We start from the raw sequence: 45,960 nt of genomic DNA on the forward strand, positions 1-45,960 counted from the left end.
GCCCTTCACCGGCTACATGCTCGCCGGCGGCTTCGCCTTCGCCGCGCTGTTCGCGTACGTGAGCGCGTCCCCCTTCGTCGTCCAGGAGATCTACGGCGCCTCCCCGCAGACCTTCAGCCTGCTGTTCGGCCTCAACTCCGTCGGCCTGGTGGCCGCCGGCCAGTTCAACGGCAAGGTGCTGGTCGGCCGGGTCAGCCTGGACAAGGTGCTCGCCGGCGGTCTGGCGGTGATCGTGCTCGCCGCGACCGCCCTGCTGCTGATGGCCACCGGCGTCTTCGGCGACACTGGTCTCGTCCCCGTCGCCGCCGCCCTCTTCGTCCTGATGTCCGCGATGGGCGTCACCCTGCCCAACGCCCAGACCCTCGCCCTGCTGCGCACCCGGCACGCCGCCGGCTCCGCCTCCGCGCTGCTCGGCACCTCCTCCTTCCTCGTCGGCGCGGTCGCCTCCCCCCTCGTCGGCGTCGCCGGGGAGCACACCGCCGTCCCGATGGCCGTCGTCCAGCTGGCCGGAGCACTGGTCGCGGTGGCCTGCTTCGTGGGAATGTGCCGTCCCTGGGCGGCACGGGCGACCACCCGTGCCGGGTCGGAGGGAGACGAGAGCTGAGCGCACCGAGACTGCGCGCCGGCACGGCGGAACGGGCCGGACTCGACCCCGTCGAACTCGGGCACCTGGTCGACGAGGTGCACGCCCTCACCGCCGGTGAGCGCCCCTGGGCGTCCGGCGCCGTCGTCCTGGCCGGCCGCGGACCCGTGATCGCCGTGGCCGAGGCCGCGGGCTGGGCCGTCCGCTACGCCGCCCACGACCCCGACACCGGTGCCGGCGTGGAACTGCCGCCGGCCGCCCGGGTCCCGGCCACGGTCGGCACCCCCTTCGACCTGGCGTCCCTCACCAAGCTGTTCACGTCCGTCGCCGCCGTGCAGCAGATCGAGCACGGCACCCTCGGCATGGACGCCGGCGTCGGCGACTACCTGCCCGACTTCCACGCCGCCGCCGCGCACGGCATCACGGTCCGGCAACTGCTCACCCACACCTCCGGCCTGCGCCCCGAACTGCCCCTGTACGACTGCCCCGACGACGCCACCCGGCTCGACCTGCTGCGCGCCGAGGCCCCGTCCGGCGAGGTGGGCCGCTACGTGTACTCGGACCTGAACATGCTCCTGCTCCAGTTCCTCCTGGAACGCGTCACCGGGCGGAGCCTCGACGTCCTCGTGCGGGACTGCATCACCCGGCCGCTCGGCATGACCGCCACCACGTTCGGACCCTGCCCCGGCGCCGCGGCCACCGAGGACCAGCGGCGGCCGTGGGCGAAGGCCGACCGGGGGATGCTGCGGGGCGTGGTCCACGACGAGAACGCCTGGGCGCTCGGCGGGATCGCCGGCCACGCGGGTCTCTTCTCCACCGCGCCCGACCTGGCCGTCTTCTGCCGCGCCCTGCTCGCCGGCGGCTCCTACGGTCCCGCGCGCATCCTCGGTCCCGACTTCGTGGAGCTGCTGTTCACCCCGCCCGGACTGGGCTTCCACCTGGACCAGCCGTGGTTCATGGGCGAACTGGCGGGCCGCGGCGCGGCGGGCCACACGGGCTTCACCGGCACGGCCCTGGTCCTGGACCGGGCGACGGACACGTTCCTCGTCCTCCTGGCCAACACGGTCCACCCGAAACGCCGCCCCCCGGACAACGGCCCACGAGCGAGACTGGCGACACACTTGGCGAGAGCGGTCATCTGAGAACCACCCGAGCCGGACCCCGTGGCGGTCCCTTCCCAGCCGACCGAGTCGGGTGGTGGGTGGGCAAAGGTGCCGGGGTCCGGGGGCGGAGCCCCCAGCGGGCTCGCACCGGTGCCGGGCGCCGTAGAATCGCCAGGTGAACGACCCCCTCCGCACAGCCCTGGCCGAGCTGCTCGACGGCCTGCCCCCCACGGAGGTCACCGCCGCCGTGGACCGGCTGATCGCCAGCTACCGCGGCGACACCCCGACCCACGCGCCGATCCTCCGCGACCGCGCAGACGTGGCCGCGTACGCCGCCTACCGCATGCCCGCCACCTTCGAGGCCGTCCACTCCGCGCTGGAGGCGTTCGCGGCGACCGTCCCCGGCTGGACACCCGGCAGCCATGTCGACGTGGGCGGCGGCACCGGCGCCGCCACCTGGGCCGTCGCCGCCACCTGGCCCGGCGAACGCGGCGTCACCGTGCTGGACTGGGCCGAACCCGCCCTCGCCCTCGGCCGGGAGATCGCCGCCGCCGACCCGGCCCTGGAAGGCGCCCGCTGGCAGCGCGCCCGGATCGGCAAGGACCTCACCCTGGACGCCACCGACCTGGTCACGGTGTCGTACGTCCTCAACGAACTCGCCGAGGCCGACCGCACCGCCCTCGTCGACGCCGCCGCCGGCGCCGCGCGGACCGTCGTGATCGTCGAGGCCGGCACCCCGGCCGGCTACGCGCGCGTCATCGAGGCCCGCGACCGGCTGATCCGGGCCGGCTTCCGCATCGCCGCCCCCTGCCCGCACAGCGCCGCCTGCCCCATCGCACCCGGCACGGACTGGTGCCACTTCTCCGCCCGCGTCGGCCGCTCCTCCCTGCACCGCCAGGTCAAGGGCGGCTCACTGGCGTACGAGGACGAGAAGTTCTCCTACGTCGCCGCCACCCGGCTGCCCGCCGAGCCCGCCCCCGCCCGCGTCGTCCGGCGCCCGCAGATCCGCAAGGGCCAGGTGCTGCTCGACCTGTGCGAGACCGAGGAGCGGCTGCGCCGGACGACGGTCACCAAGCGCCACGGCGACCTGTACAAGGCGGCCCGGGACGCGGACTGGGGCGACGCCTGGCCGCCGTACGACTCCGCGCCCTGAACCCCGCCCCCGCCCCCTGAACCCCGCCCCCCGACGCGTGTCGTAGCCCGCCCCCGCCGCTTGTTACTTTCGACCCCATGGTCAGCAAGCCCGCACCCGACGCCACCCGCCGCAGCGAGAAGTCCCGCCGGGCCATCTACGCCGCCGCCCTCGCCCTGGTCGGGGAGGTCGGGTACCCGAGGACCACCGTCGAGGCCATCGCCGCCCGGGCCGGGGTCGGCAAGCAGACCATCTACCGCTGGTGGTCGTCCAAGGCGGACGTCCTGCTGGAGGCCTTCCTGGACCTCGCCGAGCAGGCGGCGCGGGCGGCGGGGCAGGAGATGGACGCCATCCCCGACACCGGTGACCTGGCCGCCGACCTCAAGGCGGTGCTGCGGGCCACGGTGGACGAGCTGTTCGACCCGCGCTTCGAGGCCCCGGCGCGGGCGCTGGCCGCGGAAGGGGTCGTCAACGAGCAGCTCGGCCGCGAGGTCGTCGCCAAGCTGCTGGAACCGCAGCTCCAGCTGTACGTCGCCCGGTTGCGCTCGGCCCAGGACGCGGGCGCCGTACGAGCCGACGTCGACCCGCGGATCGCGCTGGAGCTGTTCGTCTCCCCGCTCGCACAACGCTGGCTGCAACGGAGCGGGCCGGTCTCGTACGCGTACACGGACACCCTCGTCGAGTACGCCCTGCACGGAATCGCCCCGCGCTGAACCGCCCGCCCGCCCAAGGGTGACTGTCGGCCACTCGCCTGCGGCGACCCCCCGAAGCACGCGAAGATGGGACGATAAGGCATGCTGTCCGCACACCAGCGAGGCGACCACCAGACCGAGGGGATAGATGAGCGCGACGTTCGGCGGCCGGAGCGGCCGGCAGGGCAAACTCTCCCAGTGGCTGCTCGGACGCCGCCCGAAGGAGGCCGCCGCGGACAGCGGCGGCCGTGAGACCCTGCTGCTCGCAGCCGCCGCGGCGGGCCTGCCCCTCGCCCCCGCCGCGCACCCCTCCGACGGATACCGCTGCTCGTGCGACCGCGTGGGCTGTCCCACCCCGGCCCGGCACCCGGTGTCGTTCGCCTGGCAGACGCAGTCCACCACGGACCGCGCCCAGATCGAGCGCTGGGCCCGGCACCAGCCGGCGGCGAACTTCATCACCGCCACCGGCATGGTGCACGACGTGCTGGACGTGCCCCTGGAGGCCGGCCGCGAGGCGCTGGACCGGCTGCTCGGCTCCGGTGTCGAGGTCGGCCCGGTCGCCGAGAGCGACGACGGCCGCATGCTGTTCTTCACCCTCACCCGCGGCACCCCCGAGGACGAGGACGAGTGGTGGCCCTGCGAGCTGGACTGCCACCCCGAGACGATGGACGAGCATCCCGGGCTGCGCTGGCACTGCCGGGGCTCCTACGTCCTCGTACCGCCCGCCCGGCTGCCCGGTGACGCCGACCAGCGGGTGCGCTGGGTGCGCGGCCCGGAGCATGCGCTGCCGGACCCGCTGACCCTGCTGGAGGCGCTCACCGACGCCTGTGCCCGGCACGCGGGCAGCGAGCCCGGCCACCACGGCACGGCCTGGCCCCTGCACCACTGACGGGCCGGCGGCCCCCGATTCCGCTCGCCCTACCCGCCCTGCGCGGACGTCAGCCCCTGCACCCGCCCCAGCATCCGCACCGGGCCGCTGCCGGCCGGGTCGAGCACGGCCTGGTTGGCGATCGACTCCAGCGTCAGGGACTGCTTCACCTCGCCCTTGATCAGGGCCTGCACGTCCTTGTTCGGGACCGGCACGGTGGCGCCCGTGTAGGCGGTCTGCTTCTCGTAGTGGTGCGTGGTGAAGAACACCAGCGCCCCGCCGTCCGCCGTGCGCAGCGCGAGCGGCGCGTAGTCGCCGTGGGTGAGCGGTTCGTCGATGAACTGCCGGACCAGGCCGGGCTTCTTGGCCTCCTTGGCGCGGTCCGCGCGCAGCCCGCTGGTGTCGCGCCCGTCCGCGAAGGAGTTCCCGCCGTTCTTCAGGTAGTCGGCGTACGCCTTGCTCAACTCGTCCGGGCGGACGGCCAGTCCGCCGGTGCCGGCCGGTACGGCCTCGGCCCAGCCGTCCTCGTCCGTCTTGAACGCGGGGACGGTGCCGGGGGCCATGAGCGTCAGATAGCTCACCTGCCAGCGCTCGCCGAGGTCGCCCCGGGTGAAGACCAGCACCCAGCGGTAGTTCCCGCCCTTGTTGCCCCGGGCGTCGGCGACGAACCAGCGCGGCCAGCCGGCCTTCTCCGGGATCGTGATCTTCACATCCGTCAGCGTCAGCGGGGTGTGGTTCGCGTTCCCCGACGGGCTGTTGGCGTGCCCGGCCCGCAGCCGGGCGGAGTCGATGTCGGAGAGGGCGCCGGTGACGTAGGGCGCGTCCAGGGAGCTGTCGTAGGACTTGTCGGCCTTGTTGTACGCGTCCGTGAACGCGGTGAGCGCCTTGGCGGCCTCGGCGCGGGTGGTCGCGGGAAGCACCACCCGCTCCCCGTGCACCACCACGCATCCGCTCGCGGTCAGCGACAAAGCGGTCAGCGAGACCGCTATGAGTGCGTTCCGGTCACGCCTGCGAAGCCGCTGACGGCTGCGTTCCCTGGTCATCGGGCTCCTTCACCTTCCCCTTCCCGGAGGCGAACCCTACCGGGGAGAGGAACAGCGCGAGCACCGGGACCAGGTACAGCGCCCACACCGTGATCTGAAGGACCGTCGGGTCCGGCTGGAAGTTGAACACGCCCTTGAGCAGGGTGCCGTACCAGCTGTCCGGCGGGATGGCGCCGCTGATGTCGAAGGCCAGGTCATTGAGGCCCGGGATCCAGTCGGCCTCCTGGAGGTCGTGGAAGCCGTACGCCAGCACGCCCGCCGCGACCACGACCAGCATCCCGCCGGTCCAGGTGAAGAACTTGGCCAGGTTGATCTTCAGGGCGCCCCGGTAGAACAGCCAGCCGAGGAGGACGGCCGTGGCGAGGCCGAGGGCGACGCCGATCAGCGGGCGCGGGGTGCCGTCGCTCGCCGCGTGCACCGACGCCCACACGAACAGCGCGGTCTCCAGGCCCTCCCGGCCGACCGCGAGGAACGCGGTGGCGACCAGCGCGCCCGTGCCGAGGGCGAGGGCGGCGTCCAGCTTGCCGTGCAGCTCCGACTTCAGGTGCCGCGCGGTGCGCCGCATCCAGAACACCATCCAGGTCACCAGGCCCACGGCGACGACCGACAGAGAGCCGCCGAGGGCCTCCTGCGCCTGGAACGTCAGCTCCTGGGAGCCGAACTCCAGGGCGCAGCCGAAGCCCATGGCGATGGCGATCGCGATGCCGATGCCGATCCAGATGGGCCTCAGGGCGTCCTTGCGGCCGGTCTTGACCAGGTAGGCGATAAGGATGCAGACGACGAGCGACGCCTCCAGACCCTCGCGCAGGCCGATCAGGTAGTTGGAGAACATGGGCTATGCCCCCTTCGAGAACAGCGTGCGGCCCCACCAGTCGCGGGAGTCCCGGACGCCGGGCGGCACCGCGAAGACCGCCGAACCCACGTGCTGGATGTACTCGTTGAGCGCGTCGTGCGCGGCGAGGTTGCGCTGGAGCGGGATGAATCCCTTGCGCACGTCCCGCTGGTAGGCGAGGAAGAACAGGCCCGCGTCCAGGCGGCCGAGGCCGTCGGTGCCGTCGGTGAAGGAGTAGCCCCGGCGCAGGATGGTGATCCCGTTGTTGGAGTCGGGGTGCGCGAGCCGCACGTGCGCGTCGGGCTTCATCGCCTTCAGGAACGGCTCGTCGTGCTCCTTGGCCTTGCCGACCGGGGCGCCCTCGCGCTTGTCCCGGCCGAACACGTCCTCCTGCTCCTGGAGCGAGGTGCGGTCCCAGGTCTCGATGTTCATCCGGATGCGCCGGGCGACCAGGTACGACCCGCCGGTCATCCAGTCCGGCCCGTCCTCCTCGCCGACCCACACGAACTTCTTCAGCCGGTCGGTCTCGGTGCCCGCGATGTTGCGGGTGCCGTCCTTGAAGCCCATCAGGTTGCGCGGGGTCTGCGCGTCCGGGGTGGTCGAGGAGGTCTTGCCGAAGCCGAGCTGGGACCAGCGGATGGCGACCTTGCCGAAGCCGATCCGGGCGAGGTTGCGGATGGCGTGCACGGCGACCTGCGGGTCGTCGGAGCAGGCCTGCACGCACAGGTCGCCGCCGGTGCGGGACCTGTCCAGGTTGTCGCCGGGGAACTTGGGCAGGTCGACCAGGGCCTCGGGCCGCTGGTCCCGCAGCCCGAACCTGTCGAAGAGCGACGGACCGAACCCGATGGTGAGCGTCAGCCGGGACGGCTGGAGCCCGAGCGCCTCACCGGTGTCGTCCGGCGGGGCCTCGGCGAGGCCGCCGTAGGCGCCCTCGCCGACGGCCTTCCCCGCGGTCATCCGGCGGGCCGCCGCCGTCCAGTCCTTGAGCATCTGCACGAACTCTTCGCGGTCGTCGGTCTTCACGTCGAACGCGGCGAAGTGCAGCCGGTCCTGCACCGGGGTGGCGATGCCGGCCTGGTGGGCGCCGTGGAACTCCACCGCGCCGCCGGTCTCGGCGGCGGCCGGGTCCATGTCGTCGCCCGTCCTGGCCATGGCCACGGCCCCGCCGGCCATGGCGGCCCCGAGCGCGAGCCCGGCACCGCCCCAGCCGATCAGCGCGCGGCGCGACGGACTGGCCTGGGTCTCCTGGGTCTCGGTCATCGCCTCTGCCCCTCGCTTACTTCACGACCGCGGCGGCGAGCTTGGACAGCGGCTCGGCGAGCGCGTTCACCGCGTCCGACAGCTCCTTGCGCTGGTCCTTGGTCACCTTGTCGTAGGAGACGAAGTCGTAGGACGTCTTGTCCGTCCGGTACTTGTCGAGCAGCGTGTCCAGCGCCGCGAACTGCTTGTCGAGTTCCTTGGTGAGAGCCGGGTCGTTCTTCGCGGCGACCGGCTTCAGCAGCTCGTACGCCTTGTGGGCGCCCTCGACGTTGCCCTTGAAGTCGACCAGGTCGGTGTGGGCGTACCGGTCCTCCTCGCCGGTGACCTTGCCGGTGGCGACCTCGTCCAGCAGCTCCTTGGCACCGTTGGCCATGGAGGTCGGGGTGATCTCGGCCTTGCCGACCCGGCCCTGCCAGTCCTTGAGGTCCGTCAGCAGCTGGTCGGCGAGGGTCTTCTCCTCGGCGCCGATCTTCTTGTCCTGCCAGAGGGCCTTCTCCAGCCGGTGCCAGCCGGTCCACTTCTGGCCGGGCTCCAGGCCGTCCTCACGGACGTCGACCTTCGGGTCGATGTCGCCGAAGGACTCGGCGACCGGCTCGGTGCGCTCCCAGCCGAGGCGGGAGAGGCCGTAAGCCTTCTTCGCGGCCTCCAGGTCGCCGTCCTTGACCGCCTTCACAAAGGCCTCGGCCTTCGGCAGCGTCTCGTCGGCCTGGTCCTGGGCGTACTGGCGGTACTCGGCGACGGCCTGGTCCAGCTTCGGGTCGCGCTTGGCGGTGCTGCCGCCGCCGGTCACGGTCAGCTTCTGCCGGACGCCGTGGCCCTTCATGCCCGGACGGCAGGCGATCTCGTACGAGCCGGCCTTCACCTCGGCGGTGAGCGTGTACTTGGTGCCCGGACCGATGTTCTCCTTCTCGGAGACGATCCGGTCGTCCGGGAACAGGATCTCGACCTCGGTCGCCTTCGACCCCTTGTTCTCGATCTTCAGCGTGACCTGGCCGGCCGGCACCGACGTGCTGGAGGTCTCGCACTTGGAGTCGGCGGCCGTGACCTGGATGGCGTCACCGTCCTTGGCATCGCTTTTCGCGGTGCAGGCCGAGAGGGCGGTCAGAGCCGCCGCGGTGGCGGCGGCGGTGACGGTCAGTCGGACGGCGCGCATGCAGGCTCCAAGCGGATCTGGTCTGGTGAGGCTGCCCTAACTTACATGAGGCTATCCTCACCCATACCCCTCCCTCCCGTGATTCAGCTCTCATGGAAAGATCACAAAGCGGTCGCCCCGGCCGCGGTGCTTCAATTCCCCGGTGACTGACTACGACGTACTCCGCGTCTTCTGCGGGCCGGACGGCGGCTACGGCAACGAGCTGGGCGTCGTCCGCGACGGCTCGGTGCTGCCCGAGCGGAGCGACCGGCAGGCGCTGGCGGCCAAACTCGGCTTCAGCGAGACCGTGTTCGTGGACGACCCCGAGCGCGGAGTGATCGACATCTACACCCCCACCCTGCGCCTGCCCTTCGCCGGCCACCCCTGCGTGGGCACGGCCTGGCTGCTCGACGTGCCCGAACTGGTCACCCCCGCCGGGGTCGTCGGGACCCGACTGGACGGCGAGTTCACCTGGATCGAGGCCCGCGCGGAGTGGGCGCCCCCGCGCACCCTGCGCCGGTACGAGAGCGCCGCCGAGGTGGACGCCCTCGACGTGCCCCCGCCGGGGGAGTGGGTCTACGCCTGGGCCTGGGAGGACGAGGCGGCCGGGCGGGTGCGGGCCCGCGCCTTTCCGGGCCGCGACGACGGCATCGAGGAGGACGAGGCCACCGGGGCGGCGGCGCTGCTCCTCACCGACCGGCTGGGCCGGGCGCTGAACATCACCCAGGGCAAGGGATCGCAGCTCCTGACCGCCCCCCAGCCGCACGGGTGGATCGAGGTCGGCGGACGGGTGCACCTGGAGCGCTGACGCGTACGCGCGTCCGGGGGATCGTTCGAGTCCCCGTTCGGGTGGATCCGCGTGCGCGCGCGCAGGCCGACGGGGACGAGCGGGGACCTGTGGGCGTGACCACTGACGCCTCCCCGAGAGGAGCACCATGCGCATCAGATCAGTCCTGGCAGCGACGGCCCTCGCCGCCGCCCTCGCCGCGTCCGGCGCGACGACGGCCAGTGCCGCCCACCACGACAAGACCGACGACGAGGCCGTCTGCAGCCCGTACGCCGGCACCCTCACCTCGCTGGAGAACCACCTGACGTGGTCGGGCGCCCACTGCGTCGGCCACCTGCGCTGATCCGGCCCGGGTCCCCTCCCGCGCGCGGCGGGGGGCCCGGTCGCGCGGGGTTCAGGCGGAGCGCGGGAACTCCTCGCCCAGGGCCCGGAAGACGGCCGTGTTGAGCGTGAACGCCCGCTCGCACTCGGCCACGACCCGCTGCCTCTCCAGGTCGTCCACCCGGATCCCGTCCAGCAGTTCGCGGTAACCCCGCTTGAACGCGGCCGGGCTGGCGATCCGCTCGAAGACGTAGCAGCGGACCCCGTCGCCCTTCCTCGCGAAGCCCCATGTCCGCTCCGCCGTGTCCCGGATGATCTGCCCGCCCGAGAGGTCGCCCAGGTACCGGGTGTAGTGGTGGGCGACGTAACCGCCCGGCCAGCGCTCGGCGCACTCCCGCACCCGGTCCGCGTACGCCCTGGTCGCGGGCAGCGCGCTCAGGCGCGCCCGCCAGCCCGGGCCGCGCAGATGGGCCAGGTCCCGCTCCAGCGCGGGCAGCCGGAAGAGTTCGGGACGGATGAAGGGGCCCGCCACCGGATCCGCCGTCAGCCGTCCGGCCGTGGTCTCCAACGCCTCGTAGACGAACCAGAGTTGTTCGGTGTAGCGCGCGTAGGCCGCCACCCCGAGCCGGCCGCCGAGGAGATCGCTCATGAACGGCGACGTCCGCACCGCCGCGTGCCGGCCGTGGGAGGCGGTGCGGATGAGGGACGAGAAGGAGTCCATGGGCACGTCCTCTTTGCCGACATCCTGTCGGTAAAAGCGTACAAGAGAAAGCCCGCCCCGGCAGGGAGCGGGCTCACCGCGGATCGAACGGCGCTCAGGGCAGGGTCAGGATGTCCGCGCCGGTCTCCGTCACCACCAGCGTGTGCTCGAACTGGGCGGTCCGCTTGCGGTCCTTCGTCACGACCGTCCAGCCGTCGTCCCACATGTCGTACTCGTGCGTGCCCAGCGTGAGCATCGGCTCGATCGTGAACGTCATCCCCGGCCGCATCACGGTCGTCGCGTGCGGGCTGTCGTAGTGCGGGATGATCAGCCCGGAGTGGAACGACGTGTTGATGCCGTGCCCGGTGAAGTCCCGCACCACGCCGTAGCCGAACCGCTTGGCGTACGACTCGATGACCCGGCCGATGACATTGATCTGCCGGCCGGGCCTGACGGCCTTGATCGCCCGGTTCAGCGCCTCGCGGGTGCGCTCCACCAGCAGCCGCGACTCCTCGTCCACCTCACCGACCAGGTAGGTGGCGTTGTTGTCGCCGTGCACCCCGCCGATGTACGCCGTCACGTCCAGGTTGACGATGTCGCCGTCCCTGAGGACCGTCGAGTCGGGGATGCCGTGGCAGATGACCTCGTTGACCGAGGTGCACAGCGACTTCGGGAATCCCCGGTAGCCGAGCGTGGACGGGTAGGCGCCGTGGTCGCACATGTACTCGTGGGCGACCTTGTCCAGCTCGTCCGTGGTGACCCCCGGCGCGACGAGCTTCGCGGCCTCCGCCATCGCCTGTGCGGCGATACGGCCGGCGGTCCGCATCGCCTCGATGGTCTCGGGGGTCTGCACCTCCGGCCCCGTGTACGGCGCCGGCGCGGGCTTGCCGACGTACTCGGGGCGGCGGATGTTTCCGGGAACCGAACGGGTGGGGGACAGCTCCCCTGGTACGAGCAGCGACTGGCCAGACATGCAAGCGAGTCTAACCAGCGGACATGGGGGAACATGTCGGTGGCGAGAGGAGCTGTTCATGGCCCTGTTCAAGAAGCGCACCGTCGGCAAGCCGGGCGAGTGGTACTACTGCCTGGAACACAAGAAGGTCGAGGAGGGCCCGGACTGCCCGGGCAAGGACCGCTTCGGGCCGTACGCCTCCCCCGAGGAGGCCCGGCGCGCGATGGAGACCGCCGCCGAGCGCAACCTCCAGTGGGAGAACGACCCGCGCTGGCACGACACGCCTGCGGGGGGCGGCACGGGCGGCACCGACGAGGACTGATCACGCCGACACGGCCGCGCGCCGCTCGCGCATCCGTACCGCGTGCTCGTTCGTCCGGGCGTCGTACGTCATCAGCCCCGGCAGGCACAGCGCCAGCAGCCCCACCGCGCCCGCGCACGCCAGGCCACCGGACCAGACCGAGACCCGTACGCCCGCCCACGCGGCCATGCCGCCCGCCCGGACCTGACCGAGCTGCGGGCCGACCGAGTACGACAGCAGTTCGATCCCGGCGAGCCTGCCGCGCAGCTCGTCCGGGATCGTCTGGTTCCACATGGCTGCCCGGAAGATCCCGCTGACCATGTCGAAGCCGCCGCCGACGGCGAGGAACAGCAGCACCAGCCAGACGTTCCCGCAGACCCCGGCCGCCGCCACCGCCAGGCCCCACCCGGCGGCCGACAGCGCCACCAGCAGCCCGTGGCGGTGCACCCGCGAGGTCCAGCCGCTGGTCAGGCTCACCAGCAGCGCCCCCGCCGGGATCGTCGCGTACATCAGCCCGAGCGCCCACGGGGCGTGCAGGTCGTCGGCGAGGAACGGCAGCACGGCCAGCGGCATGGCCAGGAACATCGCCGCGAGGTCCACGGCGTAGGTGCCGAGGAGTTCCTTACGGCCCCACGCGTAGCGGGCGCCCTCCGCGACGGCCCTCAGATCCGGCTTCGCGGCCTCCTCGGCGGCGGGGGAGGGGGCGATCCGCGCGATGTACGCCAGCGAGACGGCGAAGGTCAGCAGATCGGCCGCGTAGGCCCAGCCGAGGCCCGCGTAGGCGACGACCACGCCCGCTACCGCCGGGCCCGCGACGCCGCCGACGGTCCAGCGCAGCGAGTTCAGCGAGGCCGCCGCCGGCATGTCGTCGTGGGCGACGATCCGGGGCCACAGGGAGTCCAGGGCCGGGCGCTGCACGGAGACCAGGGCGGAGGAGAGGGCGGCGACGACGTACAGCGGCCAGACCGCGGGGCGCGGGAGCAGCGCGTTCAGCAGCAGGGCGGCGCTGAGCAGGCCCTGGCCGGCCTCCGTCCACACGATGAGCTTCCGTTTGTCGAGGGCGTCGGCGAGGGCGCCGCCGTACAGGCCGCACACGATGAGCGGCAGCAGCTCGACGGCGCCGATCGCGCCGACCGCTGCCGCGGACCCCGTCAGGTCCTTGAGCTGGACCGGCAGCGCGACGAAGGTCAGGAAGCTGCCGAAGTTGCTGATCAGACCGGACTTCCACAGGCGCCGGAAGTCGGCGGAGGCTTTCCAGGGGGCGAGGTCGGGGAGGAGGGCTCGGCTCACTGAGGCATGCTCGACGGCCCGGCACGTCCGGGCAACCGTATTTCCCGCCCTTCCCACGGGCGCGTCGGGTGGGTGGGCGATGTCACCAAGGGGCCGGCGGCGGAGCCGTCAGCGCTTCTGTCAGGCGTGACAGGCGGTCCCGGAACCCCCGTCGCCTCCTCGGAGAGCCCCCGTTCTCGCCCGCCGCCGCGCTGACCAGGTGCTGCACACTGTCCAGGTCCAGCTCCGCCCCCTGAGGCACGGCCAGCGTGTCGTGGGCCATCGCGGCCAGCTCGCCCCCGCCCGCACCGAGCGCCAGCACCGTCACCCCGGCCCGCCGGGCGTCGTGCACCCGCTCCAGCAGCGGCGCGGGCTCCTCGGGCGCCACCACCAGCAGGGTCTCCCCGCGCCGCGCCGCCGCGATCCGCCCCGGCCCCACCGCCAGATGCGCGGGATCGGAGGGGCGCGCGTGATGCCGTACCAGCGTCGGCGCCAGCTCGGGCGTGCCCGACCACGCGGCCTCGTCCACCAGGTGCGCGGCCAGGTGCCACGGCTCGTACTGCGGCGTGCCCACCAGCAGCAGCCCGCCGCCGTGCGCCACCACCGACCCGCGCAGCACCCCCGCGAACCTCCGGGTGGCCCCCAGCCACTCGGTCCCGGCGAGCACTTCCCGCAGCAACGCGACCCGTACGGCGTCCATGCGACCGCATACTGCCGCAACCGTCCACTCGTGATCCGGAGTTCACCCCGAATTCGCCCGACCCGGGGAGGGGTGACGGACCACCACAGGTCCGAGGAGCCGCCCGATGACCGACGTGACCGTCCCCTTCCGCGCGGGCCACGAGGGATACGCGAGCTTCCGCATACCGGCCGTCGTCGCCACCGGGTCCGGCACCCTGCTCGCCTTCTGCGAGGGCCGCGTCGACTCCGCCGCCGACCACGGCCGCATCGACATCGTGCTCAAGCGGTCCACGGACGGCGGCCGCACCTGGGGCCCGCTCCAGGTCGCCGCGGACAACGGCGCGAACCTCGCCGGCAACCCCGCCCCCGTCGTCCTGGACACCGGCCGCATTCTGCTCGTGCACATACGCGCCGCCGCCTCCGCCACCGAGGCCGCCATCCTGCGCGGCCAGGTCGGGGACGCCGACGGGCGGCGCGTGTGGGTCCAGCACAGCGACGACGACGGGGTCACCTGGTCCGAGCCCAGGGAGATCACCAGGCAGGTGAAGAAGCCCGGCTGGCGCTGGTACGCCACCACCCCCGGCCACGCCCTCCAGCTCACCTCCGGCCGCGTCCTCGTCCCGGCCAACCACACCCTGCCGCCCACCGGCACCGACACCGGCGCCGAGGCCAGGTACAACAGCGGCCACTGCCTGCTCAGCGACGACCGCGGCCAGACCTGGTACCTGGGCTGCCTGGACGAGAACACCGACGGCTACGTCGACGTCAACGAGACCACCGCCGCCGAACTCCCCGACGGCCGCGTCTACCTCAACACCCGCAACGACTCCCCGTCCCCCGGCAACCGCGCCGACGCCTGGTCCAGGGACGGCGGGAAGACCCTCGTCAAGCCGTTCCGGCCGCAGGCCGGGCTGACCGCGCCGGTCTGCGAGGCCGCCGTGCTCCAGCTCCGCGACCCCGACCTGCTCCTGTTCTCCGCCCCGGCCGACCCCGCCGCCCGTGCCCTGATGACGATCCGCGCCTCCGAGGACGGCGGCGTCACCTGGCACCCGGCGTTCACCGTCGACGGGCTGCCCGCCGCCTACTCCGACCTGGTCCGCGTAGACCCGCACACCGTCGGGCTGCTGTACGAGACGGGCGACTTCAGCGCCTATACGACGATCACCTTCCGCCGGGTGCCCGTACACCGGCTGACCTGAGCCGGTACGCACCCGGCGGCGGACGTAGAGTCGGCCCATGACCTCTACCGACAGCGCACAGACCCCTGCCAAGGCCCCCGCCAAGGACCCCTGGGACCTGCCCGACGTCTCCGGGTACGTCGTCGGCGTGCTCGGCGGCACCGGGCCGCAGGGCAAGGGCCTCGCCTACCGGCTCGCCCGGGCCGGCCAGAAGGTGATCATCGGCTCCCGCGCCGTCGAGCGGGCCCGGGCCGCCGCCGCGGAACTCGGTCACGGCGTCGAGGGCGCCGACAACGCCGAGACCGCGCGCCGCAGCGACATCGTGATCGTCGCCGTACCGTGGGAGGGGCACGGCGACACCCTGAAGTCGTTGCGCGAGGAGCTGGCCGGAAAGCTCGTCGTGGACTGCGTCAACCCGCTCGGCTTCGACAAGAAGGGCGCCTACGCGCTCAAGCCGGAGGAGGGCAGCGCCGCCGAGCAGGCCGCCGCCCTGCTGCCGGACTCCCGGGTCGCCGCCGCCTTCCACCACCTGTCGGCCGTGCTGCTCCAGGACCCGGAGATCGAGCAGATCGACACCGACGTCATGGTGCTCGGCGAGGAGCGCGCCGACGTGGAGATCGTGCAGGCGCTGGCCGGGCGCATCCCCGGCATGCGCGGCGTCTTCGCGGGCCGGCTGCGCAACGCCCACCAGGTCGAGTCGCTGGTCGCGAACCTCATCTCCGTCAACCGCCGGTACAAGGCGCACGCCGGGCTCCGCGTCACCGACGTGTGAGCCGCGTCCGGCCATGGGGGACACTGGTGGCCTCAGCAGTGTCCCCCGACAGGATCCGGAGCCGGCCCCCATGCCCCGCATCGCCCTCTACACCTTGACCGTCTGCCTCCTCGCCGTGGCCGCCGCGGTCGTCTCCTTCGTCCAGGGCAGCTGGCTGGGGATCGTGTGGGTGCTGCTGGCGGGCCTGTCGTCCAACATGACCTGGTACTACGTCAAGCGTGGGAAGACGCCCCGCAACGGGTCCGTCACGAGCTGACCGCGGAGCAGTACTCGTCGCTGTCCTGCCAGAACCGGTACAGGTCCTGGCCGCAGTAGCGGGAGAAGTCGTCGACGTTCAGCGCCCGCAAGATCGAGTCGATCACGTCGAAGAACGCGCTGTTGACCGACGGCACCCACAGCAGCGCGAACACGAACAGCAGCCCGAACGGCGCGAACGGCTCCACCTGCCGCTTCACGTTGTACGACAGCCACGGCTCGATCACCCCGTAGCCGTCCAGGCCCGGCACCGGCAGGAAGTTCAGCAGCGCCGCCGTCACCTGGAGCAGCGCCAGGAACGCCAGCGCGAACCGGAAGTCCGCGGGCACGCCGTCCAGCGCGTCCAGCCAGAACGGGGCCGTGCACACCGCCGCGAACAGCACGTTCGTCAGCGGGCCCGCCGCCGAGATCAGGCTGTGCCGCCAGCGGCCCCGGATGCGGGCCCGCTCGATGAACACCGCGCCGCCGGGCAGACCGATCCCGCCCATGATCACGAACAGCACCGGGAGCACGATGCTCAGCAGCGCGTGCGTGTACTTCAGCGGGTTCAGCGTCAGGTAGCCCTTCGCGCCGACCGTGATGTCCCCGCTGTGCAGGGCGGTGCGGGCGTGCGCGTACTCGTGCAGGCACAGGGAGACGATCCAGGCCGCCGTCACGAACAGGAACACCGCGATGCCCGGCTGCGCGGCGAACCCGCTCCAGGTGGCCCAGCCGGTCACCGCCGTCACGGCCAGGATGCCGACGAACACCGGGCTGATCTGCCGGTCGCCGTGGCGGGTGGTGGCGGTGGTCATGGGGAAGAGCTCCTCGGGTCGCGTCGGGCGGGCCGGGGTCGACCGTACCGGTGATCGCGGGGAAACGTCCTGCGAGCGGCCGGAGGTTCCTGCTAGTCGTTACGCTGTCATCGAGTCGACTGAGGAGGTGGCCATGACGATCGCCGAGGGCTGGGTCGAGCTTGTCCAGGACGCCATTCATGTGCCGAAGAGCGCGCGCCTCCGCCTGACGAGGAATGGGCTCACTTTGGTACCGGTCACCTACGCGCACAGGGCGACTCAGCGGCGCATCGAGAACCAGATCGAAGAACGGCTGCCGGGCTGGGTGGCGACGAGCGAGTTCTCGGTCGTCCCTCCCCGGGAGGGCTACAAGCCCGAACCCGACGCCACGGCGATTCCGCGCGAGCTGGTCGAGACGGACAAGAGCGACATCAGCGAAGAGCTGCTGCCCTTTGTGGTCGAGGTCGTCTCACCGGAGAGCAAGAACCGCGACTACAACACCAAGCCGAGCCACTACGCTCTGCGCCGCATCCCCGCCTACCTCATCGTCGACGTGCTCGCCGGCCGTTGGACCCTGCTGACACGCCCGGAGGACGGCGAGTACCAGCACCAGGAGTCCGGCGTCTTCGGGGATCAGATCAAGATCCCCGTCGCCGACCAGACCCTCGTCCTCGACTCCTCCCAGTTCATCCGCATCTGAGACCCGCGAGCGGCGCCCGGTGGTCCCCAGGGACAATGGACCCCGTGCGCTATCGGCTGCTCGGCACCACTCAGGCGATCCGCCCCGACGGTACGGCCGTTCCGGTCGGCGGGGCGCGGCTGCGTGCCCTGCTGAGCGTGCTCGCGCTCAGGGCAGGGCGGACCGTGCCCGCCGGTGTGCTGGTGGACGAGGTGTGGGGCGCCGACCCGCCCGCCGACGCCACCGGCGCCCTCCAGGCGCTCGTCGGCCGGCTCCGCCGGACCCTCGGTGCCGACGCCGTCGTCTCCGCCGACGGGGGCTACCGGCTCACCGCCGCACCCGACGACGTCGACCTCGGCCGCTTCGACCGGCTGACCGGCGACGGCCTCGCCGCCCTCGCCGACGGCGACCCGGCCAAGGCCGCCGCCGTCCTCGACGACGCCCTCGCCCTGTGGCGCGGCTCCGCCCTCGCCGACCTGCCCGACCGCACCGCCGAGGCGGCCCGCTGGGAGACCCGCCGGCTCGACGCCCTGCGGGCCCGGCACACCGCCGCCCTCGCCCTCGGCGAGGCCGAGCGGGCGCTGCCCGAGCTGACCGCCCTGTGCGACAGCCACCCGCTGGACGAGCCGCTCCAGGCGCTGCGCCTGCGCGCCCTGCGCGACACCGGCCGCCCCGCCCGGGCGCTCGCCGCCTACGAGGACGTACGACGTCTCCTCGCGGACCGGCTCGGCTCCGACCCCGGCCCCGAACTGCGCGCCCTGCACGCCGAGCTGCTGCGCGAGGAACCGGCCGAGCGGCCCGCCGAGGCCCGCCCGGGCAACCTGCCCGCCCGGCTCACCTCCTTCGTCGGCCGGGAAGCCGACCTCCGGGCCATCGGCGCCGACCTGGCGACGGCCCGCCTGGTCACCCTCCTCGGGCCCGGCGGCGCCGGCAAGACCCGGCTGTCCCAGGAGGCCGCCGAGGCGGTACGGCACACCGTCCGGGACGGGGTGTGGCTCGCCGAGCTGGCCCCCGTGGACGCCCCGGACGCCGTACCGCAGGCCGTGCTCACCGCGATCGGCGCCCGCGAGACGGTGCTGCACGGCGCCGGCGTGGACGGCATGCGCGCGGTCTCCGACCGGCACGGCGACCCCGTCGAACGACTCGTGGAGCACTGCGCCCGGCGCCGCATGCTGATCATCCTGGACAACTGCGAGCACGTGGTGGACGCCGCCGCCCGGCTCACCGAGCACCTGCTGGCCCGCTGCCCGGAGCTGACCGTGCTCGCCACCAGCCGCGAACCCCTCGGCGTGCCGGGGGAGCTGGTGCGGCCCGTGGAGCCGCTGCCCGAGCCGGTCGCGCTGCGGCTGCTCGCCGACCGGGGCGCGGCGGCCCGCCCCGGCTTCCGGGTGGAGGACGACCCGGAGGCGTGCGCCGAGATCTGCCGCCGTCTGGACGGACTGCCCCTCGCGATCGAGCTGGCGGCGGCCCGGCTGCGCATGCTGACACCCCGTCAGATAGCGGACCGGCTGGACGACCGCTTCCGGCTGCTCACCTCCGGCAGCCGCACCGTCCTGCCCCGCCAGCAGACCCTCAGAGCCGTCGTCGACTGGTCCTGGGACCTGCTGGACGCAGGCGAACGGGACGTCCTCGCCCGGCTGTCGGTGTTCGCCGGCGGCTGCGACCTGGCCGCCGCCGAGGCGGTGTGCGGGCCGGCCGCGCTGGACGCCCTCGGCTCCCTGGTCGACAAGTCCCTGGTGGTCGCCGCCCCCGCGGCCGACGGCGGCATGCGCTACCGGCTGCTGGAGACCGTCGCCGAGTACGCCGCCGAACGCCTCGCCGAGACCGGCCACCGCGCGGAGGCCCAGCGTGCCCACCTGACCCACTACCGGGAACTCGCCCGCACCACCGACCCGTTGCTGCGCGGCCGCGAGCAGCGAGCCGCCATCGACCGGTTCCAGCTGGAGTACGAGAACCTGCGCACCGCGTTCCGGTACGCCGTCGCCGAACGCGACGAACAGGAGGGACTGTGCCTGGTCCTGTCCCTGCTGTGGTTCTGGCAGATACGCGACCAGCGCATCGAGACCCGCACCTGGTGCCGGGAGGTCATGGCGCTCGGTCCCGACCCGTTCACCGAGCCGGTCCGCCGCGCCGAACCGGTGTGGCAGCGCTGCACCGACGCCCCGCCGCCGTACACCGGCGAGATCCTCGTCGAGGCCCGGCGCGGGGTCCACCTCGCCCATCTGGCCTGCATGGACACCGAGATCGACGTCTGGCAGACGCCTGCGGCGCAGGCGAAGCTCCGCGTCGTCGCCCAGGTCTACGAGCCGGGCCTGCCGCAGACCTGCCGGCCGCCGGGCATGCTGTGGTTCTTCGCCGAGCTGCTGACCGGCGGCGCCGACCGGCTGCGCACCATCGTGGACGCCAGCGTGCGGACCTGCCGGGAGACCCCGGGCTACGAGTGGGAGCTGGCCGGCGCCCTCCACCTGCGCGCCAACCTCCTCGCCAACCGCACCGCCTGGGCCGGCGACGCCACCCGCGACGCCGACGAGTCCCTGGAGATCTTCCACCGCCTCGGCGACGCCTTCGGCACCACCGAGGCCCTGGCCGCCCGCGGCGAGGCCCACGAACGCAAGGGCGCCCACCGTGAGGCCGTCGCCGACTACCGGGCCGCGATCGAACACGCCGAACGCCTCGGCGCCCGCGCCCAGGTGGCCGTCCTGCGGGCCCGGCTCGGCAACATGCTCATGGAGGCGGGCGAGGCCGAACGCGGCGAGCGGATGCTCCGCGACGTCATCGCCAGCCAGGACGGCGTCCACAACGAGGCGCTGCCCGCCGCCCGCCTCTTCCTCTCCTGCTGGCTCGGCCTGACCGACCGCACCGCGGAGGCGCGCGAGCAACTGCGGCTGCTGCGCGAAGAGGTCACGATCGCGCACTTCATCGTCTTCGACACCCTCATCCTCTGCCAGGAGGCCTGGCTGGACGCCCTGGACGAGCACACCGAGGACGCCCTGACCGGGGCCCGCAGGGCGCTGCGCCTCGCCTCCGACCCGCTGTCCGAGGCCGTCACCCCGCACATGCACTCCGTCGTCCTCACCGTCGCCGCGCTGGCCCTCGCCCGCGCCGACGGCGGCAGCCGCGTCGCCGACGCCGCCCGCTGCCTGGGCGCCGCCGACGCGCTGCTGCCGCCCGGCCACCTTCCCTCCGGCGTGGAGCGGCGGTGCCATGCCCTGACCGAGGCGCGGATCCGGGAAGCGCTCGACCCGCGGTCGTACGAGGCCGCGTACGCCGAGGGCGGTGGCCTCTCCCTCGCGGAGGCCACCGCCCTGGTCTGAGCACCGGGGGTACGTCAGCTCTTCGTGCGGAACTTGTGGATGGCGACCGGAGCCATGACCGCGGTCAGGCCCACCGACCAGATCAGCGTCACCCACAGGTCGTGCGCGACCGGGCCGCCCTCCATCAGGCCGCGCGCGGTGTCGGCCAGCGACGACAGCGGGTTGTAGTCGGTGAACGCCTGGAGCCAGCCCGGCATCGAGGCGGTCGGCGCGAAGATGGACGAGCCGAACTGGAGCGGCATCAGCACCAGGAAACCCATCGCCTGCACCGACTGCGCGTTCTTCATCACCACGCCGAGGGTCAGGAACACCCACATCAGCGCCGAGCCGAACACCGCCGACAGCCCCACGGAGGCCAGCAGACCGCTCCAGCTGTTGATGTCGTAGCCCACGAGCAGGGCGACCACCATCAGCACCACGGTCGCGAACAGCATCCGCATCAGTTCCACCGCGATCTTCGCGAAGAGCACGGAGCCCCGCCCGATCGGCAGGGACCGGAAGCGGTCCATGACACCGGAGTTGAAGTCCTGGTTGAAGCCGGTGCCCACGCCCTGGGCCATGTTCATGCCCATCATGGCCATGAGGCCGGGGATGACGTACTGGACGTACTGGTCCTGCCCGCCGCCCAGGGACTTCCCGATGGAGCCGCCGAAGACGTACACGAACAGCAGGGTGAACACGACCGGGAACAGGACGGCGTCGAACATCGACTCCGGGTCCTGGCGGATCCACAGCAGGTTGCGGCGGATCAGCGCGCCGGTGTGGCGCAGATGGGCCCGCAGCGGGATCGGTGTGTCGGTCTTCGGGGCGGCCGGGGACAAGGTGGCGGCGGTCATACGGCGACCTCCTGACGGTCGTCGGCGGGCATGGCGTCCTGCGGGGCACTGGCGCGGTGGCCGGTGAGCGACAGGAACACCTCGTCCAGGCTGGGCAGTTCGGTGGTGATGGAGGAGATCGTGATGCCGCGCGCGGTGACCGCGCCGACCACGGCGGTGAGCTGCTCGTCGCTGAGGATCGGCACCAGCAGGGTCCCGGTCTCGGTGTCCACGGTGGTCGCGGCGAGCCCGGTGATGCCCAGCTCGTCCAGCATCGTGGCGAGCGGGCCCAGCTCCAGCGGGTCCACCGGCCGCACCCGCAGTGTGCGTCCGCCGACGCGGGCCTTCAGCTCCTCGATCCCGCCGTTCGCGATGACCTTGCCCCGGTCCACCACGGTCAGCTCGGAGGCGAGCTGCTCGGCCTCCTCCATGTACTGGGTGGTGAGCAGCACGGTGACGCCGTCGCCGACCATCGCCTTCACCTCGTCCCAGACCTCGTTGCGGGTGCGCGGGTCGAGGCCGGTGGTCGGCTCGTCAAGGTACAGCACGGCGGGCCGGCCGATCATGGACGCGGCCAGGTCCAGCCGCCGCCGCATACCGCCGGAGTACGTGCCCGCGGGCCGCCTGGCCGCCTCCGTCAGCGAGAACCGCTCCAGCAGCTCGTCGGCGCGGGCGCGGGCGTCCTTGCGGGGCAGGTCCAGCAGCCGGCCGATCAGGTACAGGTTCTCCCAGCCGGGCAGCTTCTCGTCCACCGAGGCGTACTGCCCGGTGAGGCCGATGACCCGGCGCAGCTGGCGGGGCTGCCGTACGACGTCGTAGCCGGCCACCGTGGCCTGCCCGGCGTCGGGGGTGATGAGGGTGGACAGGATCCGTACGAGGGTGGTCTTGCCGGCGCCGTTCGGCCCGAGCACACCCATCACGGTGCCCTCGCGCACGTCCAGGTCGACGCCGTCCAGCGCCTTGGTCTCGCCGTAGTGCTTGACCAGTCCCCGTACGGTCACGGCGGAGCGTCCGCCGACGGGGTTGTCGTCGATGCGTGTCATGCCGACGACAGTGCCAGGCCCCACCGACAAACCACCGACAGCCGGCCGACACCACCGACACATCCCCGACGAGCACCGCAACCATCAATTGAGGAACCACGACGGCGAGCAACCACGTCCGCGAGAGCGGCGCCGGCTTAGGCGCAAAGGGGGGGGCAGCCCGCCGACGGGGGACGATCGGCGGGCTGCCCGGTGGTGCCGCGATGGCCTAGTGGACGGAGTGCTCCTCCAGCGGGAAGGTCCCGCCGACGACGTCCTCCGCGAACGCCTTGACCGCGTTGCCCATGACCTCACGCAGGTCGGCGTACTTCTTGACGAACTTCGGGACCCGGCCGGAGGTCAGCCCCAGCATGTCGGTCCACACCAGGACCTGCGCGTCCGTCTCCGGGCCCGCGCCGATGCCCACGGTCGGGATGTGCAGCACCCGCGTCACCTCGGCCGCCAGCTCCGCCGGAACCAGCTCCAGCACCACCGCGAACGCCCCCGCGTCCTGCACGGCCTTGGCGTCGCGCAGCAACTGCTGCGCCGCCTCCTCGCCGCGTCCCTGCACGCGGTAGCCCATCGCGTTGACGGACTGCGGGGTCAGCCCGATGTGGGCCATGACCGGGATGCCGGACTCCACCAGCAGCCGGATCTGCTCGTGCGACCGCTCGCCGCCCTCCAGCTTGACCGCCCCGACCCCGGCCTCCTTCACCAGCCGGGTCGCCGAGCGCAGTGCCTGCACCGGGCCCTCCTGGTAGGAGCCGAAGGGCAGGTCGCCGACGATCAGGGAACGGGTGGTGCCGCGTACGACGGCCGCCGACAGCATGGTCATCTCGTCGAGGGTGACGGGGACGGTGGTGTCGTACCCGAGGTGGCAGTTGCCCGCCGAGTCGCCGACCAGGATGACCGGGATCCCGGCCTCGTCGAAGACGGACGCGGTCATCGCGTCGTAGGCGGTGAGCATGGGCCACTTCTCGCCCCGCTCCTTGGCGAGGGCGATGTCGCGGACGGTGATGCGACGGGTGCTGCCCTTTCCTCCGTAGAGGCCCCCGTACAGCGCCTTGCTGCCGTCGGAAGGCTTGTTCTGGGCAGCCGAAAGCTGCGTCATGGCAACGGCTCCTTCAGTCATCTCGAGGCGCCCTGACGGCGTCCCCGGATCGACTCCATGGTGGCACCTCGTGCCATTCGGGGCCAGAGGTACCCCCCTGTGAGCCGAGCCGCGTAAGGCCTTGGTAAAGAAATAAGATACGAGACGGTTCCGTATCGGAATGATCGTAGGCTCGAACACATGACAAGTCCCGTCCCTGCCTCCCGAATACCGGAAGCGGTCCACCGGCGCCGCTGGGCGATCCTCGGCGTGCTCATGCTCAGCCTGCTGATCGTGGTGCTCGACAACTCGATCCTGAACGTCGCGATCAAGACCATCGCCACCCCGGCGCCCACCGGCCTCGGCGCCACACAGAGCCAGATCGAGTGGGCGATCAACGCCTACACCCTCGTCTTCGCCGGCCTGCTCTTCACCGCCGGGCTCGTCGGTGACCGGCTCGGCCGCAAGAAGGTGCTGCTCGGCGGCATCCTCGTGTTCGGCATCGGCTCCGCGCTCGCCGCCGAGTCCGGCTCACCCGGCCAGCTCATCGCCTACCGCGCACTGATGGCCCTCGGTGCCGCCTTCGTCATGCCGGCCACCCTCGCGGTGCTCATGAACGTCTTCGAGCGCGAGGAACAGCCCAAGGCCATCGGCATCTGGGCCGGCGGCGTCGGCCTCGCCATCGCCATCGGCCCGATCACCGGCGGCGCGCTCCTCGACCACTTCTGGTGGGGGTCGGTCTTCCTGATCAACGTGCCCATCGTGATCGTCGCGCTCGTCCTGATGACCTGGCTGGTGCCCGACTCCCGCGACCCGCGGCCCGGCCGCCTCGACCCCATCGGCGTGGTCCTGTCCGTCGTCGGCCTCGTGCTGCTCGTCTACGGCATCATCAAGGGCGGCGAGCTGGCCGACTTCACCGACGCCAAGGTGCTGGCCACCATCGCCGCCGGGCTCGTCGTCCTGACCGCCTTCGTCGTCTTCGAGAAGCGCAGCGACCACCCGTCGCTGGACGTCACCTACTTCCGCAACAAGGTCTTCTCGGCCGCCATGAGCGCCATCGCGCTGGTCTTCTTCGCGCTGATGGGCGTCACCTTCTTCGGTGTCTTCTACACCCAGAGCGTGCGCGGCTACTCCCCGCTGGAGTCCGGCGTGCTGATGCTGCCCCTCGCCGCCGCCCAGCTGATCTTCGCGCCCCGCGCCCGGCTGCTGGTCGACCGGTTCGGCAACAAGGCCACCACCACCGGCGGTCTGGTGCTGATCGCGGCGACGCTGGCCGCGTTCGCCACGTTCGAGGCCGACACGCCGATCTGGCTGCTGGAGGTCGTCTTCTTCCTCATGGGCACCGGCATGGCGCACATCATGACCCCGACCTCGGTCGTCATCATGCAGGCCCTGCCCCGCGAGAAGGCCGGCTCCGCCTCGGCGCTCAGCAACACCTTCCGTCAGGTCGGCGGCGCCCTCGGCATCGCCGTCCTCGGCTCGGTGCTCGCCACCGCGTACCGCAACGGCATCGAGGACAAGCTCGGCCTGCTGCCGCCGGGCCTGCGCGAGACCGCCGGCGAGTCCATCGAGGCCACCCTCGGCGTCGCCGAGAAGCTCGGCCCGCAGGGCAAGGCCCTGGTCACCCCCGCCAACGACGCGTTCCTGCACGCCATGCACGTCACCGCCCTGTGCGGTACGGGCGTCGCGCTGATCGGCGCCGTGGTGACCTTCCTGTTCCTGCCGGGCAAGCCGCCCGCCGGTCAGCGGCAGGAGACGGAACCGGAGTTGGTCGCCGCCGGGGAGTGAGGTCCGCGCGCGGTTCCACGGGGGGAGGAGGCGGCTGCGGGACAATTCCCGCAGCACAGTGAGAGGACGGATCGTCGTGAGCCTTGCCGAGAGCCGGCCGCGCCCGGACGGACCCGCGCGGGGCCGGCCCCGCAGCGAAGCGGTGGAACGCGCCATCCTGGAAGGCGTGATGAAGCTGCTGGAGGAGGGCGTGCCCCTCGCCGAGCTGTCCATCGAGCGGGTCGCCCGCACGGCCGGGGTCGGCAAGGCCACCATCTACCGCCGCTGGAGCGGGAAGGAGGAACTGTTCGTCGACGTCGTGCGCGCCGCCGAGCCCCCCGACCCCGAGCTCCCCGGCACCTCCCTGCGCGACGACCTCGTCGCCCTGCTGGAGTCCCTGCGCCGGCGCGGCCTGGTCAGCCGCTCCTCGGCGATCCTGCACAACGTGTACGCGCAGATGAAGAGCAGCCCGCGGATCTGGGCGGCGTACCACGCCAGTGTCATAGCGCCCCGCCGCGACCTCGCCCTGGACCTGCTGCGCCGCGCGCAGGCGAACGGCGAGATCCGCGCGGACGTCGACCTGGACCTGGCCAACGACATGTTCGTCGGCCCCATGCTCGTCCGCTCCGTCATGCGCCCCGACGCCGATTTGCCCGAGGGACTGGCGGAGCAGATCGTCGATGCGGTCCTGGACGGCCTACGCCCCGTCAGGTCCACGGTGTCGTAGCACTAATGTGCGCGTTTCGTCACAGACCCCGCGCGCCCCGGGGGTCACCGGAACTCGCTGCCCCGGCTCGTTCGTCCTCGTCTTCCGTACGGCCGTCATGGGACGGCGGAACGGAGCCGATCATCCCCTAGGGTCGGAAGAGCACGGGGGCGAACGGTGTGCACGGCAGGCAGTGAGGCAGACGGTATGGCGCAGCAGGCGTACATGACGGAGACGGTGGACGACGGCTCGGGGCCCGAGCGACCGGGATCCCGGCTCCGACGCCTGACGCACCGCCTGTTCACCGGGTGGCGGAACGATCCGCGCGTCTGGCGGCGCGGCGTGGTCCTCGCCGTACTCGCCCTGCTGCTCGCCCTGGTGATGCTGCTGCACGCGCACATCCCCAACGCGGTGGGCAACCTCGGCTCGCTCACCGAGACGTTTCTGCCCTGGCTGGGCCTGGCCGTCCCGGTGCTGCTGGTCCTCGCCCTGATCCGCCGGTCGGCGACCGCGCTGATCGCGATCGTGCTCCCGGCGATCGTCTGGCTGAACCTCTTCGGCGGGCTGCTGACCGACAGGGCGGGCGGGGGCGGCGACCTCATGGTGGCCACCCACAACGTCAACGCCGGCAACCCCGACCCGGCCGCGACCGCCACCGACGTGGCCGCGTCCGGCGCCGACGTCCTGGCCCTGGAGGAACTGCCCGCCTCCGCCGTGCCCGTCTACGAGAAGGCGCTCGCGTCGACGTACAAGTACCACGCGGTCGTCGGCACGGTCGGCCTGTGGAGCAAGTACCCGATGACCGGCGTCCACGCCGTCGACATCAAGCTCGGCTGGAAGCGGGCCATGCGCGCCACGGTCGCGACGCCCAGGGGCCCGGTCGCGGTCTACGTCGCCCACCTGCCCTCGGTGCGGGTGAAGATGGAGGCGGGCTTCACCGCCCGGCAGCGGGACAGGAGCGCCGACGCGCTCGGCGAGGCCATCGCCGACGAGCCCCTGAAGCAGGTGGTCCTGCTCGGCGACCTGAACGGCACCATGAACGACCGCGCGCTCAACGCCGTCACCTCCCAGATGCGCTCCACGCAGGGCGCGGCGGGCAGCGGCTTCGGGTTCAGCTGGCCGGCGTCGTTCCCGATGGCCCGCATCGACCAGATCATGGTGAAGGGCGTGGAGCCGGAGAAGAGCTGGACGCTGCCGCGCACGAACAGCGATCACCTGCCCGTAGCAGCCCGTGTGAAGCTCGACACAGGCGCTTAACCTGCCGGAATACTGGACCTGAGAGAGTTTGTTCCGTCCAGGAACATACTGCGAGACTCGAACCTGTACGGCACTCCGCTCTCTGAAAGGTCCCTCATGCCCCTGGCCCTGCTCGCCCTCGCCGTGGGCGCCTTCGGCATCGGTACGACCGAGTTCGTGATGATGGGCCTCCTGCCCGACGTCGCGGACGACCTGCACATCTCGATCCCCGCCGCCGGCCACCTGGTCTCGGCGTACGCGCTGGGCGTCGTCATCGGCGCCCCGCTGCTGGCCGCGCTGACCGCGCGGATGTCCCGCCGCACGGTCCTGATCTCCCTCATGGCCCTGTTCGTGGCGGGCAACGCCCTGTCGGCGTTCGCCCCCGGCAACGGCTCCCTGCTGGCCGCCCGCTTCCTCAGCGGCCTGCCGCACGGCGCCTTCTTCGGCGTCGGCGCGGTCGTCGCCACGGCGATGGTCCCACCGGAGCGCAAGGCCCGCTCGGTGTCCCTGATGTTCCTCGGTCTGACCATCGCCAACATCGCGGGCGTCCCCGTCGCCACCCTCATGGGCCAGCACCTCGGCTGGCGGGCGACCTTCCTGGGAGTGAGCGTGATCGGCATCGCGGCGATCGCCTCCCTGGCCCTGCTCATCCCGCACGACCGGGACCACGCGGCCACGTCGACGGGCCTGCGCGGCGAACTGGCGGCCCTGAAGTCGGTACCGGTCTGGCTGGCCCTCGGTACGACGGTGGCGGGCTTCGGCGCGCTCTTCGCGGCCTACAGCTACGTCACCCCGATGCTGACCGACGCGGCGGGCTACGCCGACACCAGCGTGACCCTGCTCCTGGCCCTCTTCGGCGTCGGCGCAACGGCGGGCAACCTGCTGGGCGGCCGGCTCGCCGACCACTCCCTGCGCGGAACCCTCTTCGGCGGCCTGGCGTCCCTGGGCGCGGTGCTGCTGCTCTTCCCCGTGCTGATGCGGGCGGAGTGGAGCGCGGCCCTGGCGGTGACCCTGCTGGGCATGGCGGCGTTCATCACCGGCTCGCCGCTCCAGCTCATGGTGATGGAGAAGGCGTCGGCGGCCCCCTCCCTCGCCTCCTCCGCCAACCAGGCGGCGTTCAACCTGGCCAACGCGGGCGGCGCCTGGATCGGCGGCCTCGCCCTGGCGGCCGGCTTCGGCACGACGTCCCCGGCACTCGCGGGAGCGGCCCTGGCCGTCCTGGGCCTGGGCGTGGCGAGCGTGGCGTACGCGGTGGACCGCCGCCGGGAGACTCCGTCGGTGGGGCGGGTGGTGGCGTCCCGGGTCCCGGAGGCGGAGGACTCGGGGGCGCTGTACCGCTGAGGGGGGACCCACGACACTGGCCGAGAAGCGGGCGGCCCTACGGCCACTTCTCAGCCTCCGCTCACATCAGTTCCCCGCGGCCCCGCCTCAGTTCCTCAGTTCGCACCACACCGTCTTCCGGTCCGGCCCCTGTTCCACGCCCCACCGCTCGGCCAGCGCGTCCACGAGTGCCAACCCCCGTCCCGACTCCGCCGCTTCCCCGGCCGACAGCAGGACGGGCAACGCACGTGGGTCGGGATCGGTCACCTCGATCCGCGTACGCCCCACCGCCGTACCCCCGACCCGGACCGTCACCGGTGTTCCCTCGCCGAGGTGGTCGATGACGTTGGTCAACAGCTCCGTCGCGCACAGGCGGACGTCGAAGCCGTGCCCACGGAGGTGGTGGCGCAGCTCCGGCGCCGCCTTCGGCGTGGCCAGCAGGTGCAGCTCCAGCGGTGTCATCGGCGTCGTCACTCCGCCGCCGCCTTCCTCAGCACGGCGGCCAGCGCCCGCGCCGTAGCCGTGTTGCAGTTCCCGAGCGTGACGAGTCCGGCGGGCGGGGCGTACGTACCCGCGAAGCTCGGCAGGTCGACCCGGAGCGAGGGGAGCGTGATGCCGTGCAGGGCGAGCGCGGCGCGGAGGTCCTCGACGCACAGCGTGACGTCGTAGGCGGTGGGGGAGCGGTCGGACATGAGAGGCGGCAACCTTCTGTGCTGTGTGTGACGAACGCATCACAGAGTGTCGCCGCGCTCGCTACCGTGGAAGAGGTTTCGCGTTCGCGACCAGGGCAGCGGAGGAGAGTGAGCGGTGGCTCGGGGCAAGGACATTGACGGCTCGATGAGCGTCCCGACCTTCTACGGCAAGGAGTTGCGGTGGAAACGGGAGGCGGCCGGCCTGTCGTTGGAGGCGTTCCTTGAGGGCAGCTTCTACGGCAAGACGTACCTCAGCGACATCGAGCACGGGGAGCGACGGATGCCGCTCGACCTTGCCCGGCATGCGGATCGGGTCCTGAACACCGACGGCTTCTTCGAGCGGCGTTGCGAGGATGTGCGCAGGGCGAGGAGGGCTGGGCACCCCGCGTATTTCGAGAAGGTGTTGGAGGCGGAGAAGTATGCGCTGACCATCGAAGAGTGGTGCCCGACGCTCTTGCCGGGACTACTCCAGACTCCGGCCTACGCGCGGGCCGTCATCCTGGCCGGTCTTCCGCTGTCCTCCGACGCCGAGGTGGAAGAAAAGGTCAGCAGCCGAACAGCGCGCGCCGCCCTGTTCGAAGCGGATCACCACACCCCGGAGTACTGGGTCATCATGCATGAGTCGCTGCTCACCCAACCGCTCCTCGAAGCCCCGGACATGGCTGCGCAGCTCGGTCACATCGGGGATTTGGCGGACCGGCGCCGGATCACTCCGCAGATCGTTCCGTGGAAGCAACGGGCGTATCCTCTGATGGCTGCTTCCATCATGACCATGACGTTCCCAGACGCCCCACCGCTGGTGTACACCGAGGCGTCCTACAGCGGAGTCACCGTCGATGATCCGGCCCTCGTGGAGCGGTACCGCAAGGCATACGATCGGCTCAGGGCCGTCGCGCTGTCACCAGACACGTCCCTCGCCATGATCAAGTCAGCGGCAGAGGATCACCGAAATGGCAAGCAATCGGATCGACTTGAGTAGAGCTCTCTGGTTCAAGAGCAGCTACAGCAACGAAGACGGCGGTAACTGTCTGGAAGTCGCCTCCAACATCCCCGGCGTCATCCCGGTCCGCGACTCCAAGCTCCCCCACGGCCCCGTCCTCCTCCTCCACCCCACCGCCTGGGCCCCCTTCATCACCGCGCTCAAGGCCCGTTGACGCCGAAGGGGCGTGAGGTGCACGCACCCCACGCCCCTTCAACTGAGCGACCCCAGCGACTTACCGCCGGAACGACTGCACGTACCCGTTGGCCGGCGAGCCGACCCCCGTCACGTCGTCGTAGCCCTTCACCGCGGTCAGCGAGCTGTCCTTGCCCAGGCTGCGGACCGAGGTCAGCAGGCCGTCAGCCGCGTCGTACCCGTTCGCGAAGTCCACACGGGCCACAGCCAGCCCCGACCCCGTCGGGTTGTCCGTGACGTCGTGGAAGACGCCCTTCTTGCCGTACTTGGCGTAGATGGCCGGGTTGGCGAAGCCGAGGGCCTTGCCACCGCGGGCCTCCTGGGCCAGGGCCTGGACCGCCGCGATGACCGGCGCGGCCAGCGAGGTGCCGCCGATGCGGTACTCGCTGTACTGCTCCGTGCCGTCCGGGAAGGTCTGGGTCTGGCCGACCAGGAAGCCGGTGTTCGGGTCGGCGATGGCCGCGATGTCCGGGACGACGCGGTTGCCGGAGGCGTTGTTGGCCGTGGCCAGTGCCTTCGGGACGACGCCCTTCTGGTAGTACGGCTGCGGCACGGTCTTGCTGGTGCCGCCGCCCGCGCCCGAGGTGAACGCGCCGGGGAAGCCGACCCAGCTCTTGCCGTCGGGGGCCAGCGACGCCTTCTCGGTGCCCCAGCCGGTCTCCCACTGGTACTTGTCGCCCTTGCCGACGGCCAGCGAGGTGCCGCCGACCGCGGTGACCCAGGCGGAGTTGGCCGGGGTGTCGACCTGCTTCACACCGGTGTTGGCGACCTGGTCGCCGTCGTCACCGGACGAGAAGTAGAAGCCGATGCCCTGGACCGCGCCCAGCTGGAAGACCTGGTCGTAGGCGGCCGCGAGGTCCGGCGTCTGGTTGGCCTCGATGTCGCCCCAGGAGTTGGAGACGATGTCGGCCAGGTGGCTGTCGACGATCTTGCCGAGGGAGTCCAGCAGGTCGTCGTCGTAGCAGGAGGCCGCGCCCACGTAGGTGACGTCGGCGTTCGGCGCGACCGCGTGGACCGCCTCGACGTCCAGGGTCTCCTCGCCGTACCAGCCGGCGGCCCCGCACTCGTCGGTCTTGGTGTAGTTCTTCGGCAGCACCTGGTGCAGCTGGCCGGTCTTCCAGGCCGCGTCACCGTTCTTCAGCGCGTACTTGCCGGCGTCGTAGGCGATCGTCGGCGAGGCGTACGCGTCGGTGATCGCGATGCGGACGTTCTTGCCGGTGTACGTGCCGGCACCGTACGCGGCGCGCAGCTGCTTGCCGGTGTAGCCCTTCACCGCGTACGGGATCTTCTGGCCGTAGGCGTCCGGGAGCGTCGTCGCGACGTTCGAGCCGTAGTACGACGAGAAGGGGCCCGCGTTCTTGAAGACCGCGTCCGGCGGCGGCAGCTGGTCGTCGTGGTTCGCCTTGTGCGGGGCGTTGTCCAGGCCGGTGACGGTGAGCACCGCGCCCTTCAGGGCGGCCGGGGCGGAGGCCGTGCGCGCCGGGGCGCGGTAGGTCTTCGAGCCCTTGGCGTAGTTGTGCAGCTGGGTGCCGAACGCCTTCTCGGCGGCGGCCACGTCACCGGAGACGGCGACGTAGTGCGGGGTGACCGCGGTGACCGTCAGGCCGGCCGACTTCAGCCAGGACGTGACGGCGGCCACCTGGGCCTTGGTGGCCCCGAAGCGGGCCTGCGCCTTCTTGGCGCTGAGGTACTTGCCGTACAGGGGCGAGCTGGGGTCGGACACCGCCTTGGCGTAGGCGGCGAGTCCGGCCGCGTCCCGGCCGGCCAGGTAGACCCGGGCCTTGACCTGGGACTTGTCCGAGGTCGCGCCCTTGTCCGCCTTGGCCGTGGCCCAGAGCGGCTTGGTGCCCTTCAGTACGTCACGAGCGGGGCTGTCCGCGGCGTGTGCCGCGGGTATGCCCAGCGCCAGCGCACCGGCGATCATGGGCAGTGTCGCTGCCATGCTCACACCGGCGCGCACGGTGGCGCGGTTGGATCTCATAGAACCCCCTGCGATGCGGTTCGCATGCATGTAGTGGTTGGCACGTCGTGGAGGCGCGCGCCGGCCCGCGGCGGTGTCGGCCGACGAGTGGATCACACGATGGGGGCCACTCTTGCGATGAACCGTTCATGCAAGGGGAACGTAAAAGTCAAGAGAAGCTCAAGTAACCGCCACGGAGGGTGATTTGACCCTTTGATCCTTACGGCGGTGTTACGAACGGGCTTGCGCGCCCCGCTCCTTGAGCATTCCGGCCATCAGCTCGATCTCCGACTGCTGCGCGTCGACCATGCCCTGCGCGAGCCGCTTCTCCACACCGACGGTGCACTTGGCGACACAGCCCTCGGCCATGTGGATGCCGCCCTTGTGATGGTCCGTCATGAGCTGGAGGTAGAAGATCTCCGCCTGCTTGCCGTTCAGCGTCCCGAGCTTCTTCAGCTCGGTGTTGGTCGCCATCCCCGGCATCAGCGCGCCGTCCTTGCCGGAGGCCATGCCGCCCATGCCCATCCAGGTCATCGGCGGGTCGGCCGACACCTTCGGCAGGTTCCACAGGTCCAGCCAGCCCAGCAGCATCCCGCGCTGGTTGGCCTGCGTCTGCGCGATGTCGTAGGCGAGCCGCCGTACCTCCTCGTCCTTCGTGCGGTCGCGCACGATGTACGACATCTCGACGGCCTGCTGGTGGTGGACGGCCATGTCCCGGGCGAACCCGGCGTCCGCCGAGTCCGCGCTCGGCGTCTTCGGATCCGGTCCGCCGGTCTCCTCGGCGACCGCGTAGGTGATCGCACCGGCCGCGACGAGCACCGCCGCCGCGGCCCCGGCGACCCAGCCGACGTGCTGCCGCCTCACTTCATGACCCCGCCGGTGCACGAGGCGCCCGGCTCGGGCGTCTGCTGCCCCTGCACGTACGTGGCGAAGAACTTGTCCACTTCCGGGTCCTTCGCGCTCTTCACCGCGACCTGGTGGCCCCAGGCCGACAGGATCAGCGGGGCCTCCTGGTTCTGGTACGGGCTCATCAGCGAGTACGGCGTCTTCTTCACCTTCGCCGCGAGCGCGTCGACGTCGGCCTTGGCCGCCTTGTCGGTGTACGTCACCCAGACCGCGCCGTGCTCCAGCGAGTGCACGGCGTTCTCCTCCGGCACGGCCTTGGTGTAGACGTCACCGTTGCAGTTCAGCCAGACCGGGTTGTGGTTGCCGCCGACCGGCGGGTGCATCGGGTACGACACCTTGGTCGTCACGTGCGTCCGGGACAGCTTGCCCGACCAGGTCTTCACCCCGTCGGCGCCGGTGGTGAACTTCCCGGAGTCCCCGGAGCCCTTGGCGTCACCGCTCGGCGTCGCCTGGTCCTTGCCGGAGTCGCCCTGCGTCTTCACCAGGACCACACCGCCGACGACGAGACCGACGACGACCACCGCGCTGGCGGCGATGGTGAGCACCCGGTTGCGGCGCTCGCGGGCACGCTCCGCGCGCCGCATCTCCTCGATGCGCGCCTTGCGCGCCGCGGTGCTGCTGTTCTTGCCGGAACCCATGAGGCGTGTCCTTCTGGAGAAGGGGACGTGGACGGTGGGGCCCGCTGATCGTAATGCGGCGGGGCCGCCCTTCCGTAGGTAGGGCACAGCAACCGGATAATTTTGAACCGCGGATGCGCATTATCTACGCTCGCGGTATGCGGCTGCTGCGCTCCACCGATCTGGCCCTGCGCGTCCTGATGCGACTCGCGGTCGTCGCCGACGCGACGCCCACGACCCGCCAGGTCGCCGCCGACATGGAGGTGCCCTACACGCACGCCGCGAAGGTCGTCGCCGAACTCCAGCACCTGGGCCTGGTCGACGCCCGGCGCGGACGGGGCGGGGGGCTGGCGCTCACGGAGCGGGGCCGTACCGCCTCGGTGGGCGCGGTCGTGCGGACCTTCGAGGGCGACGGGGACGTCGTGGACTGCGAGGGGACACAGGGGACGCCGGCCTGCCCCCTGCGCTCCGGCTGCCGCCTGCGGGGTGCTCTGCGGGGGGCTCAGGAGGCGTTCTTCGCCGCGCTGGACTCCGTCACGATCGGGGAGCTCGTCGCCGACCCGACGGGGCCGTTGCTGCTGGGGATCTCTCGGCGGCCGGGGCTGGACTGAACGGATCGCGACCAGCCACGGAAGGTCGTCCGGCGTGTGCCGCGCCGTCGTGGCTGGTCGCGCAGTTCCCCGCGCCCCTCCGGGGCGCTTCCCCTCAGTCTCGTGCCAGCCAGAGGTCCGGGCCGAACACCTCGTAGTGGATGTCGGCCGGGGCGACGCCCTTCTCGATCAGCTGGGTGCGGATCGCGCGCATGAAGGGGAGCGGGCCGCACAGGTACGCGCGCGTGCCGGGGTGGACGGCGATGCCGGTCAGGTCGACCAGGCCGGTCCGGGTGCCCGGCTCGGCGTCACGCTCGTAGAAGAAGTGCGCGGAGGCGTCGGGCAGCTTCTCCGCGTACGCCGTGTGGTCGGCGCGCAGGGCGTGGTCGGCGGGGGAGCGGTCGCCGTGGACGACGGTGACCGGGGCGCGGTGGCCGCCGGCCGCGAGGTCGGCCAGCATGGCGATCATCGGGGTCACGCCGATGCCCGCCGAGGCGAGCAGCAGGGGCGTGTCCGGGTCGCCGGCCAGGACCAGGTCTCCGTACGGCTCGGACAGTTCCAGGACGTTGCCGGGCCGCACGCGCGCGTGGAGGTGGTGGGAGACCTCGCCGTCGGGCGTCGCCTCGCCCCGCACGCGCTTGACGCTGATCTGGCGCACCGTCTCGCCCGGCGCCCCGGTCAGACTGTACTGCCGTATCTGCCGGGCGCCGTCGGGCAGGGTGACGCCGACGGAGACGTACTGCCCGGCGCGGAAGCCCGCCACCGGGCCGCCGTCGGCCGGGCGCAGCCGGAAGGTGACGACGTCCGGGGTCTCCTCGAAGCGCTCGACGACCTCCCAGGCGCGCAGGCCGGGGCCGCCGCTCTCCTCGTACAGCCGCTTCTCGATCGCGATGAGGGCGTTCGCCATCAGCCAGTACACCTCGTCCCAGGCGGCGGCCACCTCGGGGGTGACGGCCTCGCCGAGGACCTCGGTGATGGCGGCGAAGAGGTGCTCGTGGACGACGACGTACTGCTCGGGGGCCACGCCCAGGGAGGCGTGCTTGTGCGCGATGCGGCCGAGCATCGCGTCGGGCCGCCGGTCCGGGTGGTCCAGCAGGTGTGTGGCGAAGGCGGCGATCGAACCGGCGAGGGCCTGCTTCTGGGTGCCGGCGGCCTGGTTGCCGCGGTTGAAGAGGTTCCGCAGCAGGTCGGGGTGGGCGTCGAAGAGGCGGGCGTAGAAGCGCTCGGTGATCTCGCCGATCGCCGCGCCGACGGCGGGCAGGGTGGCGCGGACGGTGGCTGCGGACTGCTCGGTCAGCATCGGGACTCCTCGGAGAACTCGGCTGATCGGCACGCTATGAAAAGTTGCATCTGAGATGCAAATTTAACGGGCGTGGTGTCGGTCACGGGGGAAGCGGACCGGCCATTACGGATGTCGGCCCGAGCAGGCAAGATGGGGCGAGAGCGCAGTACACCTGCCGTACGGGAGGCGTTCAGGGCGAGGACGCCCGGGCGATCAAGGTCCGCAACGCGCGTGAAATGGTGTTGTGGTGGGATGCTCAGGTGCCCGACCGCCTCCCGTGATACGGGAGACAGGCGGCCTGACCAGCAAGGATGGGGAAGCGGAAGATGGACAAGCAGCAGGAGTTCGTGCTCCGGACCTTGGAGGAGCGCGACATCCGGTTCGTACGCCTGTGGTTCACGGACGTGCTGGGCTTCCTCAAGTCCGTCGCCGTGGCCCCCGCCGAGCTGGAACAGGCCTTCGACGAGGGCATCGGCTTCGACGGCTCCGCCATCGAGGGCTTCGCCCGCGTGTACGAGTCCGACATGATCGCCAAGCCGGACCCGTCCACCTTCCAGATCCTGCCCTGGCGCGCCGAGGCCCCCGGCACCGCCCGCATGTTCTGCGACATCCTCATGCCGGACGGCTCGCCCTCCTTCGCCGACCCGCGGTACGTCCTCAAGCGCGCCCTCGCCCGCACCTCCGACCTGGGCTTCACCTTCTACACCCACCCGGAGATCGAGTTCTTCCTGCTGAAGGACCGCCCGCTGGACGGCTCCCGCCCGACCCCCGCCGACAACTCGGGCTACTTCGACCACACCCCGACCAACGTCGGCATGGACTTCCGCCGCCAGGCGATCACCATGCTGGAGTCGATGGGCATCTCGGTGGAGTTCTCCCACCACGAGGGCGCCCCGGGCCAGCAGGAGATCGACCTGCGCTACGCGGACGCCCTCTCCACGGCCGACAACATCATGACGTTCCGGCTGGTCATGAAGCAGGTGGCGCTGGAGCAGGGCGTGCAGGCGACGTTCATGCCGAAGCCCTTCTCCGAGCACCCCGGCTCCGGCATGCACACCCACCTGTCCCTCTTCGAGGGTGACCGCAACGCCTTCTACGAGTCCGGCGCCGAGTACCAGCTCTCCAAGGTCGGCCGCTCCTTCATCGCGGGCCTGCTGCGGCACGCGGCGGAGATCTCCGCGGTCACCAACCAGTGGGTGAACTCCTACAAGCGCATCTGGGGCGGCTCCGAGCGCACCGCCGGCGCCGGCGGCGAGGCCCCCTCCTACATCTGCTGGGGCCACAACAACCGCAGCGCCCTGGTCCGCGTCCCGATGTACAAGCCCGGCAAGACCGGCTCGGCCCGCGTCGAGGTCCGCTCCATCGACTCCGGCGCCAACCCGTACCTCGCCTACGCCGTCCTCCTCGCCGCCGGCCTGAAGGGCATCGAGGAGGGATACGAGCTGCCTCCCGGCGCCGAGGACGACGTCTGGGCCCTCTCCAACGCCGAACGCCGCGCCATGGGCATCGAGCCCCTGCCGCAGAACCTCGGCGAGGCCCTGACCCTGATGGAGGGCAGCGACCTGGTCGCCGAGACCCTCGGCGAGCACGTCTTCGACTTCTTCCTGCGCAACAAGAAGTCGGAGTGGGAGGAGTACCGCAGCGAGGTCACGGCCTTCGAGCTGCGGAAGAACCTGCCGGTGCTGTAGGGGCGGGTCAGGGCGGACCTCCGCCGCACGTCCCGTGGGGGCCGACGGTCGCACACCGTCGGCCCCCGCGGTCGTGAACACGCACCCGAGGTCGTCGATCCGGCCTCCCCCCGGCCCTAGCATGCGCCTGTGGCACCGCTGCTCGCCGTGTGCGCCGGGTACTTCATGGTCATCCTGGACGTCACGATCATCAATGTCGCCGTGCCCGCGGTGGGCCGGGAGCTGGCGGCCTCGCTCACCGGCATCCAGTGGATCACGGACGGCTACACCCTGGTTCTCGCCGGGTTCCTGATGACGGGCGGTGCGCTCGGTGACCGGCTGGGGAACCGGCGGGTCTTCTGCTCGGGCGTGGCGCTGTTCACGGTGTCGTCGGCCGCGTGCGCGGGCGCGCCCAGTGCCTCGGCCCTCGTCGCGGCCCGGCTGGCGGAGGGGCTCGGCGCGGCGCTGATCGTTCCCGGCTCGCTCGCCCTGCTCCAAGAGGCCTACCCCGAGCCGGCGGCACGCTCACGCGCCTTCGGGCTGTGGGGGTCGATGGCGGGGATCGCCGCCTCCGCCGGGCCCCTGCTGGGCGGGCTCCTGGTGTCCACCGTGGGCTGGCGGTGGGTGTTCCTCATCAATGTGCCGGTCGGTGCGGCCTGCCTCATCCTGACGGCGCGGTACGTCGCGCTCTCACCGCGGAACCCCGACCGGGCCGTGGACTGGCCGGCGCAAGCCGCCGTGGTGGCGGCCGTGACCCTGCTGACCGCCGCCCTGAACGAGGCCGGACGGCGGGGCTGGTCCGATCCCGCCGTCCTCGCCGGACTGGGTCTGGCGGCCCTGGCCGTGGCCGGGTTCGTGGTGCGTGAGCGGTTCGCCCGGGCTCCGGCGCTCCCACTGCGGCTGCTGCGCTCACCGGCGATGAGCGGAGCGGCCGTCGTGGGCCTCCTGTTCAACCTCGGCTTCTACGGCATGGTGTTCACCGCCAGCCTGTACTTCCAGCACGAGCGCGGCTTCAGCGCGCTGCGGACCGGGTTGGCGTTGTTCCCGGCCGTGGCGGTGACCATGTTCGCCTCCGTCCTGTCCGGGCGCCTGACCCGCCGTACCGGAGACCGCCCGCTGGTGGTCTCCGGCATGCTCCTGGGCGCGCTGGGGCTGGCCGGCTGGGCCGCGGCCGGGACCGATCCGGCCTACCCGCTGCTGGTGGCGCCGATGACGGCCGCCGGGTTCGGTACGTCCTTCGCCCTGACCGGCTCGACCGCCACGGTGATGGGCGCCGCGCCCCGCGCGTACGCGGGAGCCGCCTCCGCCCTGTTCAACACCACCCGCCAGATCGGCAGCGCCACCGGCGTCGCACTCGGCGGCAGCCTGCTGGCGACCAGTGCCGGCTACGGCCCCGGGGTGCGCGTCAGCATGGTGGTCGGCGCCCTGGCCTACCTGCTCGCGGCGGGTCTCGCGTGGCGGTGCGTGCCCGCCAGGACGGCCCGCACCCCGGCCCGGTGACCGCACGGGGGCCGACGGCCGGCTCAGTGGTCGCGCAGGCACTCGATCTGGTAGTCCCCGCTGTCCTCGTCGATCGTCACCCCGTGCGTCTCGCTGCGGAAACCCGGGAAGTGACGGTCGAAGGTCTCCAGGGCCGAGAGGTAGCGCAGGAGGGGGCCGTCGGGGGTGCCGGTGGATTCGCCCGGCATGAGCACCGGGATGCCGGGCGGGGTGACCGTGACCATCGCCGCCGCCACCCGGTGCGCCGCGTCGGCGATCCGCACCCGCTCGGTACCGCCCCGCACCAGCCGCTGGTAGCAGTGCTGCGGCGGGTGCACCGGCTCCGGGAGCCGCTGGAACGCGGTGTCCAGCAGCTCCACCAGGCGCGCCGAGCGCAGCTGCTCGTGCATCTGCCGGCACAGCTCGCGCAGGGTCAGGCCCGAGTAGCGGCGAGGATGCGCGGCGACCGCCCCGGGAAGGACCCGGCCGAGCGGGGCGTCGGCGTCGTACAGGGCCTTGAAGTCCATCAGGGCGTCCAGCAGCGTGCCCCACTTGCCCTTCGTGATGCCCATCGAGAACAGGATCAGCGTGGTGTAGCTGTCCGTCTTCTCGACCACGATGTTCCGGGTGGCCAGATAGGCGGTCAGGACGCGGGCCGGGATGCCCTCCTCGGCCATCTCGCCGGTCGCGGTGATGCCGGGGCAGGTCAGTGTGACCTTGACCGGGTCCAGCATGCAGTGCCCCTCGGTCAGCCCGGGGAAGCCGTGCCAGGCGGCGCCCGGCTCCAGCAGCCAGCAGGACTGCTCCGTGCGCAGCAGCTCCGGCGGGGCCTCGTCGAAGGGCAGGCGCTCGCCGGTCGCCGGGTCGGTGACCTCCTCCGGCTGCCAGACGCCGAAGAACCACGGCGGCCGGTCCCCGGCGCTCTCCACCCGCCGGCGCAGCCGCACCATCTCCTGCCGGAAGCGGATCGCCTCCGTCACCGCCTCGTCCACCAGCCACTCGCCCTGCGGGCCGTCCATCATGGCCGTCGCCACGTCCAGCGAGGCGATCATCGGGTACAGGGGCGAGGTGGTGCCGTGCATCATCAGGGCCTCGTTGAACCGGTCGTGCTCCACCGGCGCCCGGGGCGCGGGCCGCACGTGCACCATCGCCGACTGGGACAGCGCGGCCAGCAGCTTGTGCGTGGACTGGGTCGCGAAGACCGTCGGCCTGTCCGGGCCGGGGAAGGCGTCCGCGTCCACCGACATGCCGTACCGGCCCCGGTACAGCGGGTGGAAGCGGGCGTACGCGAACCACGCCTCGTCGAAGTGCACCCGGGGCGTGCTGGCCGCGAGCGCCCGCGCGGTGGGTACGGCGGCGTAACACAGGCCGTCGTAGGTGGAGTTGGTGAACACCGCGTACTGCGGCTCGTGGGATGCGGCCCCCTCGGCCAGCGGGTGTCCGGCGATCCGGGCCGCGATCGAGTCCGCGGCCAGCTCGGCCGGGGGCAGCGGCCCGGCGAGGCCGTACCCGTTGCGCGTGGGCACCAGGTAGACGGGCCGGGCACCGGAGACCACCAAGCCGTGCAGCACCGACTTGTGGCAGTTGCGGTCCACCAGCGCCAGCTCGTCACGGGTGACGCTGAAGTGGCCCACCAGTCGGTTGCAGGTGGAGTCGCCGTGCAGCACGAAGTAGGTGAGGTCGGAGCCGAAGACGCGGGCCGCGTTGCGCTCCGCCTCCCCGATCGGGCCGGTGTGCTCGAACAGCGAGCCCAGCTCCTCCACCGAGATCGACAGGTCGGAGCGGAGCAGCCGTTCGCCGAAGTAGTCGTGGAAGGCACGCCCCGCCGGCGACTTGAGGAACGCGACGCCACCGGAGTGGGCCGGGGTGTGCCAGGAGTACTCGTGGGCGTCGTCGAAGCGCCGCAGCGCCCGGAAGAACGGCGGCAGCACGTCCTCCCGGTAGGCGCGGGCGGCGCTGGTGACGCGGCCCGCGATGAACCCCCGGGGTGTCCTCCAGCGGCCACACGTACCCGACGACGGTCTCCGACACCCACAGCGGCAGCTCCCGCACGCCCTCCTCGGCCATGACCAGGAACACCGGCAGATCCCGGAACCGCCGCCCGATCCGGCGCAGTACGGCGGCCCCGCCCGGGTCCCCGCCGAGGGTGCCGTCCGCCGGGGCGAGCGCGGCGCCGGGACCGTCACCCCGCCACCGTGCCCCGCCCCCGGGCAGGTCCCAGGCGACCACGGCCGCCGCGAGGCCCGCCTCGGTCCGCAGCACCGCCTCGGCGTCCTCGGCGCTGACCGCCCAGCGCACCTCGAAGCCGTCCGCCTCCACGGCGTCCCGGATCTTCCGCAACTGCTCGGCCCCGGCGCCCTCGGCGCGCGGATGCTGCGGTACCGCGACCAGGATCCTGCTGTCGGCCATCGCGTGCCCTCGCCTTCCCCGGCGGCCACGCGGCCACCACGCCGGAAAGTCTCGGGCGGGACCGGACACCATGACGGCGGCCGGGTACGGCAAACCACCGGGATGACGGAAAACGCGGTTGCCGCGTTGACCTCCGGCGGGCCTGGCCGCGGTACGCCCTGACACCGCGCCGAGCTGATCCGGGCCTAGCCGAGGTAGGCCGGTGACACCGCCGCCGAGCTGATCCGGTGGGGTCGTCCGGAGCCGTCCGCCGGGACCTCGTACAGGTCGGCGCCGTAGTCCCCGGGCAGCGCGTACACGAGCGTACGGGTGTCCTTCCACACCGCCTGGTCGTCCACGCTGCGCGGCTCGGCGAGCGGGGTCTCGCGCATCGTGCGCAGGTCGAGGACGTACAGCCGCCAGGGCGCGTCCTTCGGCAGCCCCGCGACCCGCTTCTTGTAGGCGACCCGGGTGCCGTCGGGCGACAGGGACGGGCACTCCACGTCGGCGTGCAGCGTGGTGACCGTACGGCGGCGCAGGTCACCGCGGACCAGGTACGTCCGCCCCTGGGTGGCCAGGGTCGCGTAGAACGTGCGGTCGTCGGCCGCGAACGTCACCCCCCAGAAGTTGACGTCCGCCGCCCGGTACGGACGTCCGTCCTTGACGATCCGGAAGGCCTCCAGGGACGGGATCAGCTTCCCGCTGCGGGTGTCCACGACGGCCGCGCGCGTGGAGAAGTCGGTCCCGGCGTACGAGTCGCCGCCCACGAACGCCGTCCAGGCGGCGAAGTGCCCGGTGGGGGAGACCCGGGCGCGGGAGGGGATGCCCGGCACGTCGTAGCGGTCCACGGTCCGCAGGCGCGCGTCCAGGACCAGTGCGCGGTAGGTGTCCGAGACGGGCCCGTGCACGGCCTGGAGGCACACGCCGGTGCCCGAAGCGGCGTAGAACCGCAGGCACTTGAGGCCGGACGCGGTGCGCGGCGCGTCCGGGGCGGAGGCCGGGACGCTGGTCAGCTCGTCGCGGTGCGGCCCCCACGCCATGTTGCGGAACACGAGCCGCCCCGACTGGCGCAGCGTCACCGTCCCCGGTGCGACGCTCGGCCCGCCGGCCTGCGTGTGGTCACGGCGGTCCGCCCGCGCGGAGGCGTGCAGCACCGACGCCAGCCCGACCGCCGCCAGCACGGCGACGGCCGAGACCAGGATCAGGACGCGGGTGCGTACGGTCATGCGGACACCGTTCCCTTCGGGCGCAGGGTGAGGGAGAGGGCGGCACACGCGGCCAGCGCCACCGCCGCGCCCGCCAGCGCCGCCCGGTCGCCCCACACCGTCCAGGCCGCGCCGAACAGCAGCGAGCAGGCGAACCGGGCCAGCGCCTGCCCGGTCTGTACGACGGCCAGCCCGGAGGAGCGCAGCCGTTCCGGCACGCTGTCCGAGGCGGCGGCCATCAGCACCCCGTCGGTGGCGGCGTAGAAGCCGCCGTGCAGGGCGAGCACGAGGTACGGCAGGCCGGTGCCGTGCCAGGAGGTGAGCAGCAGCGCGTAAGCGGCGAGCAGGGCGCCGTGGCCGGCCAGGAAGACCGTCCAGCGGCCCACCCGGTCCGCGAGCCGGCCGAGCGGTACCGCCAGCAGCAGGAAGGCGGCGGCCGTGCCCAGGGGCAGCAGCGCGAACCAGCGGTCGGGGACGCCGAGGCGGCGCTGGAGCAGCAGGTAGACGAAGGAGTCGCTGACCGTGGCGAGGCCGAGCAGCAGCGCGCACACGGTGATCCGGCGCAGGTCGCGGCCGCGCAGCAGGGCGAGGGCCGCCCGGACCGTGGGCCGTTGGGCCGGGGCCGCGTCACCCCGTCCGCCCGGCACGAAGAGCACCAGCACCAGGACGCCCAGCACGGCGACGCAGAAGCTCACGGTGAACACCGCGTCGTACCCGTCGACGGTGGCCCGCAGGATCAGGAATGCCACCAGCGGCCCGAGCAGGGCCCCGGCCGTGTCCATCGCCCGGTGCACCCCGAAGGCCCGCCCGCGCGTCTCCGGGGTGCTGGCCAGCGAGATCAGCGCGTCCCGGGGCGCCGTGCGCAGCCCCTTCCCGGTCCGGTCGGCGGCGAGCACCAGCCCGATCGGGGTCAGTGCGTGCGCCACCAGCAGCAGCGGCTTGCACACGGCCGAGATGCCGTAGCCCAGCCCGGCGACCCACTTGTGCCGTCCGCCGCCCCGGTCGGCGAAGTGCCCGCCCACCAGGCGCACGAGCGCCGAGAACCCGTTGTAGATCCCGTCCAGCAGCCCGAAGCCCAACGGCGACAGACCCAGGCCGGTCACCAGGTACAGCGGCAGCACCGCCGTCACCATCTCCGACGAGACGTCGGTGACCAGGCTCACCGTCCCCAGCGCGAGCACGGTGGGCGCGACCGCCGCACGGCGCCGCCCGGCCGAAGGCCGGACGGCACCATGAGCGGACGTACTCGCACGGCTGTCCGCTACGTACACGTCAGGACGCCCAGATGCCGGTGATGTCCTTGGCGGAGGCCGCGTTGCCCGCGTGCGTGGTCAGGCCCTGGGTGTCCTCCAGGGTGCGCAGCAGGTCGTAGTGGTTGTACGTGGTCGAGGAGCTGGACCCGGCGGCGACGGGCTGCCCGTAGAACACGGTCGGGATCCTGTTCCCGCTGAGCCGGTTGTCCTCGTCGAACGTGACGACGAGCAGGCTGTTGTGGGTCTTGGCCCAGGTCGCGTAGGCGCCCAGGTTGTTCTTCAGCCAGGTGTCACCGGTGGACACCGAGCAGTCGTGCATGTCGCTGCACAGGTTCGGCACCACGAACGACATCTGCGGCAGCGTCGAGTAGTCCGTGGGGAACTGGGCGAAGGTCTTCGCGGTCGAGGTCGGCACGTTGCTGAAGCCGAACCAGGGGTTGTGCTTGCGGGCGTAGTTGCCGCTGCTGCACGTCGTGGAGCCCTGGCTCGGCAGCGTCTCGTTGTAGCTGGCCCAGGTGCGCCCGGCGCCGATCACCTCGGACGCGAGGTTGCGCGCCGAGGAGAACCCCGGGGTGTAGCAGCTGTCGTCGGTGATCCCCTGCGTCGACCCGGAGAACAGCGCGAAGTAGTTCGGCTGGCTGGGGTGGGTCTCGGCGTACGACTGGGTCAGGTTGGCACCCCCCGCCTTCAGCGAGTTGATGTACGGCGCGCTGGAGGAGCCGATGACCTGGCTGTAGGCATGGTTCTCGAAGACCACGACGACCACGTGGTCCGGGCTGGGGACGGCGCCCGCGGCGTGCGCGGACCCCTCGCCGAGCCCGGTCCACAGCCCGACCGCGGCCGCGGCGAGGGCGGCCGCGGACGCCACGAGGGCGCGGGCACGGCGATACGCCGAACGAGCAGAACTGCCGGACACATCAACCTCCGGGTAAGGATCGACGGCTGGCGGTGCGGACAGAGCATGCTCACGCCAACGTGCTCCTGGCCCACGCCGGCCAACCTCACGGGTGAAGACCCGATGAACGCCGGGTACTCACGCCCGCATGGCGGACATCCTCATCGGCACCTGCGGCTGGACCGACCCGGCGCTGCTCCGGAGCGGCTGGTACCCACCCGGCCACCGGGACGCGGAGAAGCGGTTGCGCCACTACGCCACGCGCTTCCCCCTCGTCGAGGCGGACTCCCCGTACTACGCCCTGCCTGCCCCGCGCACGACCACCCTCTGGGCCGAACGCACGCCCCCCGGCTTCCGCTTCGACGTCAAGGCGTTCTCCCTGCTCACCGGCCACCGCACCCGCCCCGCCACCCTCCCACCGGACCTGCGCGACCACCCGCACGACGAAGCCCTGCGTGCGGAGGTCTGGACCCGTTACGCCGAAGCGCTGGCCCCCCTCCGCGACGCCGGCCGCCTGGGCACCTTCCTCTTCCAGTACCCGCCCTCCCTCACCCCCGGCCCGGCGGCCGAGACCTTCATCCGCACGGCCCGCGAACGCGCCCACGACTGGCCGTTCGCCGTGGAGTTCCGCGACCCCGCCTGGTGGCACCCCGACCGGGCGGACCGTACGGCGGCGTTCCTCAGGGACCTGAACGCGACGGCGGTGGCCACCGACACCCCCGACGCCCCGCCCCCCGCCCCCGTCACCACCCCCCACCTGCACCTGATCCGCTTCCACGGCCGCAGCCCGCACTGGGGAAAGGGCACGAAGGAGGACCGCTTCCGCCACGCGTACACCGAACCGGAACTCTCGGCCTGGCTGCCCCCCATCCGGCAGACGGCCGCCCAGGCCGAAGAGCTGCACATCCTCTTCAACAACTGCTGCGGAGACGCGGCCCCGAGGGCGGCCCAGACCCTGCACGACCTGCTGGCGACGGCACTCCCACACCAACAGCGCCGCCCCGCCCCGCACCCGTACACGGCGTGACGGGCAACGCGACGGCCCGCCCGCGCGGACACCCACGAGCGGCCCGCACCCGCGCACGGCGGGAAGGGGACGTGTCGGGTGGTGTCCGCCCGCAGCGGCCGGCGAGAACCCCGGCACCCCACGAGCGACAGCCCGCCGGACCGAGGACGGACGCCACCCGGCGCGGCCCCGACCCCCACCCCACGGCAGGCGCGACCCGAGCCACGCCCCACCCGCAGGGGCCGCCGCAGGCATAGGACCCA

44 protein-coding genes and 1 pseudogene (1 of these 45 cut by a window edge) are annotated in these 45,960 nt (G+C 72.2%); 23 read left to right on the forward strand and 22 right to left on the reverse strand.

Going from position 1 to position 45,960, the window contains the following annotated elements; genetic code table 11:
* The 5 genes from C3492_RS07830 to C3492_RS07850 all read left to right on the forward strand — a co-directional run.
* Positions 1 to 604: the final stretch of a multidrug effflux MFS transporter gene (locus C3492_RS07830; RefSeq protein ID WP_103810986.1), read on the forward strand. 710 nt of this gene lie to the left of the window's left edge; only the last 604 of its 1,314 coding nucleotides appear in the window; its start codon lies beyond the left edge, outside the window; its stop codon occupies positions 602 to 604.
* A complete protein-coding gene (locus C3492_RS07835) occupies positions 544 to 1,725 on the forward strand; it encodes a serine hydrolase (protein ID WP_181140250.1) in 1,182 nt (393 codons plus the stop codon). Before C3492_RS07830 ends, C3492_RS07835 begins: the two co-directional genes overlap by 61 nt.
* A 136-nt stretch (positions 1,726 to 1,861) precedes the next feature.
* Positions 1,862 to 2,839, forward strand: coding sequence for a small ribosomal subunit Rsm22 family protein (locus C3492_RS07840; protein WP_103810987.1), 978 nt, complete (start codon positions 1,862 to 1,864; stop codon positions 2,837 to 2,839).
* Between the two features lie 77 nt (positions 2,840 to 2,916).
* Positions 2,917 to 3,531 (forward strand): TetR/AcrR family transcriptional regulator, encoded by a 615-nt coding sequence (locus C3492_RS07845; protein ID WP_103810988.1) that lies wholly within the window; start codon positions 2,917 to 2,919, stop codon positions 3,529 to 3,531.
* Between the two features lie 127 nt (positions 3,532 to 3,658).
* Complete coding sequence (locus C3492_RS07850) at positions 3,659 to 4,399, forward strand: bifunctional DNA primase/polymerase (protein ID WP_103810989.1); 741 nt, start codon at positions 3,659 to 3,661, stop codon at positions 4,397 to 4,399.
* Positions 4,400 to 4,428: 29 nt separating this feature from the next.
* On the opposite strand, the gene C3492_RS07855 is transcribed toward C3492_RS07850, so the two are convergent.
* The 4 genes from C3492_RS07855 to efeO are packed head-to-tail and all read right to left on the reverse strand — an operon-like array spanning position 4,429 to position 8,666.
* Positions 4,429 to 5,421, reverse strand: a complete 993-nt coding sequence (locus tag C3492_RS07855; RefSeq protein ID WP_103810990.1) for a hypothetical protein — start codon at positions 5,419 to 5,421, stop codon at positions 4,429 to 4,431.
* Positions 5,381 to 6,253 (reverse strand): iron uptake transporter permease EfeU, encoded by an 873-nt coding sequence (gene efeU / locus C3492_RS07860; RefSeq protein ID WP_103810991.1) that lies wholly within the window; start codon positions 6,251 to 6,253, stop codon positions 5,381 to 5,383. The genes C3492_RS07855 and efeU overlap by 41 nt, the downstream gene beginning before the upstream one ends.
* Positions 6,254 to 6,256: 3 nt before the next feature.
* Complete coding sequence (efeB, locus tag C3492_RS07865) at positions 6,257 to 7,513, reverse strand: iron uptake transporter deferrochelatase/peroxidase subunit (RefSeq protein ID WP_103810992.1); 1,257 nt, start codon at positions 7,511 to 7,513, stop codon at positions 6,257 to 6,259.
* 16 nt (positions 7,514 to 7,529) lie between these two features.
* Positions 7,530 to 8,666, reverse strand: coding sequence for an iron uptake system protein EfeO (efeO, locus tag C3492_RS07870; RefSeq protein ID WP_103810993.1), 1,137 nt, complete (start codon positions 8,664 to 8,666; stop codon positions 7,530 to 7,532).
* A gap of 142 nt (positions 8,667 to 8,808) precedes the next feature.
* On the opposite strand from efeO, the gene C3492_RS07875 reads away from it, so the two are divergent.
* Positions 8,809 to 9,453 carry a PhzF family phenazine biosynthesis protein gene (locus C3492_RS07875; RefSeq protein WP_103810994.1) on the forward strand — a complete coding sequence of 215 codons (645 nt, stop codon included), beginning with the start codon at positions 8,809 to 8,811 and terminating at the stop codon, positions 9,451 to 9,453.
* A gap of 127 nt (positions 9,454 to 9,580) precedes the next feature.
* Positions 9,581 to 9,775: a hypothetical protein gene (locus C3492_RS07880; RefSeq protein WP_103810995.1), complete on the forward strand. Its 195-nt coding sequence runs from the start codon at positions 9,581 to 9,583 to the stop codon at positions 9,773 to 9,775.
* Positions 9,776 to 9,826: 51 nt separating this feature from the next.
* Here C3492_RS07880 and C3492_RS07885 read toward each other — a convergent pair whose 3' ends face one another.
* Together C3492_RS07885 and map are read right to left on the reverse strand one after the other, a co-directional pair.
* Positions 9,827 to 10,474: a heme oxygenase (biliverdin-producing) gene (locus C3492_RS07885; RefSeq protein ID WP_103810996.1), complete on the reverse strand. Its 648-nt coding sequence runs from the start codon at positions 10,472 to 10,474 to the stop codon at positions 9,827 to 9,829.
* A 94-nt stretch (positions 10,475 to 10,568) separates the two neighbouring features.
* Positions 10,569 to 11,426 carry a type I methionyl aminopeptidase gene (gene map / locus C3492_RS07890; protein ID WP_103810997.1) on the reverse strand — a complete coding sequence of 286 codons (858 nt, stop codon included), beginning with the start codon at positions 11,424 to 11,426 and terminating at the stop codon, positions 10,569 to 10,571.
* A gap of 58 nt (positions 11,427 to 11,484) precedes the next feature.
* On the opposite strand from map, the gene C3492_RS07895 reads away from it, so the two are divergent.
* Complete coding sequence (locus tag C3492_RS07895) at positions 11,485 to 11,727, forward strand: hypothetical protein (protein WP_103810998.1); 243 nt, start codon at positions 11,485 to 11,487, stop codon at positions 11,725 to 11,727.
* On the opposite strand, the gene C3492_RS07900 is transcribed toward C3492_RS07895, so the two are convergent.
* Together C3492_RS07900 and C3492_RS07905 are read right to left on the reverse strand one after the other, a co-directional pair.
* Positions 11,728 to 12,996 (reverse strand): MFS transporter, encoded by a 1,269-nt coding sequence (locus C3492_RS07900; RefSeq protein WP_103810999.1) that lies wholly within the window; start codon positions 12,994 to 12,996, stop codon positions 11,728 to 11,730. It lies immediately after the preceding gene.
* A gap of 82 nt (positions 12,997 to 13,078) precedes the next feature.
* A complete protein-coding gene (locus C3492_RS07905) occupies positions 13,079 to 13,675 on the reverse strand; it encodes a hypothetical protein (RefSeq protein WP_103811000.1) in 597 nt (198 codons plus the stop codon).
* A gap of 106 nt (positions 13,676 to 13,781) precedes the next feature.
* On the opposite strand from C3492_RS07905, the gene C3492_RS07910 reads away from it, so the two are divergent.
* Genes C3492_RS07910 through C3492_RS07920 form a run of 3 tightly spaced genes read left to right on the forward strand, consistent with a single transcriptional unit; the run spans position 13,782 to position 15,862 of the window.
* Positions 13,782 to 14,855, forward strand: coding sequence for an exo-alpha-sialidase (locus C3492_RS07910; protein WP_103811001.1), 1,074 nt, complete (start codon positions 13,782 to 13,784; stop codon positions 14,853 to 14,855).
* Positions 14,856 to 14,892: 37 nt separating this feature from the next.
* Positions 14,893 to 15,606 carry an NADPH-dependent F420 reductase gene (gene npdG / locus C3492_RS07915; protein WP_103811002.1) on the forward strand — a complete coding sequence of 238 codons (714 nt, stop codon included), beginning with the start codon at positions 14,893 to 14,895 and terminating at the stop codon, positions 15,604 to 15,606.
* 13 nt (positions 15,607 to 15,619) lie between these two features.
* Complete coding sequence (locus tag C3492_RS07920; protein WP_181140251.1) at positions 15,620 to 15,862, forward strand: hypothetical protein; 243 nt, start codon at positions 15,620 to 15,622, stop codon at positions 15,860 to 15,862.
* On the opposite strand, the gene C3492_RS07925 is transcribed toward C3492_RS07920, so the two are convergent.
* Positions 15,852 to 16,655, reverse strand: a complete 804-nt coding sequence (locus tag C3492_RS07925; RefSeq protein WP_103811004.1) for a site-2 protease family protein — start codon at positions 16,653 to 16,655, stop codon at positions 15,852 to 15,854. The two genes, C3492_RS07920 and C3492_RS07925, sit on opposite strands and share 11 nt — an antisense overlap.
* Positions 16,656 to 16,788: 133 nt before the next feature.
* Here C3492_RS07925 and C3492_RS07930 point away from each other — a divergent pair, with 133 nt between their 5' ends.
* On the forward strand, positions 16,789 to 17,334 hold the full coding sequence (locus C3492_RS07930) for a Uma2 family endonuclease (RefSeq protein ID WP_181140252.1): 546 nt from the start codon (positions 16,789 to 16,791) through the stop codon (positions 17,332 to 17,334).
* Positions 17,335 to 17,369: 35 nt separating this feature from the next.
* Positions 17,370 to 20,627 carry a BTAD domain-containing putative transcriptional regulator gene (locus C3492_RS07935; RefSeq protein WP_103811005.1) on the forward strand — a complete coding sequence of 1,086 codons (3,258 nt, stop codon included), beginning with the start codon at positions 17,370 to 17,372 and terminating at the stop codon, positions 20,625 to 20,627.
* Positions 20,628 to 20,641: 14 nt separating this feature from the next.
* Here C3492_RS07935 and C3492_RS07940 read toward each other — a convergent pair whose 3' ends face one another.
* The 3 genes from C3492_RS07940 to panB form a co-directional block, all read right to left on the reverse strand.
* Positions 20,642 to 21,463, reverse strand: a complete 822-nt coding sequence (locus C3492_RS07940; RefSeq protein ID WP_103811006.1) for an ABC transporter permease — start codon at positions 21,461 to 21,463, stop codon at positions 20,642 to 20,644.
* The gene (locus C3492_RS07945) at positions 21,460 to 22,485 is read right to left on the reverse strand and encodes an ATP-binding cassette domain-containing protein (protein ID WP_103811007.1); all 1,026 of its coding nucleotides are present in this window, start codon (positions 22,483 to 22,485) and stop codon (positions 21,460 to 21,462) included. The genes C3492_RS07940 and C3492_RS07945 overlap by 4 nt, the downstream gene beginning before the upstream one ends.
* A gap of 208 nt (positions 22,486 to 22,693) precedes the next feature.
* On the reverse strand, positions 22,694 to 23,575 hold the full coding sequence (panB, locus tag C3492_RS07950) for a 3-methyl-2-oxobutanoate hydroxymethyltransferase (protein ID WP_103811008.1): 882 nt from the start codon (positions 23,573 to 23,575) through the stop codon (positions 22,694 to 22,696).
* Positions 23,576 to 23,755: 180 nt separating this feature from the next.
* Between panB and C3492_RS07955 the strand changes: the two genes are divergently transcribed.
* The 4 genes from C3492_RS07955 to C3492_RS07970 all read left to right on the forward strand — a co-directional run bounded on the left by C3492_RS07955 (position 23,756) and on the right by C3492_RS07970 (position 28,604).
* The gene (locus tag C3492_RS07955) at positions 23,756 to 25,342 is read left to right on the forward strand and encodes an MFS transporter (RefSeq protein WP_103811009.1); all 1,587 of its coding nucleotides are present in this window, start codon (positions 23,756 to 23,758) and stop codon (positions 25,340 to 25,342) included.
* A 76-nt stretch (positions 25,343 to 25,418) separates the two neighbouring features.
* Positions 25,419 to 26,048: a TetR/AcrR family transcriptional regulator gene (locus C3492_RS07960; protein WP_181140253.1), complete on the forward strand. Its 630-nt coding sequence runs from the start codon at positions 25,419 to 25,421 to the stop codon at positions 26,046 to 26,048.
* A gap of 186 nt (positions 26,049 to 26,234) precedes the next feature.
* Entirely contained in the window at positions 26,235 to 27,284 is a 1,050-nt protein-coding gene (locus C3492_RS07965) for an endonuclease/exonuclease/phosphatase family protein (RefSeq protein ID WP_103811011.1), read from the forward strand.
* A gap of 96 nt (positions 27,285 to 27,380) precedes the next feature.
* Positions 27,381 to 28,604: an MFS transporter gene (locus tag C3492_RS07970; RefSeq protein ID WP_103811012.1), complete on the forward strand. Its 1,224-nt coding sequence runs from the start codon at positions 27,381 to 27,383 to the stop codon at positions 28,602 to 28,604.
* A gap of 87 nt (positions 28,605 to 28,691) precedes the next feature.
* Here the strand turns inward: C3492_RS07970 and C3492_RS44510 are convergent, their stop codons facing one another.
* On the reverse strand, positions 28,692 to 29,045 hold the full coding sequence (locus tag C3492_RS44510) for an ATP-binding protein (protein ID WP_103811062.1): 354 nt from the start codon (positions 29,043 to 29,045) through the stop codon (positions 28,692 to 28,694).
* Positions 29,046 to 29,053: 8 nt separating this feature from the next.
* The gene (locus C3492_RS44515; protein WP_014672342.1) at positions 29,054 to 29,275 is read right to left on the reverse strand and encodes a hypothetical protein; all 222 of its coding nucleotides are present in this window, start codon (positions 29,273 to 29,275) and stop codon (positions 29,054 to 29,056) included.
* A gap of 115 nt (positions 29,276 to 29,390) precedes the next feature.
* Here C3492_RS44515 and C3492_RS07985 point away from each other — a divergent pair, with 115 nt between their 5' ends.
* Complete coding sequence (locus tag C3492_RS07985; protein WP_258055554.1) at positions 29,391 to 30,254, forward strand: helix-turn-helix transcriptional regulator; 864 nt, start codon at positions 29,391 to 29,393, stop codon at positions 30,252 to 30,254.
* A complete protein-coding gene (locus C3492_RS07990; protein WP_103811013.1) occupies positions 30,226 to 30,429 on the forward strand; it encodes a DUF397 domain-containing protein in 204 nt (67 codons plus the stop codon). Before C3492_RS07985 ends, C3492_RS07990 begins: the two co-directional genes overlap by 29 nt.
* Positions 30,430 to 30,489: 60 nt before the next feature.
* Here the strand turns inward: C3492_RS07990 and C3492_RS07995 are convergent, their stop codons facing one another.
* The 3 genes from C3492_RS07995 to C3492_RS08005 form a co-directional block, all read right to left on the reverse strand.
* The gene (locus tag C3492_RS07995) at positions 30,490 to 32,430 is read right to left on the reverse strand and encodes a protease pro-enzyme activation domain-containing protein (protein WP_103811014.1); all 1,941 of its coding nucleotides are present in this window, start codon (positions 32,428 to 32,430) and stop codon (positions 30,490 to 30,492) included.
* Positions 32,431 to 32,640: 210 nt separating this feature from the next.
* The gene (locus C3492_RS08000; protein ID WP_103811015.1) at positions 32,641 to 33,273 is read right to left on the reverse strand and encodes a DUF305 domain-containing protein; all 633 of its coding nucleotides are present in this window, start codon (positions 33,271 to 33,273) and stop codon (positions 32,641 to 32,643) included.
* Positions 33,270 to 33,953, reverse strand: coding sequence for a DUF3105 domain-containing protein (locus C3492_RS08005; RefSeq protein ID WP_103811016.1), 684 nt, complete (start codon positions 33,951 to 33,953; stop codon positions 33,270 to 33,272). Before C3492_RS08005 ends, C3492_RS08000 begins: the two co-directional genes overlap by 4 nt.
* A gap of 137 nt (positions 33,954 to 34,090) precedes the next feature.
* Between C3492_RS08005 and C3492_RS08010 the strand changes: the two genes are divergently transcribed.
* Positions 34,091 to 34,543 (forward strand): Rrf2 family transcriptional regulator, encoded by a 453-nt coding sequence (locus C3492_RS08010; protein WP_103811017.1) that lies wholly within the window; start codon positions 34,091 to 34,093, stop codon positions 34,541 to 34,543.
* Between the two features lie 94 nt (positions 34,544 to 34,637).
* Here C3492_RS08010 and C3492_RS08015 read toward each other — a convergent pair whose 3' ends face one another.
* Entirely contained in the window at positions 34,638 to 35,822 is a 1,185-nt protein-coding gene (locus tag C3492_RS08015; protein WP_103811018.1) for a globin domain-containing protein, read from the reverse strand.
* A gap of 308 nt (positions 35,823 to 36,130) precedes the next feature.
* Here C3492_RS08015 and glnA point away from each other — a divergent pair, with 308 nt between their 5' ends.
* A complete protein-coding gene (gene glnA / locus C3492_RS08025; RefSeq protein ID WP_103811020.1) occupies positions 36,131 to 37,492 on the forward strand; it encodes a type I glutamate--ammonia ligase in 1,362 nt (453 codons plus the stop codon).
* Positions 37,493 to 37,621: 129 nt separating this feature from the next.
* On the forward strand, positions 37,622 to 38,971 hold the full coding sequence (locus C3492_RS08030) for an MFS transporter (protein WP_103811021.1): 1,350 nt from the start codon (positions 37,622 to 37,624) through the stop codon (positions 38,969 to 38,971).
* A 23-nt stretch (positions 38,972 to 38,994) separates the two neighbouring features.
* Here C3492_RS08030 and C3492_RS08035 read toward each other — a convergent pair.
* The 4 genes and pseudogenes from C3492_RS08035 to C3492_RS08050 form a co-directional block, all read right to left on the reverse strand.
* A pseudogene (locus C3492_RS08035) lies at positions 38,995 to 41,359 on the reverse strand (Orn/Lys/Arg decarboxylase N-terminal domain-containing protein).
* Between the two features lie 185 nt (positions 41,360 to 41,544).
* Positions 41,545 to 42,564 carry a TolB-like translocation protein gene (locus tag C3492_RS08040; protein WP_103811022.1) on the reverse strand — a complete coding sequence of 340 codons (1,020 nt, stop codon included), beginning with the start codon at positions 42,562 to 42,564 and terminating at the stop codon, positions 41,545 to 41,547.
* The gene (locus C3492_RS08045) at positions 42,561 to 43,814 is read right to left on the reverse strand and encodes an MFS transporter (protein ID WP_181140254.1); all 1,254 of its coding nucleotides are present in this window, start codon (positions 43,812 to 43,814) and stop codon (positions 42,561 to 42,563) included. Before C3492_RS08045 ends, C3492_RS08040 begins: the two co-directional genes overlap by 4 nt.
* A 1-nt stretch (position 43,815) precedes the next feature.
* Complete coding sequence (locus C3492_RS08050; protein WP_103811024.1) at positions 43,816 to 44,712, reverse strand: alkaline phosphatase family protein; 897 nt, start codon at positions 44,710 to 44,712, stop codon at positions 43,816 to 43,818.
* Positions 44,713 to 44,839: 127 nt separating this feature from the next.
* Between C3492_RS08050 and C3492_RS08055 the strand changes: the two genes are divergently transcribed.
* On the forward strand, positions 44,840 to 45,718 hold the full coding sequence (locus tag C3492_RS08055) for a DUF72 domain-containing protein (protein ID WP_103811025.1): 879 nt from the start codon (positions 44,840 to 44,842) through the stop codon (positions 45,716 to 45,718).
* Positions 45,719 to 45,960 lie beyond the last annotated feature (242 nt).

Origin of the sequence: Streptomyces sp. Ru62 (assembly GCF_002920615.1) — a bacterium.
In the GTDB taxonomy this organism is placed as follows: domain Bacteria; phylum Actinomycetota; class Actinomycetes; order Streptomycetales; family Streptomycetaceae; genus Streptomyces.

Coding starts and splice junctions, on each gene's coding strand:
- C3492_RS08015 (WP_103811018.1), bottom strand. CDS start 35,822: ATGCTGACCGAGCAGTCCGCAGCCACCGTCCGCGCCACCCTGCCCGCC.
- C3492_RS07925 (WP_103811004.1), bottom strand. CDS start 16,655: ATGACCACCGCCACCACCCGCCACGGCGACCGGCAGATCAGCCCGGTG.
- C3492_RS07970 (WP_103811012.1), top strand. CDS start 27,381: ATGCCCCTGGCCCTGCTCGCCCTCGCCGTGGGCGCCTTCGGCATCGGT.
- C3492_RS07885 (WP_103810996.1), bottom strand. CDS start 10,474: ATGGACTCCTTCTCGTCCCTCATCCGCACCGCCTCCCACGGCCGGCAC.
- C3492_RS07955 (WP_103811009.1), top strand. CDS start 23,756: ATGACAAGTCCCGTCCCTGCCTCCCGAATACCGGAAGCGGTCCACCGG.
- C3492_RS07895 (WP_103810998.1), top strand. CDS start 11,485: ATGGCCCTGTTCAAGAAGCGCACCGTCGGCAAGCCGGGCGAGTGGTAC.
- C3492_RS08010 (WP_103811017.1), top strand. CDS start 34,091: ATGCGGCTGCTGCGCTCCACCGATCTGGCCCTGCGCGTCCTGATGCGA.
- C3492_RS07880 (WP_103810995.1), top strand. CDS start 9,581: ATGCGCATCAGATCAGTCCTGGCAGCGACGGCCCTCGCCGCCGCCCTC.
- C3492_RS08055 (WP_103811025.1), top strand. CDS start 44,840: ATGGCGGACATCCTCATCGGCACCTGCGGCTGGACCGACCCGGCGCTG.
- C3492_RS08040 (WP_103811022.1), bottom strand. CDS start 42,564: ATGACCGTACGCACCCGCGTCCTGATCCTGGTCTCGGCCGTCGCCGTG.
- C3492_RS07965 (WP_103811011.1), top strand. CDS start 26,235: ATGGCGCAGCAGGCGTACATGACGGAGACGGTGGACGACGGCTCGGGG.
- glnA (WP_103811020.1), top strand. CDS start 36,131: ATGGACAAGCAGCAGGAGTTCGTGCTCCGGACCTTGGAGGAGCGCGAC.
- C3492_RS07855 (WP_103810990.1), bottom strand. CDS start 5,421: ATGACCAGGGAACGCAGCCGTCAGCGGCTTCGCAGGCGTGACCGGAAC.
- efeB (WP_103810992.1), bottom strand. CDS start 7,513: ATGACCGAGACCCAGGAGACCCAGGCCAGTCCGTCGCGCCGCGCGCTG.
- C3492_RS07910 (WP_103811001.1), top strand. CDS start 13,782: ATGACCGACGTGACCGTCCCCTTCCGCGCGGGCCACGAGGGATACGCG.
- C3492_RS07905 (WP_103811000.1), bottom strand. CDS start 13,675: ATGGACGCCGTACGGGTCGCGTTGCTGCGGGAAGTGCTCGCCGGGACC.
- C3492_RS07990 (WP_103811013.1), top strand. CDS start 30,226: ATGGCAAGCAATCGGATCGACTTGAGTAGAGCTCTCTGGTTCAAGAGC.
- C3492_RS07850 (WP_103810989.1), top strand. CDS start 3,659: ATGAGCGCGACGTTCGGCGGCCGGAGCGGCCGGCAGGGCAAACTCTCC.
- C3492_RS07930 (WP_181140252.1), top strand. CDS start 16,789: ATGACGATCGCCGAGGGCTGGGTCGAGCTTGTCCAGGACGCCATTCAT.
- C3492_RS07920 (WP_181140251.1), top strand. CDS start 15,620: ATGGGGGACACTGGTGGCCTCAGCAGTGTCCCCCGACAGGATCCGGAG.
- npdG (WP_103811002.1), top strand. CDS start 14,893: ATGACCTCTACCGACAGCGCACAGACCCCTGCCAAGGCCCCCGCCAAG.
- C3492_RS07935 (WP_103811005.1), top strand. CDS start 17,370: ATGGACCCCGTGCGCTATCGGCTGCTCGGCACCACTCAGGCGATCCGC.
- efeO (WP_103810993.1), bottom strand. CDS start 8,666: ATGCGCGCCGTCCGACTGACCGTCACCGCCGCCGCCACCGCGGCGGCT.
- map (WP_103810997.1), bottom strand. CDS start 11,426: ATGTCTGGCCAGTCGCTGCTCGTACCAGGGGAGCTGTCCCCCACCCGT.
- panB (WP_103811008.1), bottom strand. CDS start 23,575: ATGACGCAGCTTTCGGCTGCCCAGAACAAGCCTTCCGACGGCAGCAAG.
- C3492_RS08005 (WP_103811016.1), bottom strand. CDS start 33,953: ATGGGTTCCGGCAAGAACAGCAGCACCGCGGCGCGCAAGGCGCGCATC.
- efeU (WP_103810991.1), bottom strand. CDS start 6,253: ATGTTCTCCAACTACCTGATCGGCCTGCGCGAGGGTCTGGAGGCGTCG.
- C3492_RS44510 (WP_103811062.1), bottom strand. CDS start 29,045: ATGACACCGCTGGAGCTGCACCTGCTGGCCACGCCGAAGGCGGCGCCG.
- C3492_RS07995 (WP_103811014.1), bottom strand. CDS start 32,430: ATGAGATCCAACCGCGCCACCGTGCGCGCCGGTGTGAGCATGGCAGCG.
- C3492_RS44515 (WP_014672342.1), bottom strand. CDS start 29,275: ATGTCCGACCGCTCCCCCACCGCCTACGACGTCACGCTGTGCGTCGAG.
- C3492_RS07940 (WP_103811006.1), bottom strand. CDS start 21,463: ATGACCGCCGCCACCTTGTCCCCGGCCGCCCCGAAGACCGACACACCG.
- C3492_RS07945 (WP_103811007.1), bottom strand. CDS start 22,485: ATGACACGCATCGACGACAACCCCGTCGGCGGACGCTCCGCCGTGACC.
- C3492_RS07845 (WP_103810988.1), top strand. CDS start 2,917: ATGGTCAGCAAGCCCGCACCCGACGCCACCCGCCGCAGCGAGAAGTCC.